Origin of the sequence: Clostridioides sp. ES-S-0049-02 (assembly GCF_020658465.1) — a bacterium.
Taxonomy (GTDB): domain Bacteria; phylum Bacillota; class Clostridia; order Peptostreptococcales; family Peptostreptococcaceae; genus Clostridioides.
On sequence record NZ_JACVWG010000009.1, the window covers coordinates 1 to 57,671 of the forward strand.

Here is a 57,671-nt window from a genome sequence, read left to right on the forward strand (position 1 = left end):
TCCCAGTATATATTTTTTACAATTTATTAGAATAAAATTCATATATTGGGAAATATTAATAGTAAATAAATAATTGTTGCTATAAAGTAGAAATTATCTTTAAAAGCACAAATTAATTTACAGTCTCTAAAAAAGTACCTGCGATTAAAACAAGTACTTTACATATTTTTTCTAATTTGTGATATAATAAAAGCAAGAAGAACTACAATCTATTTGCAGTAGAGTGGAGTTCGTAAATTAGTGTTTCTTTTTGAACTTAATCTTTAGTTCAAAACTAAAGTCACTCCTGCCAGAGTGGCTTTTTACTTTTTTAAACAATTTATCAGTTAAGTAAACTATTAAACTGGCAACTAAACTTGCTAGTACACCTTGTAAAAAATTATCCACACATACTCACCTCCCTTCTATACGTTGGGAGGATAACCTTTTGTATGAACTCCACTCTATAAATTGTAGATTACATCTTCTTGCTAAAACTATTATAACATATAATTCCTACATATTTTACCTATTATATAGTTATTTTCCTATCTCCTTCACCCTCTTTTTCTTTCCCTTTCTGCCTCTTTCATTGCTTTATATTCTATCTTATTATTTAATTATTATTGCTATCTAAATTCCTTGTATCTACTCTTTTTAATTTTTCTACTTAATTAATACCCTTACACATAAAAAAGAAGCATAGACAAGTTTATTTTGTACAAACTCTATCTATACTCCTTACTTATTCACATAAACTCTATCTATATAGACTTACTCTTTGCCTTACATATCATCTGAGTCATAGTACCCATAGGACAATAAACACACCATGAACGAGGCTTAAATAATATCATCGTAATCAATCCAAGAACAGTCGATGTAAGCATAACACTATAAAAACCAAACGCAAACTGTACCACCCAAGGTGAAACTAAAGTCCCATGATATGCCCATTGCCAAGGCATCTTTATAGTCCAAAGCAAAGTCACTACCTCTTTAAAATTTCTACTACCCTCAAACACTAGATAAGTTGAAAAAAGCATATTAGCGAACATCACCATAAAAAACGTCAAAAAACCATATCTAAACCACTTGCTTCTAATAAATTTAGGAATATCTTTATTTCTTGACAACTTTAATTTATTTCCAAGCAAATTAAACAGCTGTCCTCTTCCACAATACTTATTGCAGTACGCTTTATTTCCTTTAATAATAGAAATAAGTAATGGAACAAAGAAACAAATTAACCCAATCCAAGCGAAAATAATATTTACAAATCCCAATATCAAATATATAGAAGAAAAAATCCATAAATAGTCATACCAGTGTTTTTTATTATTCATGACACTTACCTTCTTCCTCTTTTAATATTGTTATAATCTCAATCACAGATGCTGGACATACCTTCTTACAAATACCACATCCAACACATAAGTCTTTATCAATTTTTGCACTAATACCATATGGTACTGAGATAGCTCTCCTTGGACAGACTTTTATACAGCTACCACAGGCTACACACTCATTTTCTAAAATATTTGCATACTTCTTTTTTTTATTAGACATAATAACCTCCCTGTATTATTAATCTATAAGAATTATAACAATATATTTGCTTTTTATCTGTGACTTAATCACATAAGATATCGAGATTAGAAATTATACTCTAATTGTAGAAGGATTTTAAGTAAATAAGCGACATTGAGTTGTTCAAATAATCATAACTTTATACACAGTCTTACTCTATTATTCACAGTTTAAACTTATTTATAGTCGTAACTTTATACACATCACACTTACCTTATCCACAATATATCTATTTTTTTCTAACAATGTACCTGACATTAATAACACTCATATCAAACATTCTAGCTAATTCCATATAATTTTTTCCATTAAACAATTTAATCATAAGCTCATTTCTAGCCTCTTTTAAAGCACCCTCCACTGTCTTAATATAAAAATATGTTCCCCCACTTTGTTGACACAATTTCAGATACTCCAATAAATTATACTTATGTAACTCCTTTGGAATACTCACTTCTATATTGTGTTCTTCAAGCAATTCTATGATTTCCTCTAATTCTAACATCTTTTCACCTCATATTTTATATTATTTTTCGACTTTCAATAAGCTTGTTATGGCTATCTCATTACTCTAATAATTTAGTTCTTGAAAATGCAACCTATCCCCATAGTAACAAAAATGCTTATGCCTAGTCTGTCCATCCCTACACTTCGCAACTATTAAATCAACAATCTTAATTCCCCTGTACTCTGCTTCTCTAACTAATTCCTCACTTTCTCTTATATCTTTTACTGCTTCTTCATAATCACTCCCTTTTAATTGATGTATATAAACCACATTGTTGCTATCGTGGTAGATGGCTTTACTATCCCTCATAGGTCTATCTCCATAAGGTCTAAAATCTTTCATTTCATCATTTAATTGACTTAACTGAATTATTGGTATATCAAAATCCAAAGTCATACTTTTTAATTCTCTAGAAAAAGTGGCTACTTCTCTTTCTCTTTTTTCCATACTTTTTTGAGATGTAAGAAGTTGCACATAATCAACAATTAATAAGTCTGGCTTTATTTGCCTTATCCTCTTTCTAATTGCACTGATTGTGTCTATCTTGTCATTTATATAAATTAAGTTATTCTCACGTAAATCTCCTATTGCATTTACAATTAGTTTCCAATCACTTTCACTTATCTCTTTAGATTTCATATTTCTTGTACTTACTCCTGTTATCTTGCATATATTTCTCATAAACACTTGCTCACTTGTCATTTCTCTACTTATAAATAGAGTCTTTTTCCCTTGCTTGGCCGAATTTAACATTATTTGAAGAGCTAAAGCAGTTTTTCCAACCCCTGATTTAGCTGCTATTGTCGTTAGCTCTCCTTTAAAAATACCTCCTATAGTCGAATCAAGCAAACTTATCCCAAACTTAAATCCAACATCCTTTTTACTTTCTAAAAAATCAAGGACTTTTTCTGCTATGCTATGTACATCATCATTTTCATAAGTATCTTTATCCAAGATTTTTCTTATATTATTTTCAAATTTATAGATGCAAGTATCAATATTTTCTCCAAAGTTTATGCCTTCCAAGAGTCTTTGACAATTTTGATTTATGCTTCTTCTTGCTAAGTTTTCTTTTAAAATTTTTATATAACCATCAATACCAAAAGTTTGACCCCATGTAATTACACTAGTTAAACTACTCATTTTAATTGCTAAAGATTTCTCATCTATCTTTGATTTTACAGTTGCTACATCAATTATTATATTTTCTTTTCTAAGTTCTTTCATGATTTTAAATATTTCAATGCATGTAGAATTCATAAACATATTTTCATTTAAGTCATCTAGTTTGTAGTTTAATTTATTGTCTAAAATAATTGTGCCTAAAATAGCCTGCTCTATTTCAACAGCTTTTGATTTAACCATATAAATTAATCTCGCTTTCCTCTTAAGTTTTATATTTTAATATTATTAAGTCTTTTATTTTTATATTAGATTGCAACGATATTGTCAGTTAGAAATATACTTTTAATTATAAAAGATATAAATATATTACTAGTTAGAAATGCATTATCAGCTATAAAATATATAAATTCATTCCACCTATAAACGCATTATCAGACTAATTAAAATTCACAGATTGGATTCCAATACCTTGCATTTTCATGTTTTTTTCTTTCACGATTGCTGTCGTCATACGTGGTATAGTCAGAATACATATAATTATTACTGCTATTATTGTTGCTCTTTTTACACTGATAAACATTACTTTGATTTTTTACAGATATGTTTTCATTAACATAGGATTCAAATTTATGGCTAAATAAGGTCTCTGGTCTTATATACATTTCCATTATGGTATCTTTCCACTTAGCTACTTTTACCTCAATAACTTTGTAGAAATCTTCTAAGACATAACCTTCCTTTAGTCTTTCGTTGATAAGTTTTATGCTCGTTGGAGAATTGATTTTAAAATTTTTTCCTGTTTTTTTATTTAGCATATTTATAATGCTTTGCTGTATATTTTTTTTATTAAATTTATTTAAGGATTCTTTTTTATTTGTTACAAACTTATCTTCTTTTTGTGTATCATGAATATTATCAAAACCACTCTTTTTACCATCTCTATTCATGCTACTAAATACTTTACTATTACTTAATTTTATAGCATTTTTACTTTGATTATCTTCTATGTCATTTTTAGTTATTTTATCTATGTCATTACATGTTTCATTAAATCTAACATTTGAAGACCTCGATTTTAAATTAGAGTTTTCGATTTTAAGTTCTTCTCCAATAAGTGTTTTTTTGGTATAATCTTTAATTTTATTAGTTACATTAGTAAAATTAATAACAGATTTTTCAGAGTTGATATTTTCATTGTTGATATTTTCATTATTAGAACTAGTATTTTTACTAGAATTTTTTATTCCACTAGAAGCTAAGTCATTGCTTTTTTTATTAGCAGAATTATTCTTACTACTTAATATATTACAGTCAGCACAGTTACTACATTCTGTATTATCATAAGCACTATTGTACTTTGACATTCCACCACCATAAATACAATCTTCATCAATACAACCTTTATTTTCAATATTTCCATAATTATACTCTAAATTACTGAATTCATAGTTCTCAACACTGTTATAGTTAAAATCTATAGTTTCATCACTATCAAGTAAATTTTCACTAGTACTATCAAATAAATCTTCACTAATTTCTGAACTGATATAGCTATATATAGAATGCATCTTCCCCCTTGTTCCCTTAGACACAAGCCTTATTACTCCTAAATCTGAAAACTCTCTTACAAGCCTACTTATAGTAGAAATAGAAAGTTGTAAATCTGTAGCAGTTCTTCTTACTGTCATATAAAATTGACCTCTTGGTAAAGTACCTTGCAATCTCTGTATATTTTCTTTTCTCATTATATAATGATTAAATCTTATTTTATTAATATCATTTGTTATATCAAAGCCTAATACTACTGAATTCAATTTATAAAATCCATTATTCATATCTACTAACCCCTTTTCTACTAATAAGTAATCATTTCTCAATAATTATTACTTTATATAGATAACATAAAGTTTAAATTTAAATATATATTTATTTTAATATATTTTAAATATACTTATTAATCCCTTAAAATCCCTATTTATATTCTTAAATATGCAAATATATTATGTCATATTTATTTATATTTTTTTATTTATATAGCTTATTTATTGTTTTTTCCCCTTTATACAAGCAATTGTATCATTTTGTTTATTTTTTATCCAACAAATATTTTCGACTATTTTTTTTGAATTCTCAATATATCTCCATTATTTAACAGAATATTTTATAGAATATACAATCTATTTAAATTAATAGGCAATAAATTTAGTAATTTTGTCTAAAAAAAACTTTATAAAATGTCTTTTACCTACTTCACACTTAATCTTTACAAAATATTTTGTATAACAACTTATATACTGTTTTCATTTATTATTCGCTTAATATTGCTTACACACATGTTATGTTTAATGGCGAGCTCCCCATAATTAACCCCATTAAATTGTCTCACTATCTCCCTATTTCTTGCATATCTAAAAATCCCCTTACATGTAGGTATATAAGTGTTTGTACCTCCATACAATTTAGCAATCTCTACAAACTTATCAATACCCACTATTTCCACCATTGCATGAAACTGAACTGGTATATCTTCTAATTTTACTTTCATAAACTACACTCTCCTTTAAAATATTTTTAATAACTTTAGTAGCTTTAATAAAGATTTTAATGGTTTAAGAGTAAAATGTTAATATTGGACTTTTAACTTTTTTATTTACAGATTAAATTTAATAATTTTTTTAACATAAACCTTAGACTAAAACGAACACTTTTAAAGCATTTTTAATATAATAATATTTTTCCAGAAGGAGCATATAGCTATATATCACTTTTAAATTCAACAATAAAAAAAGCAGTAAACCTTAATCGATTTACTGCTTTGGTAATTTAAAATTAAAAAATACAAGTTAAAGCACTTTAAATTTACAACTTGATAGCACACTCCATTGCAAGCTCAAAAGTATGTACTTTTTGTGAAATAGGATGTATAGTTAATCCTCGTTGTTCCCATACATCTGAGTTTAGATTATCACAAGCATAAACAAACTGTGAAAATATAACATTTCTAAATTGTGCTGCGACAGCTACAGCAGCACATTCCATATCAACTGCAATACACCCCTGTGTCTTCCGTGTAAGTATTTTATTAGGTGTTTCACGATATGGAGCATCAGTAGTCCATATTTTACCTTTTATGTATGATAATCCTTTTCTTTTAAATACAGATTCAATAACTTTAACTCCATGTGGGTTAAGTATAATTTCATCAGAGGCTGGTTGATAATGATAACTTGTGCCCTCATCATGGATAGCTGATGTTGGAATGATTAGATACGCATCATCAATAGAATTGTCTAACACACCACATTCTCCACAGATAAATATCTTCTTTGCTCCTAACTCAACTAATTCTTCAAAGTTGGTTACACATGCTGTTGCACCTACCATAACCTGACAAATTCCAATTCTTACATTCTTGAAAAATACTTCATAAATTGGTATATCTCCAGCAACATTAATTAAACGACCTATTTTTTTACCATTATACTTTTCAACAATTGTTTGTATCATAGATTTTGAAAATTCACATACGATAGTCTCAGGAAAATGACAATCAGGTTTTTCTATTACATATTCTGGCATCAAAATCCCTCCCAAATCAGAGTCAAACTGTTCCAACAGAATTTCACTCACAATATAACCTCCTCTCAAAATTTAGTATAGCATATTGTTGTTCAATATCGTGTTCCTGTTCAATATATGGAGTATATTATATCACGATGAACTAGCTAAAATAATTAAAGGTATATACTTACAATCTAGCTACTGGACACAGATACTGGATACATCTAGATAGTTCATTCTAAACAAACACATTAAACATTTTATCCCCTCTAGAAAATATTCTAAGCAAAATCAATAAAAAACTATTGCACATAGAGCATACAAACATTCAATCAATCATTAAAATATATATACTTATAAAGTTTTCTATAAGATTTTAACAAAAAATCTTAAGAAATTACGGTTTAACTCCTATATTATCTTATATGATACTATAGATTTAACAAAGAAAGTCGACAAATCTTTGAAATTAAATTTTTAGGAGGTAGTTTTATGGCAGTTGTTTCAACAAAAAATTTATCTAGTATAAAACTGAAATTGGATGCTGGTTTTGATGATAAGGGTAAGGCAGTTATTAAAAGTAAATCTTTCGCAAATGTAAAGGCAGAGGCATCAAACGATGATGTTTATGCAGTTGCAGAAGCAATCGCAAATCTTCAAGAAAATCCTATTGTAGATATTTTAAAACTAGATAGCACATCACTATCTAAATAGTAACTTTCAAATATAGTCTATACTAATGATTATAGTCTACATTAAAATTCATCAACTATTTATATATCATGTTCAATATATAATACACTTGATATTATATAAATTTAACAAATTATACACTTAATATATTGATACTTTAAGCAGTTTAATATCTTAAGTAATTTAAATATGTTCGTAAATTAAACATGTTAGTTATTTTAAATACTGCTTTGCTTTAAGTATAACAATACCAGAGTATTTTCTACCCTAACAATAATTAAAATACTTAAAGCAATTAAAAAAATAAATTATTATCGTGGAGGTAACTGTATGGAGATTAAGAAAAAATTAGTCATGAGTTTCAAGAATACAAAGGATAAACAAGTTTCTTTTTCTATAGAAAATCCAAAGGAGGACTTAACTGAAGAAAATATAAAATCTGCTATGGATTTGATAGTATCTAAAAATGTTTTTTCAGTTGGAGGATTTGACCTTGCTTCTGCTGTTGAAGCTAAGATTGTAGAAACTAATACTACTCCTTATGACCTAGTTTAGGATGGGAGGTAATTTTATGGATGATAGTTTACAATTGTTAATAACTAATGTTGGTTTTCCTATAGCTCTATCCATGTATTTATTGGTTAGAATTGAGGGCAAATTGAACACACTATCTAACAGCATTGATGTACTATCTAAAAATATTTTGACATTTGAGAAGTAATTTGACAACATATGTAAGTCATAAGATAGGTCTATTTGTATAATAATTAGAGATATTCTATGAAAAGTACTACGATATTTGGATAACATTTCCAAATAGTCGTAGTATTTTTTCGAATTTTACCACTTTAAATTTGAATTTTACTATTTTAAATTTGAATTTAACTGTACTTAATTTGAAATTTAGCACTCATCTAGTTGGACTCAATAAAATATAATGCTATTCTAATGACAGTAATAAAATGAGGTGATAATTAATGAAAATACATGTCGAACAATCCACTAATTTTGATGATATTGAAATAATTATAAAATGCTCTGCCATTGACAATAATATTGAAAAAATAATTTCACTACTAAATACACCATTACTAGATATAAATGGTAAAAAAGCAGGAGAAATTTATAAGCTTAATATTTGCGATATTTTATACTTTGAGACAGTTGGCAATAAGACATTTGCTTACTATAAAGATGATGTATTTGAAGTTGACCTAAAAATATATGAATTATCAAACCGATTACACAATACATCTTTTTTACGAATATCTAAATCTATGATTTTAAATATGGATTACCTAGAAAGTATAAAAGTAATATCACATAATCGCATGCAAGCTACTTTATCAAATAATGAAAAAGTTATTATAAATCGCCGTTACATAAAAAATATTAGAGATAAGCTAAATATTTAATAAAAATTATAAAAATCGAAAATATTTTATTAATATCACTAATTATCTACTTATTAATCAACTTTATAGTCAAAATAAAATAAATATAAATTAAACCACTATTAACAAAATGAAAGGATAGTGAACATAAGATGCAATTATATAATCCCCATTTTAATTCAGATAAAAATTTAATTTTTTTCTTTACAAGCACTCTATTATGGACTTGGTTATTTAGCTTTACACCTGTATTATTAGGAGTTACAAATACCATGCTTGGAAAACTTCTTTTTTACTTCGCATATACAGCCCCTTCTGTCATAGGGCTACTTTTTATTTTCACAATATATCCAAATAGCGCAAGAAAAGATTTTCTTTACAGGAGCTTTAGCTTCAAAGAAATAGGAGTAAAATGGCCATTATTAACAGTACTCTTTTTTGCTTTAATTGTAATTTGTTCTTTACTAATAGGAAAATATTTTCATCTAGAAATTAATGATGTGGATTGGACGCACATAGCTATTTATACACCTTATAAAATACCAATTATGCTATTTATAAGCTTTATATTAAGTATACTTAGCCAAGGATTTGGATGGATAGGGTATTCTCTTGATAAATTATTAGTCAGATTTGGATTTACAGGTGCTTCAATTATTTTAGGTACTATTTGTGGAGTTTGGTATTTGGGATGGTATCTTACACCTGGTCAAATCCCATATAATCTACTGCAATACTCTTTATTTGATGCACTTTTATTTATACCATCTACTATACTTCTAAACTTTGTTATTACATTTGTATATATTAATACACATAGAAGTATTTTAGCAGGTGGATTTGTGCATATGATGTGTGACTTCTTTACCATTCAACTATATTCTTACTACCCTATTGAAGCCTACGTAATGGCTCAATATGTAAAAATAATATTTTGCCTCATATTAATTATTTACATAATTTCTTCTACTAAATTTAAACAGAAAATTAATTCTGAAATTGAGAAGATAAAATCAGACGAATTTGAATTTGAGTTAGACTGCTGATTATAGATTAAACTGATAATTAAATGCATTTTCCTAAACACTTGAAGTATACAAAAACAAAATATATACTGATTATAAGTGAGAAGGGGGTCATATTTTCATGTTTAAAATTGGAGAATTTTCAAAACTAACACAAGTCTCTATTCGAATGTTACGTTATTATGATGAACTTGGTATTCTAAAACCAGCAAAGATAGATAAATACACAGGTTATCGCCTATACTCTGCTGACCAAATTTCAACTTTACAAAGAATTATTTTACTAAGAGATTCAAAATTTACTGTTTCAGAGATATCAAATATTATTCATAATTGGAACGACGAACTTGTGATTAAAGAATTGAATCGAAAAAAAATTGAAATACAAGATGAAGTTAAAAAAGAACAACAAAGAATAAATAATATTAATAAATTGATTAAGGCTATAGATGACAATAAAGATGAGATTCATTACAATGTTATCTTTAAGGAAATTCCCAGTTATAAGATTATCTCGCTTAGAGAAATAATTCCAGACTATCACCATGAAGGTATACTGTGGGAAAAATTATATGAATTTATTAAAGAAGAACATATAGAAATATCCCACCAAGCAAGCAACAATATAGCACTTTATCATGATGAAGAACTGAAAGATTGTGGTGTAGATATAGAGGTTGGAACGGTTGTAAAGAAATTAGGAAAAAACAAATCTGGATTTATATATCGTGAGACAGAGGCAGTTGATATGATGGCATGTAGTATGGTATATGGCCCATATGAAAATATAGCTGGTGGGTATGAGTCATTTGCTTACTGGCTGGATAAAAATAGTGATTATAAAATGTCTGGTATCAATAGGCAAATTGGTCATAAAGGGGTTCATAATGAGGAAAATCCTGAAAACTATCTTACAGAAATTCAGATACCAGTAATAAAAGTTAAATAGATTTGTAATAAAAATACACAAATAAAAATAGCTAACAGATTGATTCTGTTAGCTATTTTTATCCAATAATTCTTATCTATATCATGTAAAACTTCTTATCACTATTATGTTATTTAAGAAGTTCTCTCTAAACTCACAAGCTACCTTACTAAATGTAAAGAAGCTATACATACCAATACCGATTAGATATATCGCTTTTTTCTCTTAGTCACTCTGTTTTTTATTTATAACAACTATTTATGTAGCTTTTAGACACTTATCAGAATACATTAATTATTGATTTACATTTGTCTAAAGAATCTATCATAATTAAGACCTCCTTAAGTTAATAAAATGTTTTCTTTCAATATTTTTTAATAAATATTTATTGCTAATATCAAGCCACTATCTATCAATTACTCCTTTACTATTTTTATGTTACTCAATATAAGTTTTATTAATCTTATATTTTGAATTTTTTTCATTTCTTACTCCCTCTTTGTTGCTGAATCATTCCAAATATTAATATTGTAATAATATATATAAATATAAATCATATTATTTTTGTTATATTATTTTATTTAAAATTAAAAAGGATGTTATCTTATTAACGCAAGATTCGATTATTTTTATTAACTCCAAATTTTCTATGCTTAGCAGATAACATCCTCTATATTATTTTTCAATACTATTACTCCAACTAGGCACTTTAAATTTCCAACTGGAATTATTTTCTAGATAATGGTATATAAATAGTAGTTGTAAACTTATTTTTATCTGAATATATTTCTACATTTCCATTATATTTTTCTACTGAACTTTTTATACTACTTATTCCTATTCCATGTAAAAATGAGTCTTTTTTATCTGTAATAATTTTATTATTCTTTAATATAATCTCATTTATTTTTGTATTTTCACATTTAATTACAAATAATCTATTTATAATAGTTCCTCTTAATTTAATCTTTTTTTGTATATTTGTATCGTAAATCTTATTACAAGCTTCTATTGCATTATCTATCATATTTGAAAATATGCTACACACATCCGCCATTTCTATAAAATTGCATTCTAAAAAATTAATATCTACTAAAAAATCTATGCCATTTATATCACAAATAGATTTTTTCTCACTTAAAATAACATCTAAAATCATACTTTGTGTATTAAATATAGTATTACATTCATTTATTTGCTTATTTATATCTTTAATATACTTCTCTGCAATCTCATTTTTACCATAAATATTCTTAATACAAATAATATGATTGTTCATGTCATGGTATAGTTTTCTTATTTTCGACTGATATTCCTGTAAATTTAAATAGTATTTATATTGCATATTTATCTTTTCTTTTGTAATTTCATGTTCCATCTTTAGGTTATTGTCTTTTATTATTCTACCTATAATACTTACTAACGAAATATTTGAAAGTAAAAATACAATTGATATAACAAGTATTGTCAAACTTTCGGTAGGATTAATACTCTTATCTTTAAAAATAAATCCAAATACAACTATTATGCTAACAATATTTGCTATTAAGGGGAAAAATAAATAGATACAATCCTTCTTGTTTATTTTTATTTTTAATCTAATAGCTTTAAGTAATGGTATTAATCCTATTAGTAGTGATTTAGATATAATTATTAATTCTAGTTTTAATAAATTATTATTTAATAAATCACTCATCTCTTGTATAGAGTTAAGTGTGCCTACTATACTTAATCCAGTACTATCAAATCCGATTAATAACATCCAATATAATAAACTTATAAACACACTTTTCCATTGGTCCACCACATAATTACTTCTATACAATAGATATGTAATAAATATACATATAAATAACTTAACCTTTATATCAAATTCAATTATAGTCAAGGTAGTAATTATTATAATTGCAATTAGTAGACTACTATTTAAAACTGACTTGCTCTTTCTTAGCTCACTAAGTTCATCTAATATAAATTTTAATACAATCCATTCTATCATTGTAGAAAATAAAGTTAGAATAATCCCCCATACATCTATCCCTAACATAATACATCTCCCAATACATGTGTTAATTTTGTCTTTAAATCAGATATTCTATATTTACTGACTGGAATATTTTCATTATTAATAACTACAGTATTTTTACATATAAGTTGAATATATTCCATGTTTATTAAATAGCTTTTATGACATCTAAAAAAATTATATTTTTCTAATTCTAACTCTATTTTATCCATACTATTATTAGTATTATAAATACCATCTGTAGTATGTATAGTCAAAACCTTTTTCCTGACCTCTATATACATAATACTATTAATTAAAATTTTGTTGATTATACCTTTATTTTCTATCAGCATAAAGTTTTCTCTTTTTTTAATAATATCTGATATACAATTTAAAATATTTTCATTTAAATCCTCAAAATCTATAGGCTTTAATAAATATCTATAAGCCCTTACCTTATAACCTTCTTGTATATAGTCGACTATTGAAGTTATAAATATTATTTCAGAAGTATCATTTGTTTCTCTAATTATTTTAGCTACATCCATCCCTGTTAGTTGAAGCATTTGAATATCTAAAAAATATATATCAACTCCTTCTAAAGCAGACTCCAATAACTCTTCTCCTGAATTAAACTCTAATAGTTCAATTTGACTAGAAACTCCCTCTAAGGATTTTAGTATACACTCTCTTAAGAAAACCATTTGTGTAATATCATCCTCACAAATAACTATTCTATACATAAAAATCCCCCCTTATCCCTTAGATAGAAAAACAGTTAAGGCTACACATTTATAAACTACAGTACCTCCTTACTATTCCTAAACTTAAAGAGTTGGCTATCCTATTTTTGCTTAATCCTTATTCCTTTAACTTTTTATATTCTCTATCTCCTTTTTTATTCTATTACCCTCTTCATTAATCCATTTTCATTTTTTCTTTTCACGCTTCTTTTTTCATTACTTATAGAATGTTTTTAATCAGTATCTATGATAGTTTTCATACATTTTTATTTTCTTGATATTATACTGAGTCTAACATCATATAAATGGTAACAAAACTTTGTCATTTACAACAAAAAATTCTCCTCTATTTTTAGCATGTTTGCACTAAAGATAAGGAGATTTTACAGATTTATTAATAACAATCAATACTTAATATGGTTTAAGCTTATTGCCTCATTAATAATTTTGTATACTTTTTAAATATCGAAATTATTAATGTTTTATGATTGTTATGATAATATTAAAAGATGATAACAATATAAAAAGCTCCCTAACTAGAGTACTCTCTTACCAAGAATGACTGTATAAAAAGCTAAGAGTAAGTCGCCAAACTTAAGAACTCATGACTTTTTTTATTTATTTTTTATTTCATTATAATATAAATTTTAACATAATTCTATTTATTAGTATACAATCTTTAATAATTATATATATTAATACATGATTGATAGAACACCTCTTAAACTTAGTATCATATAACCTTATTTATCATGTATTTAACAAGACAATTATAAAAAAACTTCCCCCTACTATCCTCCTTAAAAACTATCCCTCCATTGACATATAAAAGCTTTCGTGATAGTATCTAAACGTGTATTAAACACGTTTAATTTTTTTATGAGGAATTCTTAAGGGGAAAAATATGAAAATAGATTCAAAAAAAGAGCAACTAATTAACACAACAGTTCAGCTATTAACTTCAAACAGAGATATTTCAAGTATCACAGCTAGAGAAATCATAGCTAAAGCAAATGTCAATTTGGCTATGATTAATTATTATTTTAAATCTAAAGAAGCACTAATTAATACTGCTATTAAGAGAATTTTAAAATGCCATATGGATGAATATAAAACTACACATGATAAGCAAAATCTAACACCTAAGCAAGAGTTAAAAGAAATGTTAATGACATTTTGTGATGTTATAATTTTATATAGTCAATTTATAGAGATTTCTGTACCTTACATATTAGTTCAAGAAGACATTATTTATCCATTTGAAATATTGCCTTTGATTAGAGCTCATTATAAAAATCACGACAACAATAAAACTGAAGAAGATTACAAGGTTATTGCATATCAAATAACTTCATTTATACAGTTAGTTCTTCTTCGTTCTAATGCCTTTTTAAGATACAGTGGTATTGATATTATGGATGCAGAGAAAAGAAGTGCTTTAATTGACTCTCAATTAGAGTTATTTTTAATAGACACCATAAAGTAGTACTATTTCAGTTTAGTATTTATATCTATTTAGTATTATGTCTATTTAATACTATTTCAGTTTAACTATATATCTATTTAGTACTATTTCAGTTTAATTATATGTCTTTTAGTTTTGATACATAACTCAGCCATACTCTGACAGAACTTAAAGATATTCTCATGGACTCAAATACTTACATTAAATAAAGGGGGAATTTTAATGTTTTTTACATTTATAGGGATAATATCAGCAGTTTTATTGATATGTACAATTATATGTGGACTTTGGATAAAACTTAATAATCGCAATAATGACTCAAATTCTCACTTTACTTTTTCAATACTTTCAATTGTATTTTCGTTATTGATTGTGGTAGCTTTTTTAGTAAAAAAATAGTGTTTTTATATTATAAAATAAAAATATATAATTATTTTACAAAAAAGACTACCATTTATACATCAACATATCTTTTATCTAAATAATCGTAACAATACCTTTTCAAAAATTTTTCTAACTCAAACATTACAAAAAAACACCCAATTCTTACAACGAGACTTATATTCCCATACCCCTTTCAAATGCTATCATTAACTTACAAGATAAATGAAAGCGAGGATGATATATATGCTTAAAGTAAACAATTTATGTAAATCATACAAGGCAGGTAATAAAACGTACCCTGTATTAAAAAATATTTCTTTTGAAATCAATAAAGGAGAATTCGTTGCAATCATGGGTGCATCTGGAAGTGGAAAGACAACTCTCTTAAACTGTATTTCATGCTTTATACCAATTGATGAAGGTGAAATAACTCTTGGAAACAATAATATAAGAAACCTACAAGAAAAAGAACTTTCCGAAGTTAGAAATCAGCAGTTGGGCTTTGTATTCCAAGATTTTATGCTGTTTGATGGTCTTAGTGTCTTTGAAAATATCTGTGTTCCACAAATTATTAAAGGTGGTAAAGTTATACAAATGGAAAACCGTGCTACTAGCCTATGCAAATTATTTGGTATTGAACATATACGCAAAAAATACCCTGCTGAAATATCTGGTGGTGAAAAACAGCGTACAGCAGTAGCAAGAGCTCTTATGAATAATCCAGATTTGATATTAGCAGATGAGCCAACTGGTAATCTTGATAGCAAATCTTGTCGTACAGTAATTGACTCATTCCTAAAAGCCAAACAAGAGCTAGATGCCACTATATTCATGGTTACACATGATAGCTTTGCTGCAAGTTTTTGTGACCGTGTTATTGTCCTTAAAGATGGAATGGTCTACAAAGAAGTCGTAAAATCAAATTCAAGACGTGAATTCCTAGATGAATTATTGGAACTTTTAAAAGAAATGGGAGGCGGTCAAGATGACAATTAATAAATTATATGGAAAACTTCGAGCCTACAATTGGAAAAACTATACAACATTATTCTTTTGTATAATACTTTCTGTAGTCTTAGTAACTTCATATGCTTTAATTTATTTTAGTCCTACAGTGCAAACAATCCTTCCAACTGGAGGAGATAGTAGAAAACAAGCCATAATGATATTTGCAGTTGCTATATTAGGATGTGCTGTTTTTACTACTTATGCCTCTTCCCTATTTTTAAAATTTAAAAGTAGAGAAATTGGTATTTTTATGGCTCTAGGGACAGATAAGAAAAATTTGAAAAAAATTCTATTTTCAGAAATACTCCTTATTTCAATAGTCTGTTGTCTTTTAGGTCTTCTATTGAGTATGCCTGTATCTTTTGGTATATGGAAGATATTCCAATTGGTAATTATTGATACAAGAGAAATGACATACCACTTTGGAACTCAAGGATTTATATATGGTTTCATATTTTGTATATTTGTAACTCTATGTATTTTCTTACTTTCAGTAAAATTCATCAATCGTACAAATATAATTGATATACTAAATGACCAAAGAATCTCTGAACCAGTGCATGAGGTAAAAAGTTGGTATGGTATATTGGGAACATTTTTTATGGTATTAGGACTTCTTCTAGGTTATGTAGTACCTTCAATAGTCATAAGTGAACTTAATTACATGATGCCATCTATATGGAACATTACGTATGTATTCTCTGCTATTGGAATTTACATGATTATGACATATGTAGTAGTACATGCAAAAAGAGGAAAACATCCAGAAAAATACTACAAAAATATTATATCTACTAGTATGATGAGATTTATGGGCAAGCAAACTGTAAAAAATATGTGTGTTATTGCATTTTTAATTGCAGGAGCCTTATTTGCTGTATTCTATATACCTAATGTGATTGCAGGAATTAATGAAAATACTAAAAAGAATCCTATAGATTACACATTCACTTATAACCAAAGAGTGAATCAAATATCTAAAAAAGAAATTGAACAGTTGGCAGATAAGCATAAAGTAAAAATCCAAAACTATATGGAACTTCCTTCTATTGAATTAATTGTAGATGGTACAGAATCAATATTTAATAAAGATAGAACTATTGATGATGTATATATGAAAAAACATTCTTTAGCCATGTTCTTTAATTCTAAGGATTTCTCTAAATTAATTGATAAACCTATCAGTATAAAAAATGGTGAATATCTTGCTGTTGTAAGTAAAGAAAATAATAATAGAGATTATGATTTTCCAAAATTTATATCAAGCCCAGCCACAGAAAAAGAAACTCCTTTTAAATATTCTGGAAACCTAATATTTAATGGTTCTTTCTTTCAAAATGCTCGTATGACTGCTTATGTCCTTAGTGAAGACGATTATAATGCATTTACTAAAGGTTTATCTATAAATAACTACAATAATTCTATCCTATTTAATGTAGATAAAGTTACAGATACCTATGCTTTTGCTAATGATTTAAAGTCAGAGATTATAAAAAGAACACCTAAGGAAATGGGAACATACACTATGTATGATGAATATGTGAAAAAACGCAATGAATCAACTGGTCAAAAGTATTTTTTGGATGAAGAATATCCAAGTGGAGAAGGTTCTTTAAAATTAACTCCAGATAATAATCAATTATATCTCCAATGGAAGTACTATCCTAATTTTAAAACTTTGCAGAGTCAAGATATGATAAAAAATACAGCAGTATTCTTGATGTTATTTATCTATGTAGGTATAATCTGCTTTACGGCTGTGGGAATCATTGCATATACAAGAGGTGTTACAATAGCAGTAAATCACAAACAGATTTTTATAGATTTGAGTCGATTAGGTGCTAACAACGACTATATAAAATTCTGTATTCGCAACCAATTAAAGAAAATCTTTTCATACCCTCTTATTACTGGAAGTTTTGTAATATATCTTTTTAACTTTATGATTATGGTAAACAATGATGGTAGAATTGTTCATAGTGAAGTCAATGCTCTTCTGATAAATCTAGGTTTACTAGTGGTTTGTGGGGTTTATATGTACCTTATATATCTGTTGACTTACAAAAAATTTAAAGAAATTGTTGGAATTTCAAAATAAGTTTGCTTAAATTATTTTAGATAAAACTTCTCTGAGTAAGTCTATATAATTCTTATCTGTACGATTTTAGTCAAAACTTATTTAAGTAAGACTCTACTTTGCTACCTAGACATATTTTCTCTTTTATGTATCTAGGTAGCTCAATTTATTATATACTTAATTATATAAATATAAAACTTGAAAGGAGAATAATCATTGATTTCAATTTGTATTTGTGATGACGAAAAACAACAAAGAAGTATGCTAAATAAAATCATCACAAGAGAAATGGATTTATGGGGCTATCTCTGCCAGATAAAAGAATACTCAAATGGAGAAAGTCTAATATATAATCTAGAACATGAAAATTATTATATGGACATCATTTTTTTAGATATTGAACTTGGAGAAATTAATGGAGTTGATATAGCAAAAGTCATTCGAAAATACTCAAAAGATACTATAATTATCTTTGTCACAGGTTTTTCTGACTATGTATTTCATGGATATGATGTAGGAGCTTTAAACTATATCTTAAAACCTTATAAAAGTGAAAAAATATGTGAAGTCTTAAAAGAAGCACTAAAAAAATTAGAACAATGGAAAGAACACTTTATTACGATTCAGATTGGAACTAACCTTTGTAAAATCAATACAAAAGACATTCTCTACTTTAAAAGTGAATTAAGAAAGCTGACTGTAGTAACCTCTGACAAATCTTTAGAGTATTATGGAAAACTAAATGATATGGAAGATATTCTTCCATCTAATTTTATACGTACACATCAAAGATATATTGTCAATCTAAACTATGTAAACAGTATAAATCAAACATATGCTAAAGTACAAAATGAAAAAATTCCTATAAGTCGTCAAAAATATCAAGAAGTTGTAGGAAAATTTACAAGACATATGCTAGAATCTTAATTTTTAGAAAGGTTTTCAAATGGATACTTATTCAATAATATCAAAAGCTACAATTTATATTACAGTTTTACTTAGCATTTTTATGGCCTTTTTTCTTTATAAGCTAACATCTTATTTTATAGATTTTAGGAAACATTGGATTTTTAAAATAATATTGATTTTGGGTTATTCTATTATTGGTCAAATGATAATATGGCTTTCTGACCCTGTAAATATACTTTTTACACTACTTGGATATTTTATACTCCTTATAGTCTGTAGTAAAAGTAGGTTGATTCCTATAATATCAGTTATAATGATACTCTATCCTATTATAGTTGGTGTTAATTTTCTTTTTATAAACAATCCTATATATAGAGAACTTGTAAGCTCAAGTGAGTATACTGTAGTACTTTCAATCTTTAAGATAGTTTCTGCCATAATTAAAGTATTTTTATGGTTTTTGATACATTTTTTCTTAAAAAATAGATTAGTTAATATAAAACAGTACCTTACAAATCGCATATGGATTTTTATTGATATAGTATGTATATCCTCATTTTTATCAATATTAATTGCCATTATTTTGCCACCCACTAATTTAATTCCTATGGGTAGCGATTATAATATTATTTTAGGTAACTTACCTTATGGTACTTATCTAATTATTTTATCTGCAATCATAGCTAATATTGGTGTGATACTTCTTTTAAATCCATTAATTGAAAATGTAAAGATGAAGTTAGAAAATCAATCGAATCATATAAAAGAAGAATATTACGACTTACTAGAGAATCAACAGGTTCAGATACGCAAAATACGACATGATATAAATAACCACTTCCAAATGATTGAGTCTTATTTAGAAGTTGAAGATATTGATGGAGCTAAAGATTATTTTACACAATTAAAACTTAGTTTTGGGACTTTAAGTGGTAAGCAATTTTGTAAAAACCCTGCCCTTAATTCAATTTTAAATCTTCGTCATACAGAATTGGAAGAAAATAGTGTTGATGTTCATTTTAATATAGATATAGACAATCACTTTGGTATAGAGCCAATGGATTTATGTACTATTTTTTCAAACTCTTTGGATAATGCTATAGAAGCATCCTTAAAGATTTCCGACTTATCAAATAGAAAAGTGGTGCTAAAAGCACGTTGTGAAAATGAGTATTTTAGCTATTTATTAACAAATAACAAGGTAAATCCTATCATTAAAAAACATGGTTTATTTATTTCAGATAAAGATAATAGTAAATCTCATGGATATGGTGTTGAAAATATCAAGGAAATTGTTGATAAGTATAGTGGAGAGTTGAATATTTCTTATACTGATACAGATTTTTCTTTATTTCTTTATATTAGGTTGTGTTAGTATTAAGCTGAGAATCTTAATATATTTAAAAAACTCCAAAAAGGAAAGCCAGAAATGACTTTCCTTAATTTATATTTTAATAATAATATAAACACATATAAATTGTGAGCTTTTTCAACTGTCTCAAAGTGATTTTAATATTTCATTTTTAGTAAGCATTGATATATTAAACTTAAATTTAAATATATTAAACTTAAATATAGTAAATAACATCCTAACTGTATCTATTAGAATACAATTTCCTAGATTTTTCAGTTACCTTTTTAATAAAATCTGATTTATTATCTGTATAAGCATCACGATTATGCTCATATTCCTTCCATAATTTCAACTTAAGATTCTCATATTCCTTCGCAACGCTTAGATTATCAATCAAATAATCTCTAAAAAATAATTCATCATTGTCTCCTGCATATCTTATATGTAAATGAAAAACTCGTTCTGCAAACCCATCTACTGTATATCCTTTATTAAATGAAATCCTATCACCACTTTCAGACATGCAAATATAGTCATCTGACTCAATTATCTCTTTAATCTCTTGCATATTACACTCAGGCTTTATCTCCATCAGTATATCAACAATCGGTTTTGCATAAATTGTATTCACAGCAGTACTTCCAATATGACTTATTCTCACAATTTTTTGCATAGGAAGTAGTTCAGTTAGTCTAGATTCTTCTTCTTTAAACCAGTCTTTCCAACATTCCCTATGATTAGTTAAAAATATGGGAAATAGCTTCCATAACTCTTCTAACGTCATATCTGACAGTTGTTTTCTCATAAACCAGTTTCCCCCTTTTAGATTAGCAAATTTAATTGTTCTTTATACAATCTTTTTAAAATAATACTCACTAGCTACCTCTTGATTGTAAAATATCATAAATCCTATCGCATCAATTACTTCAGAAATCTTAATCCTATCATCACTCTCTAAAACATCAAACAATACAGGTAAAATCTCTACATTCATCCTTGCTAAACTTCTTGTAATTATATCCCTTGCCAATGGATAACTCTTCATCTGAATACGATTGAAATTTATTGATATATTCTTCTGTAATAAAACCTCGCTTTATCAAATTATACATATTACCCTATTCAAACAAAGAAACTAATATTGGACGCAAAGTCATCCCTAACTCAGTTAAAGAATATTCAACTTTAGGTGGAATTTGTGCATAGACTTCACGATGCACCAATCCATCATCATAGAAAGTATTGCAAACATAGTTCTCAAGTCTAGCTAAGTGTAAGAAGATTAATCTTCCATTTCCCTTTCATCAAATATTTTATGCTGAAATATTACACATGCACCACCATATTCCGCATTTTCTATTCTGATTGAACCACCAAGCATCTCAACTAATTGCTTGACAATGTACAACCCCAAACCAGAATGCCCATCTTTAGTTTGTCTAGCCTCATCACCTCTATAAAATTTTTCAAAAACTTTATGCATATCTTTAGCACTGAATCCAGCACCAGAATCACAAATCTCATATGAGATATATTCTTTTTCTGCCTTTGCCGATATTTTGATTTTTCCGCCTTCTGGAGTATATTGAAGACTATTGGATACGATATTATCAAAGATTCTTTCCAATTTCTCTATATCAATCAAAATAGATTCTTCTATATCACTTTGAATGTTTAAAGTGATAGATATTTCTTTTTTCCTAGCCTCTAATTCATAGTAGTATACTTTTTGCTCCAAAAACTCAGTAAGATTTATAGGAACTAACTGTAACTGAATACAAGATTTTTCAAGTTCAGAAGTATATTGCATTTGCTGAACTAGTGAGACACTTTTATCTACATTTGCTTCTATAACTGCAAGATATTGACGTTGTTCTTCACTAATCTCAGTATCATCAATCAGAGCTTCTGAATATACCTTTACAATAGATAATGGTGATTTCAGGTCATGTGCCAATGCCTCTACCATTTCTACTCGTTCCTGTTCTATTTTCCACTGTGCAGATAAGGATTTTTTTAATTCTTCTTTCATTTCTGAAAAAGCACTACATAGATTTCCTAGTTCATTATCCGCGTAATAATCTATTTCAAAATCAAGGTTCTTTTCTTTAATCTTCTGTGAACTATCCATCAAGAGTTTTAGTGGTCGATTGATATTTTTAGCAAGAATTCGAGAAAATAGTATTGTAAATCCTATAATATATATAAAAGGAGATAACAAAACAAGAATAATAACCCTATCGTCTCTCCACAACTCATTTTCATTTCCATTTGCATAAGTAAGTTTCAACTGATAAGCAAGAAGGACAGCCCCTTTGATTTTTCCACTATCATCAATAACAGGAACAATCTTGACAAAATTTCCCGAATCTATAATTTTAGTATTTAGTTTATTAAATAATTGTTCCTTTGTTTCAAAAATTTGTTTCTTATATGTACCATATAAAAAGTTACTGTCATTATCTACAACCTGATAGAGTAATCCGTCACCATGAATCATATTGTTCAAATCTTCTGCATTTGAAGGAGATAGAATAGTTGTATTTTTTTTATGAATGTATTTTTCTATTTCTGGTATCTGCTGTTCATAATAATTTTCGCCATATATGTCATTATTATTTAAAGCTCGAATAAACAACATAATTACTCCAGCATAAGTAATCAGTGACGCCAATATGCTGGTGATTATAATTAAAAAAAGTGTTCTGCGAAACTGTGCTGAAAGTGACCGATTTTTTATGCTTTTCATTATATGAAAATCTCCTTCTCTAAAATTTGTTCCATTTATACCCAATTCCCCAAACAGTAGAAATATATTCAATTTTAGGTGTTACCACAGAAAATTTAGCACGAATCTTCTTAACACGCTCAACAACTGTTGAATCTTCACCTTCTGAATCATATCCCCAGACTTTTTCATAGATTTGTTCTCTAGAAAAAACCTGTCCTGCATGCAATGCAAGTAATTCTACAATATCATATTCTCTCTTTGTCAAGTGAACATCCTTGCCATCAATTTTGACTGCACGCTCTTGTATATCTAAACATAGTTTTCCAAAATACATTTTTGGACGTTTATTTTCCATATTGATATATTGTGACCTCTTTTCACGGCGTAGATTAGCTTCAATACGTGCCATCAATTCTCGTAACCCAAAAGGCTTCACTATATAGTCATCTCCACCAAGAGTTAATCCCTTTATTTTATCTGTTTCTGATTGCTTTGCACTTAGAAAAATGATAGGGCACACTACATCATCTCGTATGGTACTACAAACTTCAAAGCCATCAGCCCCAGGCATCATAATATCAAGTATAATAAGGTCTGGCTGTTTCTTTGCTAATTCAATTCCATCATTTCCATTATATGCGATAAGTACTTCATGCCCTTTTGACTTCAGTTTTTTTTCTAATAATGTCACCAATTCTCTTTCATCATCAACAATCAATATTTTGCTCAATTTTAATTATCCTCCAATACTTATGCATTATTAACAAGCCTGTATTGTGACCTGCTCATATATTATCTGATAATTTTTCTCATTGGTCAAGTTTATAAAAATGTCCATAGTCATTACTCATTGCATGCTCTACCTTCCCATCTGTTAAACCATATAATTCCACCAACTAGAAAAATGATAAGTCCAATTCCTGTTAAATTAAGTGCATTTATTAGCTGTGACTCTGCTCCTGAAGAAATTGCAGTTGATAAGGTAGTCTGAAAATAAATAGATGGAAACATTGACATCTTTACTGGCCAAGCCCAAGGAACAAACACCCAGATTTTACCCCCAAGACTTGTTCCTCCAATCAAAGCAGCCATTAAAATACCACCCATGCTTATTCCTATGGATGCTCCCATCCCCCATAAAAAACTGACCCACAAGTGAATAGATAGAATTGGAAGTGTCCCTATTACTGCAAGTAAGGATGCCATCATAAATAGAGAAATGCTACCTCCATCAGGTATTATAATATTCATTCCGACACATATTATAAGTGATGAAATAAAAGTGCTGACTGCCATACAAAAAATCAATATAAAAAATTTTCCTAAGTATAACTTAATTCGGGAGACTCCTGTATTTAAAAAACCATTGAACTCTCCAGCAAGTTCCTCCTCATGTATAATAAAGCTTGATAGAAGACTTATTCCTACTGGAATGATAATTGCTGTCCATACTATAAAATAACCTTCAAAAACAAATTTATATGTAACTTCAGACCTAATTGCCAGATAAGCAACAACACAAAGTGCAATGACTACAGGCATAAAGAATGTAAGCCAACGAATTGCTGTACGTTTTGTTTTTAGCCACTCTGATGATAATACTCCTATCATTTTACTTCCCTCCTATTAAACCAAATACCTGTAATTACTGTAATTACAACAAATATAACCACAGATAAGATAATCCCAACAGGAATCACAGATGAATCTAAAAGTGGATTTCCAGTCTCCAAAATAGCTCCATTTGGATGCACACCAGCAATAGGACACATCAGCCTCATAGCCCAACTCCACGGTACTGCAAACCATAAAGATTTTATTGCTGTAAGAACACCTATCATCATACCTACAAGTGCAATTCCCATACTTAAAAATGTTCCTTTCCATGTAGCTGCCCACAGCTGAATAGGGATAAGTGAAAGAGAAACAAGCCAACAAACAAAACCTCCAGCAATAATCTTACCAAATGGGATTGCTCCTTCTGATAAAAACAAACCAGTCATAATTGTTGAAACTATCAAAACTAGTGTTGAAAGCAGAGTGTAAACTGCCATAGCCATAACCTTATCAGTCCAAAGAATCATAGGTGAAACATTATATGCACGCAAAGTGCGATAATTCCCAGCTTTTCTTTCCTGACTAGCTACCAAAGTAGCAAACAATCCCATACCAAGAGGTAAAAATACAAATGGCCACGAATTAAAAACCAAGGCTAGAAGGCTGTCCCATGACCAAGAGCTACTTTGAGATAATGGGTTTTTCATGATTGTTGATTGTGTTATCCCTGCATATAATGCAAAGAATATTGGAATAAAAACAATCAATTTCCCCATAAATGTTCTTTTGTATTTTAAAAGTTCAGATTTAAGTCCATTCATTTTACTTTCCTCCTTTTAAGATTACATCAGAGAAGAATTCCTCTAGATTTTCATTTGGGTCTGGTATACCTTGAAATAATAGCCTTCCTCCACTAATAATTCCTATTTTATCAACTACCTGAGCAACCTCTGATAATATATGACTTGAGAGAATTACTGTAATTCCCTTTTCAGGAAAAGATGCAATCAACTCACGTAGTTCTTGAATTCCAAATGGGTCAAGCCCGTTGGTTGGTTCATCTAAAATCAATAGTTCTGGATTATTCAAAAGTGCAATAGCGATTCCAAGTCGTTGTTTCATTCCCATAGAAAATTGTGAGGCTTTCTTTTTTCCAGTATTTTTTAAATCAACTGTGTCTAATACTTCATGAATTTTTTCATGTGGAATGCCTAGAAGTCTTGTGTGAACTAGTAGATTTTCCTCTGCTGTAAGGTTTCCATATAAAGCAGGTGATTCGATTAAAGAACCGATTTTTGTAAGAGATTCTCGTTGCCAAGGCTTTCCATTAAAAAAAATATGTCCTCCTGTTGGATGAAGAAGTCCAACAATCATTTTAAGTGTTGTTGACTTACCTGCACCATTTGGTCCAAGAAGTCCATATATACTATTACGTTCAATTTGAAGTGAAATATGGTTGGCTGCCATCTGCTCTCCATATCTTTTTGATAAATTTTTTGTTTCAAGAATTAAGTCTTTCATGTCTATTCATCCTTTCTTGTAATAATCTAAATTCATTTTCTATAAGAAGATTAACATGAAAAAATAACAATTCTATAACACTTATAATTTTTTTATTAAAATATACTATTTATTCATAAATGAAAAAAGTTAATCAGTACTAACAAAGAAAAAAAGCAGGATATCCTCCTACTCTTTTTTCTTTGTTAATATTATGTAATTTATATCTTACACTACTCTATTCTCAATACTTGTATTTATTCAAAAGCTTTAAACTCAAGTATATTTTCTTTAATATACTGCTTCATATTTCTTTAAAACACTGCTCCAAAAAGGTTAATAGTATTTCTATAGTGTTTAGACTAAAAACATATCTTTTTAATTATCTTGTTTAGTATCAGAATCAAAAGGAATCCATGCACGTCCAAACTCTTTATCTTTAAATAAATAGGATAATCCAGTTATTTGCTTTAATCTAAGAATCTCCTCAATATCCATCCCTAAGTGCTTTGATATCCATTTATCAGATTTTCCAATATCACAAAGTTCCTTTATAATATTGCTCATTAAATCCACATTATGTGAACCTCTTGCACGATTGTGACGAATAGTACTTGCCATTCTCTCATCAAGTGATTTATCAATTACTGAAACAGGAAGTACTCCACCTTCTCTATCATATATATCCTTATTTTCAAGCATTATTCGATATCTATGAAAACCATCTACAATAACATATTTGTCATTTTCTGGATTATAATAACAGACAATCGGCATTGTATATCCATCTTCTTTTATACTTTTATACAGTAACTGCATTTCTGGTGGAGCTACTGCATTTGGATTATAGTCGTTAGATTCTATCTTTTCAATTGGGACAGCGATGATTTCATATACAGGACTTTTATACTTCATAGCATCTTAACTCCTATCTTAGAAAATTTTTCATACTTTTTCTTAATGTATTCTGTTTTCATTCTTTGCTCTTTTGTAGGACCAAATCCCATAAACTTACACATATGGTCATTTTTTAAAATACAATAACACATTCTTTTCCAACTTGGTATATCTTTAGTAAATTTAATATCATCTGTGTCATCAGGTATATCTCCTAAGAATACGACTCTACTTTTTTTATCTTTTGTATGATTAGAAATTCCATTTATTTCTATATTATACCCTTTTCTTATCAACTCACATATAGCGATTTCTGGCAAACCACCACCCTTTTTATGCCAAAAGTCGATAGATGTTGAAAATTTTTTAATATAATTATTTCTTATATCTTCAGGTAGTGTATCAAGCAGAAAATAAGTGAAACTTTTCCATGTATGTCCTTCTGGCAACTTTACACTACGATACCCCATAGCTTTTGTTTTTCCATAAATAGAAGTAAAATTAGCCCCTTGTACTCTAGCAACCAATTTCACCCATACTTCTGGGTCCAATATCTTATATAAGTTTAAACTCTCTTTTGCTGAATCATTGAAAGGAGATGCTACTCTCATTTTTCTTGGAGGCAATCCAGCTTTATAGAACAAATCATAGATTTTATTGTACTCATAGTCGAATTTATAATTGGCTACCCAAACATCTTCTAGTCCCCAGTCATATAAAGGAGATGCTGTCCATACATTTTTAAACTCCTTTGTTATCCAACACTTGCCTTTATATCCATGCTGTTTATTCACAATAGCACAATAACGTTGTAAGGATTCTGAAGCTCTTGTTCCAAGTAAACAAGCAACTTTTGCACCCTTATGCTTGTTTCTCATCCACCTACCAAATTGCTTTGCCAAACTTTCCTGCTTCATCTTATACTTATAGTAGGTAAAAAGATTATTTTCTTGATTTATTACGTATTCTTTGTCTGGCATTTTTCTTACCCATAATTCTTCTTTCTCATCATCCCATGGATACCAAAACATTTCATGATTACCTACAGCTGTTCTCGTAGCCATTGGCAGACATACCCAATATGGTTCAATATCTTCAAGATTGTCTTCAAACATTTTTTCAACATATTCTGTTGTCATACTATATTGAGCCTCAAAATCTTGATGAAATACTCCTATTTTGGATTTTATATTATATTTTCTTTTATAATCCAAAACTAAATTCAATAATAGACCACTATCTTTTCCTCCACTGAAAGATACATAGATATAATCAAATTCACTGAAAACATAAGAAAGTCTGTCTTGAAAAGCTTCAAATACACTGGATTCCAAATATCTTTTATCCATTTGTAATCTCCCCTTTCAAATAGAAGTTCATGAAAGCTTATAACATAATATTATATATGCACTTTTAGTAGTAATCAGCATAAATTATGAATCCTCTAAGTGCATAAATCCAAAAAAATAAATATAATTATAATATAAATCAATTTTTCTATTATAAACTATATTTTACCATTATTTTACATAATTTTCCAACAGCATAATTATCATTATTTCTTCAGTATTTAGCTCAATATTTTGTATTTTACATATGTTTTAAAATCAAATTTTTATTTTCCAAGTTTATAATTTTTTAGATTATATATTTCTTTTATATATTTCTTAGGTAAATTTTAAAAATGTCTTTGCTTTTTTTATTGTTTTATAAGAAAAATAATATAAACATATATAATATTTAAAATAATATAGACATGTATAATGTTTAAATATACTATTAACTTATAAGATAGTAATTTTATACATCAATAATTTTTATAAAAATCAACTATTTTTAGTTAAATTGGGTAATAAAAAATAAAAGGATGGTGATTTGATTGAAACTTAATAAAGGTATCAAATTTACAATAGGATTGCTTATTGATATAGGAATCAGCTTAGTTTTAGGTCTTAACCCCCTATTAACAACTTTATTTGCTCTACTATATATAACACTTTATATTCCAGATATTTGTAATATCATAAAAAAATAAATATTCATCTGAAATAGACTATATAGAAAAAGCGCCCTACTTAAAAGACTATTCTAGCTTAAATTCAATTGATTTTTATGTAGTACCACATTTCCAAAATTGAGAATTTGGAAAAGCTGTAGAAAAAATAGTAAATGCGTATTCTAAAACTTTAGAATTAAAAACTATTAATGATAATCAAGCAATATTAATTGAAAACGACAGTGTTAGAATTTTAAAATAATTTAATATAAATAGCACCAGAAAATGATAAACACTACATTGTCATATCTCTGGTGTTTTTCTATGCAATAAGTTTTAAAATAGTCCTCGATGAAATCAACATTGACTTTGAAAATACAGACTACCCACCTGGGGAAAAAGAAACCTTCCGTGTTGGTGAAGAAATCAATGAGAAAATAAAACAGTTACTAAAGGCTGGTATCTTATCAGGTGAGCTTAGAGAAGATATTGAAATTATGCCTACTATATTTTCACTGTGGGGAATGTTATCTGGCATTATACAGACAGCACCAAATAAAGAAGCTTATATCAAACAAGAAGTAAAACTTTCTAAACAGGAATTTCTTAAACACGGATTTGATATGCTTTATCGCTCTATTTCCAAATAGATAAGATAAATCTACAAATATACAACTATACAATTTCTTATAATAGACATTATTACTTTATATATTTGAATATATCTGAAATTAAATTAAAACAAAAGATATTCAAAACAATTACCAAATACTCTAACTAAAATAATTGAGAGATATTAGAAATGAAAGTAAGCAAGAAAAAAATCATTTATTGTATTATCGTTATAGTTTTGCTGATAGGACTTGCATACCTTGGAACCTAGGTTGGAGAATGTAATATAAATATCATATCTGCTAAAGTAGAAGTCACTGTAAAGAGTGGTAAAATTTCAAACATTAATCTTTTGGAACATAAAAATGAACGAGGAAAAAAACAGAAAAAGTTATTGATAAAGTACTTAACAAGCAAAAAGTAGATGTAGATGCTGTATCAGGTGCAACAAATTCAAGTAAAGTTATAAAAAAAGCAATCGAAAATGCACTCATAAAAGGATAACTATACTTAACAAATTTCTATAAGAGTAAAAATATTGTTTTTGAATATCTGTACCAATTTGTGGTATAATAAAAGCAAGAAGAACTACAATCTATTTCGTCGTAGAGTGAAGTTCATAATTAAATGAAGCTATTTGAACTTATGGAACTTGATTTTAAAATCAAATTCCCAGCCACTTTTACTCTTGCCACGAGTTGAGTGGCTTTTTACTTTCGTAAATACTTTACAAATTAAGTAAAATATTAAACTAGCAACAACGCCAGCTATTACATTAAGTAAAAAGTTATTCATACTTCCCACCTCCTATCATTAGGAAGTAGGTTTTATCCTAGTATGAACTCCACTCTTAAATTATAGGTTACATCTTCTTGCTATAAATATTATAACATATACTTTCCCATATTTTACCTGTGTTTTTATTCTAATAACTCCCTTTTCTTTTCAGCATCATATCTACCTACTATCATCAAATATTGTTTAAAAATTAGATTTAATATAATAAAATCAACTATAAACAAGAATAAGTTTGTTTCTCTAAGCAATGTAATGCTTATAGGAATGTGTTACAAATAAAACTCTCAATAATTGAGCCTTGAGTAGTGATAAAATAATATTTTTCATAAAATAAGCCGATTAATTGATATAAATTATCATTTTCTGTTGAAAGTTACATTCATGCGTGCTATACTTAATTGCATAAATGGTAATAAATGTCATATGATTTTACAATTCTATTAATAACAATTATTATTAACTTTTTAATTTTCGAAATAAATATCAAGAATTTTCTAAAATACATGATAATTCTTTAAAATATAAGAGAATTATTAAAATGTAAAAGAATTATATAGACTATATAAAAAACACATAAAACTATACAAAAATATATAGGATTATACAAAAGCGTATAGGACTCTCGAAACATAATAGAACTATATAATACTACTTTTGTAAAATCGCGCTCTATTTTTAACATTTATTACTTTATACATAAGATATATAAATAAAATTTAACTTAATGAAGGGATATGATAAAATGAATATTTTAAAAATGAAAAAAACAGGGATATTTTTAGGAGGAGTACTTTTAGGTACTGTAGGTGTCAAAATACTTTCAAGTGATTGTGTAAAAAAGTCTTGTACTAAAGCAACTGCTGGAGCGTTGAAAGTTAAGGATTCTGTTCTTGAAACAACTACTAAAATCCAAGAAAATATGGAAGATATTTTAGCTGAGGCAAAAGAAATCAATGAACTAGAAGAATTATCTTCATCTAAAACAAAAAATGTCCAGGAAGATACTAAAGTTGTACAAGAAACTATTAAAGATGAAAATGTACAAACTGTAGAAAAAAATAGTACTTGCACAGCAGAATAAATTTAACGATTATTATGGTTAATAATATCAGGTGTTATGATTAATAATATCAAGTATTATGATTAATAGTATCAGGAGGAAGTAAATTGAATCTTTATATAAAGCATGAAATCAGAGGTCGTATACGTTTTGATTTACAACTTGGTAAATTGAATAACAAACAGGCAGATACTCTACTATATTATTTGACTTCTATAAATGGTGTTACCAAAGCAAAGGTTTATGATAGAACTGGTGACGCTGTTATTTATTACACAGGTGAAAGAGACTATATAATAAAAGAAATCACTAAGTTCAGTTTCAACAATAGCGAAATAGAAAAACTAGTCCCTGAACACACTGGTAGAGAGTTAAATAATTACTACAGAGATAAATTAGTAAATAAGCTATTTATAAAGAGTGTATCTAAGATATTTTTCCCAAAATATTTAAGATTTTTTTTTATAGGACTTCACTCTATAAAATATTTCAAAAAAGGTATATCTTCTTTACTAAATAAAAAGATAGAAATTTCTGTTTTGGATGCAACTGCAATAGGTATCTCCATTTTTAGGAAAGACATAAATACAGCTGGGTCAGTGATGTTTCTTCTTGGTATAGGCGAATTACTAGAAGAATGGACTAGAAAAAAATCTATAGATGATTTAGCTCAAAGCATGTCATTAAATATTGAAAAAGTATGGTTAAAAAAGGATGATAATGAAATTTTAGTCCCAATTTCAGAAATAAAAGAAAACGATTTAGTTAGTGTAAATATGGGAAATATGATTCCATTAGATGGAATTATTGAATCTGGTGAAGCAATGATTAATCAGGCCTCTCTTACAGGTGAATCTCTTGCAGTTAATAAAAAAGAAGGCTCTTACATCTATGCTGGAACTGTAATAGAACAAGGTAATATTGTAATGTGTGTCAAAGAAAAGGCTGGTACTACAAGATTTCAAAAAATTGTAACTATGATTGAAGAATCTGAGAAACTTAAGTCTTCTGTAGAAGGAAAATTTGAACATCTAGCAGATACCTTGGTTCCATATAGTTTTTTAGGAACGCTATTTACTTATGCAGTTACTAGAAATCCTATAAAAGCACTTTCTATTTTGATGGTAGATTTTTCTTGTGCGTTAAAGCTATCTATTCCTATTTCTGTATTATCAGCTATGAGAGAATGTAACAATTATAATATTGCTGTAAAAGGTGGGAAATTCCTTGAAAATGTTGCCTATGCAGATACTATTGTATTTGATAAAACAGGCACATTGACAAAAGCTCAACCAACAGTTGCAGATATAATTACCTTCCAAGATTATAATAAAAAAGATATGTTAAGACTAGCTGCTTGTCTAGAGGAACATTTCCCACATTCTATAGCTAATGCAGTAGTTCATGAAGCTGAAAAACAAGGTCTCAGTCATAAGGAAATGCATACAGAAGTAGAATATATTATTGCACATGGTATTTCAACAAAAGTCGATAATAAAAAGGTTATAATAGGTAGTAAACACTTCGTATTTGAAGATGAAAAATGTATTATACCAGATGGCGAGGAGTATAAATATAATAATCTTTCAGACGAATATTCTCACCTATTTATGGCAATATCAGGAAAATTATCAGCTGTTATTTGTATTAATGACCCTTTACGAAAAGAAGCTAAAGATGTAATTTCAAACTTAAGAGAATATGGACTCAAAAAAATTGTAATGATGACTGGTGATAGTGAAAAAACAGCTAGGTCTATAGCTAGTAAAATTGGAGTGGATGAGTATTATTCAGAAGTTCTACCAGAAGACAAAGCCAATTTTATTAAAGATGAAAAACTAAAAGGTCGTAAAGTTATTATGATTGGAGACGGAATCAATGATTCCCCTGCTATATCTGAGTCAGATGTTGGAATTGCAATGAGTGAAGGTGCTGAAATAGCAAGAGAAATTTCAGATATTACTATATCAGCAGATAATTTAAATAATTTAATTACTTTAAAACAGATTAGCAATAAACTTATGAAAAGAATTGGTTTAAGTTCTAAGTTTATTATTGCTTTCAACTTAGGTTTGATTTTTCTTGGTGTAGGTGGATTTATTAGACCAAGTACATCCGCGTTTTTGCATAATGCTTCTACTGTTGGAATAAGTTTAAACAGTATGACAAATTTATTAGATAAACCTAATACTTATAACTACAATTAAACCCCCTTGTATAACACATTTATACATAAAAAATTTATAATTCATATTAAAAAAAGCACTTTTAAACAATTAAACAGTAATATTTAAAAGTGCTTTTTTGACTAAATTTCCATAATATTTCTACTTAACTACTAAAAACACCCTTCCTTAAACCTCACTTAAAACCGCTATATTTCAATTAATCTCTGTTCATAGCATTTTAGTTCATTTTGTTTTAGATAGTTAAATTCAGACTCTACATAGATACCACAACCAATAAACTCAATTGTCAGATTTGGTATATTCTCTTTCAGTATACTCATCTGCTCATATATAATTTTTTCCCACAAATCAGCCTGTAATATAGAGAAATACTTCATAATTTCTCCATTGTTATCCATATCCTTTTTAATTTCAGACCAGTTTTTTAACAAAACGCCTCTTTTATCAATGTATCCAAGTTTTTTAAAGCTCTCTATACTCTGATTCCATGCATCTTTGCTACTCTTCTCAAAATATGACTCTAGCTTTTTATTCTGCTCACTTGTCAATAGGTCATAAGAAAGCTTCTTATTAAAATGTGCTTTCAAAGAAAGCTTAGCCATAGAATATGGGCTTCTACCAGAGTTTAATCCCGCATTTTTAAACTTTTCTATTCCTTTATCTTCTATTGAAGACCATATAGAGTTTACTGAATCTGAATCATCATCTTTTTTATATTTAACATCCAAGCCATGTGTAATATCGATATAATTTTGTGGAAATACATATTGATAGTGCATATCTTTGTTATCATCATATAGAGAAAAATATCCTTTATCATATAAATGCATATGTACATTTATTTTTAAACTATCATCTAAAATATTTCGTCTAAGATTAGGTATATTTGCATAAATAGTCACATATTTCATTGCATCATAGTTTTGATTTAGTGGAATTTCAAAGCTAATTTCTTCTCCTGTCAAAAGCTTTTTCACTTCTTCTTCATTACAATCATATAAAGAAAATGTATTTTCAAATCCCACACGTGATTTTCCTGCTAAACTTCCTGCTAATGGTATTTTCAAAATATGATTATCTGTCTTTTGCCATTGATAAGTATCTTGAACTAAAAACTCTTTAATTTGTCTATTCTGTTCCTTTGCCTGCTTTAACACCTCATCTTCATTTTCTGTTATCCCTACATGACATCTATTTAAGATATTTACTATATTGCTTCCAAATGGAAATGTCCATAATTGAAAAGCTGCTGCCTCCAATTGGCACAAATATCTAATCTGATTCAATTCAATTTGATGAATAAGCTTTTTCTGATACTCATTCATCTGGTTACCACTGTCTGACATTTGATAAATCAGTTCTCCCATTGCAAGATTATCTTTTTTCTTGTCAATCTTATCAGTAATAATAATCTGAGCATCCATCATATCCTGTACTTTTTTGAAAATCCCAGAAATATCCTCTGAATTTTCCATTTTCAAGATTTCAAACTTCTTAATTAATTCAGTTAGGACATCTTTCATTTTTAGTCTGCTTATTTCATTTTCAAAAATATCCTGATTTTTAACTGTAGTATCAAATCCGTCTACAAATGGTATAATAGATTCTTTCAATGTTTTATTTTTGAACTCTTCCATCTGAATATTTAAATTATCTAGTTTTTTAATATTATCCTCTTTTGACTTAATCGCATCTTTAACTACTTTTATTTTATCTTCAAAGCTAGCTTTTACATTTAGACAATTATTAACACTACTAATTGCTGTATTAATAAAAGAACAACTTGCACTACCAATGCTTAATACATTTTTAATAGTTGCTGTTTTTTGCTGTCTTTCAATAGATGCTTTACACTTCTCTAGTGCAACCAATTTATCTTTTTGTTGTTTATTACTATAATTTGCTTCCAACATACCCATTTCTTTTTTCTGAATGCTTGTGTATATTTTTTCATATTCGCCTTCATCCAAGCCATTTTTTGCTACTGCAATGTCATTTTCTTTCCCTTGGTAGTCATTATTATCTAAGGACTTAGTCATAATCTCTTTAATTTTATTAAAATTATCTCTCTTTCCATCATCAACACCGACTAATTTATTTGTCATTGCTCCTAAAGCATTCTTTCTATCTTCATTTAACTGAGTTCCAAGGACAAAACTCATACCTTCAGAATCTATTTTGAAATCTGAAAAATTAACCATTCTGTTAGTCCATTGATACTCTTCTTCCTTAGCTGAAAGATTTTCTTTTAAAGATTTTGCACTATCAAAAGCTCCTAAGCACGCTTGACCAATACCACTTAATGATGATAGTAAACTCAACGCACTCTGTATTCCAGAAAGAATTAGTTGTATTTTCATCTGTTCTTGAAGTTTTTCCTTCTTTTCTTCTAGTTTCTTTATATCTTCTTTTTCATCTTCTTTTATCTTTAGAATTTCTTGAATCAAAAGATTCATTTTTGCTCCAACAGAAAGCATTTTATTTTCAAGCTCTTTTTTCAAAACTTCTATCTGTTGATTTCCTGAGTTAATTTGAGTTAGAACACTTTCCTTATAGGTATTGAAATATGCTTCTTTTAATTCATCTTTCTTTCCTTGTTCCAATTCTTTTAAAGTCTTCTCTAGATAATCTGTCAGAGTTCGAATATCTGTAACACGATTTCCTCCAATTTCATCTTCCTCTATCATCTGCATGTAAAATGCTGCCTTCTGTTCTAATGCAAATAAAATCATACTCCATTCACTAAAACTCTGATTTTCTTTTACAAAAGCTTCTATTCTATTAGACTGCATCAATTTATTTATAAGGTAGTCATAAATCTCTTTTGCTTCTTGGTAAAACGCTTTCTTAATATGCATATCATCTAAAGAAATTACTTCTTTATTTTTCTTATCAAATTTATAATACTTCTGAAGAATTTCTCTATTTAACTGCATTTCCACTTTCTCAACTGCATTAAAAATCTCATAAATATGCGAAATTTCTAAAATATCAGCTTCTAAAATTCCTACTGCACATAAAAGTTTAAGATTTCTATATCCTTTACTTCCAGAAAAACCAAATCTTTCAAAGAATTGATAGAAAAATGTATCCATTGATAGAGAATACTCTTGCTTTAACAATTCGTTTTCTACTAATGACTTTCCAGGATTTCCTTCTTTTCCCTGTGCTCCATCTAGACCTGAGTCTGCAAGCTTTTTAATTGTCCAGTCCTTGTGTTTTGTATAAAGATCATCTAATGCCTTTCCATCATCTGCTGTTTCCTCACTATCTGAACCACTCCCTATCACATATCTATCAAAATAGTAATAGTTTATGTCACTATAACCCGTTTTACCAGAAATTCCTGTATACATTCTTGCTTCTTCAAAAATTCCGCGGATTCCTCCAAGACCCCCAGCTCCACCTTTTCCTCCAGAACCGCCTTTTCCAGCTAAGCCATGTCTTCCGTCTATTTGGCTTATAGAACTTTTTAGAACTGTTGCTTCTCCAAGGAGATAAATCTGTCCAGCCTTACTTCCAAGACCAGCATTTCCACCATCTCCACCTGTTCCTCCAGTATTTCCTTGTTTTCCTTTTTCTGCTTCTATTATATAGTATTTTGCACCTTTTTCCTCAGCAAACTCTTTTTTCTCTGGTTTAGAGCCTAGTTTTGCATTTGCTCCAGCTACTCCAGATGCTCCTGTTTCTCCTACTTTTCCATCTTGACCATTTCCACCTTGTCCACCGTCAGCATAAAGCTTAAGTTCGCCTTCTTTTTGTATATGTTTAAAAGATATTAAAATATCGCCTGAGGTTCCTGCATTATTTCCGACTCTTCCATTCATTCCGTTATAAATAGAACTTTCTCCATCCAATTTTTTTGCGTCATTTCCAGAAACATTAATTGAATAAGAACCTTTTGGTATACATAATCTTTCAACTAATAGAACTATATTTTTACCTGAGAAAACATCCTTCTTCATATCACAATCTATTTTTAGCTCACACTCTCCATACATATATATAGATGATAATTCATTAAGTTTATAGCCAGATATTATTTTAGTTAAATCTGATAAATTCACTTTAGGTACAGGAATATATATAGAAAGCACTTTATCTTTTTCATATGATTTTATATATGTACAATTTTGGATTTTTTCTCTTCTGTATTCTGCATCTAGAAGCTTCTCAGCTTCTTCTTGTTCCAATTCCTTCTCTGCTATCCAGTATTTAATACATTTTAATGTATCTTCCAGTGTTGTATTTAATAATGACTTTAATAATTCACTTAGACCGACAATATTAGTTTCTTTGCAGTAACTATTTAGCTCTAGAACAAGGTGTATTTTTTCTAATATATTTACTTTTTGCACTCCATCACCATAGAAAAGCCCTTGTACAAACTCCATAAGTTCTTCAATACTATTTGTTTTACATAAACTCTGATACATTTGTTCCAACTGAGATTTTTTTTCTTTTAGATTTTCTATAGAAGATAAAATGGAAATAGAATCTTCTAATGCCTTTTTTACACTTTCTATATAAGGAGCTAGAAGTTTTTCTAGTTCTTTATATGTTGTGTCAACAGCTTTTTGTATCTCCATTTTACAAGAAGCAGTAAGCATTAATCCCATATCAGTTTTCTTGAAAGTAGTTGGAAGTTTTTCTAATTCTCTCAATAGATTTTCTGGCTTTGTGTCTAGTGGATTACACAATTCTATAGAAACATTATCTGCTAGTACCACATTTAACAGATATACCAGTTCCTTATAACCTTCATAATATTTTTCTTGGCTATCTAGGTCTTCTTTTACTTTTTTCAGTATATTTCTAACTTTCTCTTTTGTCACGCTACCACTAAGTGGCTTAGGTATTTTATTGATAAGAAAGAAAAAATTTTCCTTATACTGTGTATATTCATTAAACATATCTTTTAAGTTTTTAGCTGTATCAATTAACAGTGTATGTCTAGAGTCCAGTAAAGACTGGTAGTCTAAAATGACTACTATACCTTTTACTTTTAAAGATGCAGATATAGTTTCTCTTACAAGCATTGCTCCTGCAATCATATACTCTGCTCCACGATTATCAAAAAATCCAGGACAATCGCATAAAGAAAATGCTTTATTTTCAATATCTACAACTTCTGGGCATAAAGTCTTAGAATATACACCATTACCAATATCAACTGCTGAATCTTTAGCTGTGATGTACACTTGTCCAGTTTCCGCATCTGTTTTTTCTTCCATATCACAACCTTTTAAATAGTTGATACAAGTGCTTTTTCCAACCCCTGAAGCACCCAGGAATAACAAAATCGATTTTTCTTTTAAATTGTATCTTTCCAGTTCATTCCTTCCATTTTCCAAAAGATTTATGATTCCATTATACAATTCATTTGACATATATCCATCCCTTTCTATACTTCAGCACAATAGTTTTGATATTTCTCTTTAACAAAGCTTTCTTCAACTTTTAAAACTGCTGTTGATTTTTTATAATTTGGATTATTATATCCTCCAGATTCTCCTCTATCTCCATAATCAGCATACTCTCTTGATGGACCTTCTTTTCCTTTTTCCCAACTTCCACCTTCAAGAGTTATACGATAACTAGTAATACTAGTTAGTTTATAATCCCAACTTTTAAAATATCCTGTATAGTATACAGTAGAATCTATAGCACTTGGAGAGAATGAAAGTGTATTATAACCATGATGACCACCTTTTCCTCCACTTCCACCAAATCCTGGTCTTCCATCTGGACCTCTTTCTCCATCTCTTACTGTTATATCACAACAACTGATTAACTTCTCTCTCTTTTTATCTGAATCTGCCAAGAAGTAAATATTTCCTTTACTTCCTCCATTTCCACCTCTTCCAGCATTTCCTCCTTTTTCTCCTTTTCCTCCTTTTGCACCACTTGTTCCTTCTGCAAAATAACCTTTAAACATTTGTCCATAGAAATAACTTGTATATCCTGCATCACTTCCATTTCTACCTGTGCTTCCAGCCACACCATCTTTACCATCTGTTCCTCTTGAACCATTTCCTCCATTTGCTATTAGTGTAAGGCGATAGTTTCTAATTTCTTCTTTAATGTACAAATAAATATTTCCTGCATCTCTACCATCTTCACCATTGATTCCATATATAGAATTATCTATAAGATTTCCACTCTTTCCACTTACATTAATCTTAGAATTACTACTTACATCAAGATTCTCACAAGAAATAATGATATTTTTTTCTGATGCAAAATCCATTCCAAGATTAGTATCCATATAGATAGTGTCTTTAGCTAAAAACATAATTGTAGAGACATCATCTCCCACGTTTCTATTTCTAAAAGCTTCTAAAGCACTGCTAATTACCAAGTTTTTAATTAATGCTTTAACTTCTATTACCGTCTTTTCTTTAAGTATAAATGATTTTATTATAAATGGATTTAAAATATATTTACTTACAAGATTTCTAATTATTTCATTTCCTTTTTCTCCATATGCATTTAATCTTGTTATATTTGCTTCTAATTCTTCACTATTTCTATCTGTAAGATTCTTTAAAATAGGCTCAAAATCACGTTTACTATATATGTAGTCTGTTTTATTTGCAACTTCCATCAATTTATCTCTATTTGATAATGTCCATACCTGTTTTTGTACCTCATAAGAAACTAAAATCTCTTCTATTTTCTTTCTTATAATAATAAATTTTTGTTCCATTATACTTTTACTTGTTTTTTCTATAATAGATTCCATATATACAGAAGATAGTGAAATTTCAGCATTTCCATGGTCTGTATATTTATTTAAATCTTTAATTATATCTAAGTTTCTTCTTATCTCATTTTGTAATTTTATACATGTGTCTTCCAAGAATAATCCACTTTCTCCTGACAATAAATTGATAAATTTATCTAAAGTAATACTCTCTGCATTAACTGAACTTTCTAACCAGTTTTTAAATATGTCTACTACTCTTTCATATTTTGACATTTCTTGAATCATTGTTACTCTTTCAACCTTCTTAATAAAGTCTTCTGTATATTCTTTGACATAAACTTCTAGTCTAGATACTATACTACTTTGAATATCTTTTATTAATGTATCTAAAACTAATCTTGCATCTGCACTGATTGGATACTGGAATGCTGATGTTTTATCTTTTACTTCTTCTAATTTTATTACTTCTTTTAATAATCCTTCTCTTTGCTCTGCTTCAAGTGGTTTACAAAGATGAATATTTTTTCCTTCTCCTTTTAGCAATTCTTCAAATAACCAAGCTTTATCTTTTATATTATTTTCTGGACTTTCACACAATTGTTCGTATTTTTTTCTAATCACATTATATATTTGTTTTTCTGTTCTTCCTAAAAAGCTTTTAGAAATAAAGAAAGTAATACTTCCTCTAAAATTCTCTTTATGAAGACACATATTTAATTGTTGAAATAAATCAAGTACTTTTGTAAGTCTAGCCTCTAATATATCTGCTTCTGGTATTAGTACAACTACTCCACATATAGATGCAGAATTTCTAAACACCTCTCCTAACGAAACTGCTGCACTAATGTCATGTGCTACTCCTCTGTTATCACTAAATCCTGCAGTATCACATAATTTTGCATCCATTCCTTCTACTTCTCTTCTCATATCTACAATATTTGGATACAAAGTTTGTGAAACAGCTCCTGAACCAATTTCTGCAACAGGGTCTACACATTCAATATAGGAGATACCAGTATCTTCATCTTCTACTTCCTTCATTTCACATCCTGCAAGATAATTAATTGCTGTACTTTTCCCACAACCTGTGCCTCCAAGAATCAAAATTAGATTCTTATTTATAGCTTTATCTATTGCTACTTTTCCTTCATCTAGTAGGATTTTGATTTCTTCTAAAAGCTTATTTTTTTCTCCCATGTATTTTCTCCCTTTTTTATAAAATTTTTTAATATAAAAATAACTGTGCTTGTAAAATAAAGCCTTTACTAACACAGTTATTTTATTTTATATATCTAATTATATTTTTTATTTTATATATCTAATTACATGTTCTACTTTTTTCTTCACAAAGAAGAGCTTTGAAAATCATAATTTCTGCTAAATAATCCTTAGGAGCCTTTGTAATTGCAGTAGCATTACAAATAAATTTTAAATTTGTACCTGCTACAACTTAAGTAGCAACGATAAGTGTTTCATAATCAACATCTTTTAACATTCCTACAGCTTAATTGAATATTTCTACTTATTATTTTTCTACTGGTCTAAATTTTGACCATCCTCCACAATAAATATTCATATAACAAACCTCCTTATATGCTTAAATTTATTTATATAATAGTACGAATTTTCTAAACATTCAACACAAACTGTGTAACTAGTCGATAAAAGTGCATAACTGGACACATAGTCATCATAAAAAACTTTTAAAGTCAAATTTATCTAATTAAAAATAATATAATACAAAAAAACAGTCAATCTATTAAAATCAACTGCTCCATAAAGTGAATTTTTACTTATTATATTTTACAAAGTTTACACATTTACATGTGTCCCTTTATACAAAACTAATGTTGCCACTCCTATAAGTATCATGCCCATAAAAGCAGGTGTCGCATGACCAAGAAATACATAGATTTGACCTCCAATGATAGGTCCAATTATTCTTGCTAAAGATTGAATGGATTGACTACCACCTTGAATCCTCCCTTGCTCACTAGAATCGACAGACTTGGATAGCATCCCATTGAATGAAGGTCCAAAGATAGAATCGCCAAAACCAAATATAAACATTCCAACAATAAAAATAGGATAGAACGAAAACAAGGCTGATGTTGCAATAAAACTGTAACCTATAATCTCTGAAACCATTCCAAGAATTGCTATCTGTACATCACTAAGTTTTTTCAAAAGCTTTGGCATTATAAAACCTTGTGAAATGATGTCTTGTATACCCATAATTGAAAATACAAGTCCAATTAGTGCGGGTTTCCAATTGAAAGTGTCTATTGTAAATTGTGAAAAAACTGACTGTAAAGACCCATTTGGTATCCAAAGTAAGAATGCTGATAAAAGTAGTCTTTTTAAGTTTTTTACAGAAAGTACATTTGCAAGCTGTATAAATGGATTTAGCCTTGCAAGTGTAATCGACTTTAATCTATTCTTCTTATCAAGGCTCTCAGGCATATACAGGAATCCATAAATAACATTAAGTAAAGTTATTATTGCTCCAAAATACATGGGTACAGAATAACCAAACTTAGCAAGTAATCCACCTACAGTTGGACCAATAACACAGCCTACACCTGAAAACGCACTCACCCATCCAAAGTATTTGCTTCTATGTTCTCTAGGAGTAATATCTGCAAAATATGCGAAGATAGTGCTTATGCTCCCACCTGTTACACCTTCTATTATACGTCCAACAAATAATACCCATAGAGCTCCTCCTATTCCAAAAACTAAGTACCCTATTGCAGAACCCAAAAGGCATAATAAGAGTAATGGACGACGTCCATATCGGTCACTCAAAGCTCCAAGCCCAGGAGCTGCAAAAAACACACAGATTGCATAAACAGAAGTTAGCATTGTAACAACTATAGCTTGTTCTTCTGGACTATTTGTATAAGGTTGCACTAAGAATGGAACGACAGGTGCTATGATAGTGAATCCGATTCCGCAAAGAAACGCAGATATAAGACCAAATATCAAAGCCTTTTTATCTACAATTTGTTCTGTATTCTGTTCATTGTTTGATTTAAATATAAACACTTAAATTCTCCTCTCAAAAATTATAATTTTGTTTCCTTTAGAAACATATTTCTTTTTTACTTTTTTACTTTTTTACGTCTTTACTTTTTTCATTATTTTATTTCCCTAGTAGCATGTTCATCTTTTATCATTTCGCCTCATTTGGAGGTATATTCCCATATTCGTTTTTTGATTCCTTGGAAACATATTTATAGTATCATTTTTTTGTTTCCTTGTCAACAAAATAGATAACAATAAAAATACAGCCTATTCTCAATAGAGTTAGGCTGTATATGATTTCATTTTCATTATTCTGATTTATTCTACTTTAATATTATCCCCTGTTTTTTTATTTCTTCATCCAAATGTCGGTTATAATTTTCGACAAAGCTAATCATACTGTCAAATTGTTCATCAGTTACCTGCTCAAATACAACTTTATCACGTTCTTGAAACTCTTTATGAAGTTCCTCATGGATATTATAAACTGTTTTACCTTGCTCAGTAAGTCTAAAATAGATTTCTTTTTTATTATCAGGCTTCTGGTAACTTTCAATAACACCTTTTTTTATTAGCTTTTTAGTTACTTTACTTATGGCACCTCTAGTCATATAAAAGTATTCTGCCAGTTTTGTCACATTGCAGTCTACATTTCTTCCAATGTATTCAATGCAATGTACTTCAGAAGACTTATAACCCTTGAGACTCTCTTCCATCTTAAATTTATTAAGCCAAACAGTCTTATTTAGTAAATCTCTAAAACCCATCATGACCTGTTCTTCTTTATTCATGGTATATATCCTCCCACCCATTAGTGCATTAACAATATTATATTAAACTTTTGTTTCTATTTCAACAATGTTAAAATAATTCTTTTAGGAATCGAACTATATAAAATAAAGAGATAGAATCATCTAATTTAGACCTACATTTAATTTTATACTCTGCACCATACTTAGATATTAAATTTTTCTTAAATTCATAACTTTAAGTTACTTTATTGAATAATAAAACTTATATGAAATACTTGCTGTTACAAGGATGCAACTCAACATTGACAAAAAACATAGTGAGATTAATAGTATGTAACCTGTATATTTGTTAAAATTTTAGAATAAAGATTGAGGAGGAAAATAAAATGGATATATCTACAATAAGAAATCATTATATTAAATTATTTATATGTATTTTTTTATTTTTCAGTGATATAGTTTTATTTTTTCCGATATACTACTTATATAGAATAAAATTCATTAAATTACCACTCTTAAATTAATCATCTAATCTTTTTATATAACTCTTATTCGAATCATAATAGCACAGATAAAAGCATTGAATTCTAGTTAGAATTTCAAGAATTTTCTAACTTTAATTAAATATATTTTTAGGTGGAAAACAAATGAAAAAAACTAAATCAAAGGTATTAAGTTTAACACTAGCAACTACTTTTTTCGTAGCAACAACAGCAAATTCATATGATATGTGTGCAAAATCTTCAGATATGGACATGGGTAAGAAGTCATAGCTTATGTATTGCAAAAACTGTGATTTAGAGTTTGACGATACTACAACTATATGCCCCAAGTGTAACCACACTCTAACATCTCATAGACAAAATTTATCACAGATATCTATGAAAAATAAAGTTGATGAATTCAAGCTAAATAAAAAAGTTAGAAATGGAAATATACTAACAAATATAATTATTTTGACATTAATAATTCATATAATACTTATTCTTTTCATGCAAATCCATATTGAAGATTATTATGATATTTATATTAAATATTGCCCTACTGCAATATCTGGATTAGTTTTAGTTCTTTCTCTAAAAAGAGGAGAAAAAAGGTTCACCCTAATTAGAGTGAACCTTTTTTATATCTATATAATTTATACAAAATCTATATCCTGATTAAAACTTCATTATTTTCTAGAGCTATATAAAGCTTTAAAAATCAAAATATAAAGTGGAAAAAATTAATTTCTCCACTCTATCCAATATTACTAGTATAATCTACAGACCCTTAACATTTACTACTACTGCCTTAGGTCTAGTCATAGCCTCAATTGAATACTTAACGCCTTGAGTTCCCATTCCAGATGCCTTTACCCCTAAAAATGGGAAGTGGTCTGGTCCCCTCTCAGTCTTATTATTTATTTGAACAGTACCAACCTCAAGCTTATCAGCTATATAAAAAGCCTTATCAATATCACTTGTAAATACTGATGATTGAAGCCCATACTCTGATTGATTAGCAATTTCAATTGCTTCATTTATATCTTTAATTCTTATAATTGGAAGTACTGGTCCAAAAGGTTCCTCCCAAGCAATTTTCATATCAACACTTACATTATCCAATAATGTTGGATAAAATAAATTATTTTTTCTAACATTACCTGTTATTAATTTAGCCCCTTTATGCAATGCATCATCCACTAATCCTTGAACAAAATCAGTTGATTTGTTATCTATAAGAGGTGTAATAACTACTTCATCCATTGGATTCCCAACTGTTAACTTCTCTACTAACGGTTTTATTTTTTCAACTAGCTTATCAGCCACACTATCTTGAACCAAAATTCTCTTTACTGCCGTACATCTTTGACCTGAATATGAGTAAGCTCCAGCTACTATGTTTTTAGCTGCAAAATCCAAGTCGGCATCTTCTAATACAATAGCAGCATCTTTTCCACCAAGTTCCAATAATAACGGAACCATTTTAGATATTTTAGATATATGTTGACCAACTTCAGTACTACCAGTGAAATTTATAAAGTTGATTCCCTTATGAGTTACAACATAATCTCCTATTTCACTACCTCTACCTGTAATTGTGTTGAGTACACCATCTGGTATACCAGCCTTTCTCATAATTTCTACTAAATGAAGTGCACTAATAGCTCCTTGTGTAGCAGGTTTTAGGACAACTGCATTTCCACCAATAAGTGCTGGTGCAATTTTTGACATTGATAAATTTACAGGATAATTAAATGGAGATATAGCTAAAACAGTACCCAACGGAACTCTTGAAACATAAGACATCTTATTACGTGTTCCACCAGGGAAATTGTCACCACTAATAGCCTCACCTTCCATATTCTTTCCTACATCTGCTGTGTATCTCAAAAAATCTGCTGTTCTTTCAACTTCTGCTCTTGCAGATTTTATATCTTTAGCTATTTCAAGTACCAATATATTAGCTATTTCATCCATATTTTCTAGCAATAAGTCAGCTGCTTTATGAAATATATTAGCCCTCTTGTATACAGGCATATCAGCCCATACCTTTATACTTTCTTTTGTATTTTTAATAGCTTCATCTACTTCATGCTTTGTCATAGATTGTACTTTTCCAACAAGTGAGTTATCTATTGGTGAGTAAATTTCTATTGGTTTTTTTGAATTGGATTCTACCCATTTCCCATTTATTAAATTTTTATATACATTTTCTTCGGTTTTAAGTTCATTAAACATATTTTTATTCCTCTCTCTGATATAACATTATGTATTTAAATTATAGCCATTTATTTGTTATGTAAACATTTCTTTTTCTCATAAACGTTTACCTTTAAAAAAAATTTTGTAATCCTTATTTTTTGTATTTTAAATACTGTTTTAATTAGAAGTAGCTTTTTAATTTAAATACCTATTTTTTAATATGTCTCTGTAGTTTAAGTACTTATTTTAATGTATTTTTATTTTAAATAATTCCTCATCATTTCATACTTAAGTTTCTTACAAGATATAATTACACATATCATAATGTCAGCAATAATAGAACATATTATACAATTAAAAGAACATTATTTTGTTAATTATTGACCCTAATCTACCTATGTGATATAATTTAAACAGAACATTATTCTGTTTTAAAAAAGAAACATCACGAAAAGAAATAAAAAGCTATCCAAAATCCAATTTTTTAGTAAACACACTTTTTCATAAAATAATGGAGCGTTATATAAAGAACTGTCCAGGCAATGATAAATATTTTACAGTTTGGGATGATTGTATTTCTTGCGGATTATGTGCTAAAGTATGTCCCTGTAAAACAATTAAATATGCCAGTTATCAAATGCACATACATAGAACCAATAACCTATAAGGTCATTCCTTATGGCTATTGGCTCTTTTCATATAACTGCCTCTACTATAATACTACTTGCAGATTGTAGCAAAAAACCGTTGTTTGTTAACAAAATCATGCTTGACAAATTCATAAATGGACAATACTATATATGTATAACTAAAAAAATATTTTAAGTCATACATATACATACTTATGGAAAGGATTGATAAATATGGCTAAAAGCTTTACAGAAGTTGAAAAAAACAATATAAGAGAAAGATTAATTTTAGAATGTGAAAACCACTGGTCTAAATATGGATATAAAAAAACTAATATTGATGAGCTTTGTTCAAAGGCAGGAATTGCAAAAGGCTCTTTCTACACATTTTTTGATTCAAAAGAAAAGTTATTTTTTGAAGTATTAAATGGAATTCAAAATAGACTTATATCATCACTATACGAAATCTTGAATAGTATGCCTACAAAAGAAGGATTTGTAGCATCTTTAAAGATGTTATATCGCTTATATGATAAAAATCCATTTTTATATGCTCCCAGAGATCATGATTCTATTGCTTTTTTAAACAAATTACCTAAAGACATGGTTTCAAAGCTTGAACATAACAATATACAAAGCTTCTATGATTTAATTGAAAAGTATGATTTTAAACTAAAAATAGATAAAGAAAAAGCCTTTGGTGTTTGTAATGCTCTATTATCAAGTCTACTGTTAAAAGAAGATATTGGATATAACTATTTTGAAGTATTCGATTTCATGATAGAGAATCTTGTAGATGATATATTTGAATAATATGATGTGCTAATTTTACTAGATTATATAAGTAAAATAAATGATTATGTAGAATATGTAACTAGTAGAATAGGTAACTATAAAATAAATTAAATAGACAAATTAAGTGAATTACACAGCAAAAATAATAAATTTTGTTTTTCTGCTAAAATTCCTTTAAAATTCTTTTGGGAGAGTCCATATGATTGAACTAATACAAAAACTAAACGATATTATATATAAAATAAATGAAAAATTAAACATACATACAAAACTTGTAGACCCTAGTAGTGAACTTATGCCTTTCTACTCTACTCTATCTATAATGTTTGCTATATTTTTAATAGTGTTAGGAATTAAAATAAAAAGAAAACTTCTAGTAGTAATTGCTGTTATAACAATTATTATAAATGTTTTAATAATCTTAGATAGGTAGGTGTATATATGACAAAATCACTAAATACTTTCAACAAAAACTTCAACTTAATGGTATTAGGTCAAATAATTTCGCTGTTTGGTGCCTCAATACTTAAATTCGCTTTATCCTTGTACATACTTGATATGACAGGAAAAGCTGGAATATTTGCTACGATACTTGCAGTATCTTCAATTCCAATTATAATATGTTCCCCTATTGGTGGAGCTATTGCAGATAAATTTAATAAAAGAAATTTAATGGTTATTTTTGATTTTTCAAGTAGTTTAACTGTTCTAGTCTTAGCATTATTTTTATTTAACAATAAAGGTTCAATACTGATTGTAGGAATTATCATGACTATACTTTCAATAATAAGTACGATGTATCAACCCACTGTTCAGTCGAGTACACCTATCCTAGTTGATAGTAAAAATTTAATGAATGCAAATGGTGTTGTAGCTGGAGTTGCATCTCTTACAAATATCGCTGGACCTGTACTAGGTGGTGTTTTATATGGAATTCTTGGAGTTAATGCTATTGTAATTATCAGTTGTATAAGCTTCTTTTTATCAGCTATTATGGAAATGTTTATTCATATGCCTTTTGTTAAACAAGAACAGTCTGATAATATCATAAAGTCTATCTTTAATGATATAAAAGATGGTGTTGTCCATATATGTAAAGAAAATCCTACTCTATTAAAAATATTGTTTATAGCAATGGCATTAAACCTCTTTTTAACTTCAATGATAATTGTAGGTATACCATATATAATAAAAATAACAATGGGTGCTAATGATACCTTATATGGTACTGCACAGGGAGCAATATCATTTAGTTCACTAGTAGCTGCTATAAGTATTGGCATGTTCTCTAAACATATAAAAATTAGTAATTTATATATGTACCTTTGTGTATGTGCACTAATGTTTATTCCAATGGCATTTTCGGTATATCCATCTATACTACAAACAGGGTTGGTAGCACCATTTTTAATTCTTGTAATATCCTCTATGTTAATATTTTTCATGACAACAATTATTTCAATATTTGCCATAACAATAACTCAATTAGAAACTCCAAATGAACTGTTAGGAAAAGTAATGGCGATACTTTTTGCAGGAACAGCTGCTGCAATGCCTCTTGGTCAGGTCATATATGGCAAACTTTTTGATTTATTATCAGATAGAGTTTACATTATTATCATAGGAGTTGGTATAGTTATATTCTTTATAGCAATTATTTCAAAAATAATATTAAAAGACAAAAGTGCTAAGTACAGCAAATAGAGATTTTATTATATTCTAATTGTATTTTTTACAAATAATATAAGCAGAATATTTATATTCATAGATACATTATGATGTTTGATTTTAGTCTTAATTTTACAAAATATACAAAACTATACGACTGTAGCATAATATATGAATGTGTCATATATACTGATAAAATTTTAATTTTCACTAATTTCTGAATTTAAATGCAAAATTATGCATTAGTGTGTTGACGTATTGGAAATTGATTGATATAATCAATGAAAAATAAGCTTTATAAAAATTCAAAATATTCAGCTAGAGGAGTGATAGTAATGAGTTACATGCCAAATTTAGAGCAAGCATGGGAAATCTTAAAAAAATACAATAAGGAAGAATTTCATATAAGACATGCTCAAATTGTATCTGGTGTTATGAGATATTATGCAAAAGAATACGACCCTGAAAGAGTAGAATTTTGGGAAATCGTTGGACTTTTACATGACTTAGACTTTGAGATGTATCCTGAAGAACATTGTGTTAAGCAAAGAGAATTAATGACTGAACTTGATTTAGATAAATCAATAATTGATTCTACTGTAAGTCATGGATATGGATTGACTGGCTCAGACGTTAAACCAGAGCAATTTATGGAAAAAGTTTTATTTGCTGTAGATGAACTTACTGGATTAATTGGTGCTGCTGCAATAATGCGTCCTTCAAAAAGTGTATCTGATTTAGAATTAAAGTCTGTTAAAAAGAAATTTAAAGATAAATCTTTTGCTGCTGGCTGTTCTAGAGATGTTATAAGAAGTGGTGCAGAAATGCTTGATTGGGAACTTGACAAACTTATACAAACAACTATAGAGGCTATGAGAAGCCTAATTCCAGAAATGGAAATATAGGCTATCATACATATAAAGTAAGTATAATAAAACCAAATTAAATACTAGAACAACTTTATTTATATAGAGTATCTGATTATGTATTTATCGATTTAATAGTTTCACTAATAAGCAGTTACGTTGATACAAATGTTTTGTTGATTTTATCAATATAACATAACTTTAGTTGCAATAGAAGTTACATCTCTAAAGAGTTTTTCTCCTTTCGATGCAACTTCTTTTTTATGTTATTTTGTCTACTGATTCCACCCCTGTTATCTACTTCCAGCCACATTACCTCTAAATCTCAGACTTTATATTTTAAAACTCATTCTATGTACAACTCACTATATGTACAACACACTATTTTTACAACACACTATATGCATAGCTCACTATATGTATAATTCACTATATAACACACTAATTTAAATAGATTCTTATAGGTAATAATTAAGTCTATTATCTTTATAAAATTATATTATTTACTCATGACACATCAAATTATATATTAATTGCTTTTTTTACATTCCTAAGTGGTATAGAAATCTTAACTACAAATTTTTTATCATCATATTCAATTACAACGTTTCCTCCATATTTATTTACAGAATTTTTTATACTTTTTATTCCTAGACCATGAAGTGCATCTTTTTTATCTGTTACAATTTGTCCGTTCTTTGTGATAATTTCATTTACTTTAGTGTTTTCCACTCTTATAAGATAAAAATTTTGTAAAACATCACCTTTAACACAAATTACTTTACTCCCCTCCTCAATTTTTTTACATGCTTCAATTGCATTATCTAAGATATTTGAAAATATATGACATACATCTATTAATTCAATAGCTTCACAGTGACCAAAATTTATTCCTATTTTAAGTTCTATATTATTTTTATCACAAACTTCTTTCTTCTCACTCAATATAGCATCTAAGATAAAATTACCAGTATTAAATAAAATATCATTACTTTGAATCTCCATCTGTAAGTCATCTAAATATGAAGTAACATCAATACCTTTTTTAACCATAGTTTTTATACATAAGATATGATTTTTCATATCATGACTTAATAATCTAGTTTTTAAATGTTTCTTTTCTATATCCTCATAATATTCATTTTTATTATGTAAAACGTTTTTAATCATATTATTTTCTGCTATTAATGCATTATACTCTTGTAATTTTTTAGCAACTAAAATCAAGATAATACTTGATAGAAGTAACATGATAGAGATTATAAGTAATTGATAATTATGTATTAAACTACCACTAGTTTTAGGATTAAATATGTATTCAAAAATAGCAAAGAAAGACGCTATATTGGCAATTATAGGTATAATTACATATGTTAATGTCTTTTTATTTATTTCTATATTCAATTTTATTTTTAATGTCTTATATAAAAATAAAATTAAAAGCAAAATTGTCTTTCCAGATACAATTGACTCAATTCTATATATATTTTCTGTTAACATTTGGCTCATATCATCTATTGAATTAATCCAAATTGTTAAAGACATGCTCAAAGCATCTATACCCATTAACAACATCCAATACATTAAAGATATTAGTATGGCTTTTGTAAGCCTTACTCTATATGAAATTTTGTAAAATGCAATCATAATCATCACAGATATAATTACTCTTATATTTGGAATTACGTCAAAGAAATAAAATATATTAGCAAAAATAATAATACCTATCATGTAAAGATTTATTCTTTTATTGGAAATTTTTTGTATACTTGTGTAATCTAGTATTTTTTTACAAACAAACCATTCTATGATAAAAGACATAGCAATGAAAATATTCCAAAACAAATTTGACTTTATCATAATATTTTCTCCTAGTGTATTAATAATTTAATTTTTAAAATTTTCCATATAACTTAATTATATACGACTCTACACCTGTAGTAAATACCTTGATAGAATTATCCTAAATAAATTGAATTTTATTTTATTTTTTAATAATATCATTACATATGCTAATATATTTAAGCATTCTTCCTTCTTCCAATTTAATAACAACATCATTTCTCTATAAATAACTATAAAAGTACGTTTTTCATATGATTTAGTATGTAATTCTCTCCTAAAACGATATAAAACTGTAAGAATTATAATAAAATAAATTTTATCACACGAAATACATTGACAGGCGAGGTATATAAAAGTATTATATACTTAAACGGAGGTGATGTTTATGAAAATCGCATCTGATATGATAAGAGGTCATACAGAAACAATTATCTTAAAGCATTTACTTGAAAAAGATAGCTATGGTTATGAGATTAATAAATCTATATTAGAAAAAACACAAGGCTTGTATGAGTTAAAAGAAGCAACTTTATACACAGCCTTTCGTAGACTTGAACAATCTGGTGCAATAACATCTTATTGGGGTGATGAGGCTACTGGTGCTAGAAGAAAATATTATTCTATAACAAGCGAAGGTAGAGAAAAATATAAAAAAAGCCGTGAAGAATGGGATAATACAAAATTGTTAATAGACACATTAATTTAGGAGGTGAAAATATGTTAGATAAAATACATGATTATATTGAACAAAGCTTTACAGAAGTTAAAGAAACAAGAAAGGTCAAAGAACTTAAAGATGAACTATTCGAAAATCTAAAAGAAAAATACAGCGACCAAATACAAAATGGTAAGTCAAAGCAAGAATCATATAATTCAGTAATATCTGGGATTGGAGATTTATCTGAATTAATTGAAAGTGTTAAAGAACCATATTTTATGTCTTCTGAATTAATTGAAGAAAGAAAAAAAAGAGCTTTGAGAGTATCAATAGCAATTGCTCTTTTTATAATAAGTCCATTTTTAACTGCTGTTTTAATTGTAAACTTGGGTATCCAACCAACTCTGGCTAGTCTTCCAATGTTTATATTAATAGCAGTTGGAACAGGTCTATTAGTCTACAATGGAATGACAAAGCAAAACTATAGTCCATCTGATGATACTATTGTAGAAGAATTCAAAGAATGGAGAGTAAAAACTAAAAGTACAAATCTTGCTTATAAATCATTTATGAGTGCATATTGGATGATAATAGTTGGCATTTTTTTAATTGTTAATATATGTTTTGATGCTTGGAGCTTTTCATGGATAATATTCATAATAGGTGCTGCGGGAATTCATATAGTCGAAGGTGTACTACAATTAAAAGACGCGGAGGAGGATGATAAATATGAATAAAAAATTTTTAAAAATAAAAATTATTGTTTGGAGTATTGTGGCTATAGTATTTTCTATAATATTTATTATTTTCCTTACAAATACTATTACTTCATCTAAATATGATGTCAAAGATTTGATTAAAGGTTCAGTTAAAAATGAAAGTTTTTTATCCTCTAATAAAAATTATGATAAGTATATAACTGTTAAAAGTGAGAGTTTTTCAAATAAAATAAATAATATTGATGTTGACTGGATTTCAGGTGAAGTTAGAGTTTTAAAGAGTGATTCTAATAAAATCAAATTAATTCAAAAAGCTCCTTCTAATTTTTCAAGGAAAAAGATTGCAAAAATAAAGGTTGATGGTAATACCCTTTCTATCATTGATAATTCTGCAAAAAAATTCTTCATTGGAATTGGACTTCCAAAATCAACAGTACTTGAACTATATTTACCTGAAAAATTATATAACAATATAAATGTATCTACTACTTCAGCAGATATATATAGTACTTATCTTAAAAGTAACATGGCGTATATTGAATCAGTTTCAGGTAATATAGAAATGTATGGTAAGATTGACAAAATGACTTTAGAGACAACTAGTAGCAATATCAACATAAAAAAACTTGATAGTAAAAGTGTTACCTGTAATTCAATATCTGGTAAAATTCAACTTTCTGGTAAAACTGACGATTTGAAGATAAATACAACAAGTGGAGATATAGATTTAGAAAATATGGACAATAAGAATCTTATATGCGAATCAACTTCTGGTAAAGTTAATATAGAGGGTAAATTTTCCAATATCAAATCTGAGACAACTAGTGGAGATATAAAAATTAATTCAAGTGCAATGTTGTCTTCTTTCAAATGTGATACTACTTCTGGTGATATTGATTTGTATATTCCTGAGAATTCAGGATTTATCTTAGATTTTAGTAAGGTCTCTGGTAATTTAAATAGTAGTTTTAAATTACTTCAGGATGGCGATTCATATGTTTATAAAAATGGGACTGCAAAGATGTATGTGGATACTACAAGTGCCGATTTAAATATTATAAAAAATAACTAACAAAAAATAGCGATATTAAAGCTTTGTATAAACTACATAAAGATAATATACATTAAAAAGTTATATAAATTACACGAAGATAAATCTTTATATCTTATAAGCAAAAATTAGAGGCACATTATCATAAAAAATATGACTAAATGTGCCTCTAATTATAATTATTTATTCACAAGATACTTATCTATACAGAAAATATCTATCTATACACAAGTTAACATTTTATATATCAATTAACTTTATTTTATATATTAGTTTTGAATAACACTTTCTCTTGACTCAATTTCTTTTGAAATACTAGCTATAAACTCATCTAATTTAATACTGCCTATTTCACCTTTATCTCTTGATCTTACAGAAACATTATTTTCAGCTACTTCTTTTTCACCTACTACTAACATATAAGGAACTTTTTCAAGTTGAGCTTCTCTTATTTTAAATCCAATTTTTTCAGCTCTATCATCTAATTCAACTCTTATACCTTTATCAAATAATACTTTTTTAACTTCATTAGCATAATCCATAAACTTATCAGATATAGGAAGTATCTTAACTTGAGTTGGAGATAACCAAACTGGGAATTTGCCAGCATAATGTTCAATTAATATACCTATAAATCTCTCTATACTACCAAAAGCAACTCTATGAATCATAACTGGTCTATGTTTCTCACCATCTTGTCCAATATAAGTATTATCAAATTGTCTTGGAAGTTGCATATCTAATTGGATAGTACCACATTGCCAAGTTCTTCCTAAACAGTCTCTTAAATGGAAGTCTATCTTAGGACCATAGAATGCCCCATCACCTTCATTTATAGTATATGGTAGACCTAACTCTTCTAAAGCTTCTCTTAATCCATTTTCAGCTGCTTCCCACTCTTCTTCGCTTCCCATAGAATTTTCTGGTCTTGTAGATAATTCTAGATTGTATTCAAATCCAAAAGTCTTGTAAATACCATCTATTAGATTAGCTACACCTTTTATTTCATCTTTGATTTGTTCTGGTAACATGAATATATGTGAATCATCTTGAGTAAATGCTCTAACTCTCATTAATCCTTGTAATGCTCCAGATAACTCATGTCTATGAACTCTACCAAGCTCTGCAACTCTCATTGGGAAATCTCTATATGAGTGTAATTGAGAATTGTAGTAAATTAATCCACCAGGACAGTTCATAGGTTTTATAGCATAATCCTCGTCATCTATTTTAACTGTATACATATTCTCTTTGTAATGATACCAGTGACCTGAAGTCTCCCATAATTTTCTGTTTAATATAATTGGAGATTCTATTTCAATATATCCAGCTTTTCTGTGTATTTCTCTCCAGAATTTTAATAATTCATTTTTAAGTTCCATTCCTTTTGGTAAGAACATAGGGAATCCAGGACCTTCATCAGGTATCATAAATAAACCTAATTCTTTACCTAATTTTCTATGGTCTCTTTTTTTAGCTTCTTCTAATAAGTGTAGGTACTCTTCTAAATCTTTATTTTTTTCAAAAGAAGTTCCATAGATTCTTTGAAGCATTTTATTTTTTTCGTCACCACGCCAGTATGCACCTGCTACACTTTGTAATTTAACAGCTTTAACCTTTTTAGTAGATGGTAAATGTGGTCCTCTACATAAATCAGTAAAATCACCTTGTTTGTAGAAAGATATTATTTCACTTTCAGGTAAATCAGATATAAGCTCTACCTTATAATCTTCTCCTTGTTCTTTCATAAGTTCTAAAGCTTCATTTCTAGGAAGTTCAAATCTTTCTATTTTTAAATCTTCTTTAGCTATTTTTTTCATTTCAGCTTCTATTTTTTCCAAGTCTTCTGGAACTAATCTATGTTCTAAATCTATATCATAATAGAATCCATTCTCTATACTTGGCCCTATAGCAAGTTTTGCTTCTGGGTAAAGTCTCTTTATAGCTTGAGCTAACATATGTGCTGATGTATGTCTAAAAACGTCTTTTCCTTCTTTATCTTCAAATTTAAATAAGTTTAAATCACAATCACTATCTATCATGTGGTCCAGACCTACAACCTCTCCGTTCACAGATGCTGCTACCACATTTCTAGCTAATCCTTCACTAATGGATTTAGCCACATCCATAACAGAAAGAGCATTTTCAAATTCTTTTATTGAACCATCTTTTAA

Annotated in this window: 53 protein-coding genes (1 of these 53 running past the window's edge); 25 read left to right on the plus strand and 28 right to left on the minus strand. The window is 28.2% G+C overall.

All coding sequences use genetic code 11. The features are described from left to right. Positions 1–237: 237 nt before the first annotated feature. The 8 genes from IC213_RS15630 to IC213_RS15665 form a co-directional block, all read right to left on the minus strand. Complete coding sequence (locus IC213_RS15630; RefSeq protein WP_227433538.1) at positions 238–387, minus strand: type I toxin-antitoxin system toxin; 150 nt, start codon at positions 385–387, stop codon at positions 238–240. Positions 388–743: 356 nt separating this feature from the next. Beyond that, a complete protein-coding gene (locus tag IC213_RS15635) occupies positions 744–1,325 on the minus strand; it encodes a 4Fe-4S binding protein (protein ID WP_227433539.1) in 582 nt (193 codons plus the stop codon). Continuing rightward, positions 1,318–1,548, minus strand: coding sequence for a 4Fe-4S dicluster-binding protein (locus tag IC213_RS15640; protein ID WP_227824657.1), 231 nt, complete (start codon positions 1,546–1,548; stop codon positions 1,318–1,320). Before IC213_RS15640 ends, IC213_RS15635 begins: the two co-directional genes overlap by 8 nt. Before the next feature lie 250 nt (positions 1,549–1,798). Then, positions 1,799–2,074, minus strand: a complete 276-nt coding sequence (locus IC213_RS15645; protein ID WP_227433541.1) for a Mor transcription activator family protein — start codon at positions 2,072–2,074, stop codon at positions 1,799–1,801. A 66-nt stretch (positions 2,075–2,140) separates the two neighbouring features. After that, on the minus strand, positions 2,141–3,442 hold the full coding sequence (locus tag IC213_RS15650) for a replicative DNA helicase (RefSeq protein ID WP_227860754.1): 1,302 nt from the start codon (positions 3,440–3,442) through the stop codon (positions 2,141–2,143). Positions 3,443–3,642: 200 nt separating this feature from the next. Next, entirely contained in the window at positions 3,643–5,037 is a 1,395-nt protein-coding gene (locus IC213_RS15655; RefSeq protein WP_227860753.1) for a conserved phage C-terminal domain-containing protein, read from the minus strand. Positions 5,038–5,489: 452 nt separating this feature from the next. Next, positions 5,490–5,747 carry a Mor transcription activator family protein gene (locus tag IC213_RS15660; RefSeq protein ID WP_227433544.1) on the minus strand — a complete coding sequence of 86 codons (258 nt, stop codon included), beginning with the start codon at positions 5,745–5,747 and terminating at the stop codon, positions 5,490–5,492. A gap of 314 nt (positions 5,748–6,061) precedes the next feature. Further along, a complete protein-coding gene (locus IC213_RS15665) occupies positions 6,062–6,832 on the minus strand; it encodes a nucleoside phosphorylase (RefSeq protein WP_227860752.1) in 771 nt (256 codons plus the stop codon). Between the two features lie 423 nt (positions 6,833–7,255). On the opposite strand from IC213_RS15665, the gene IC213_RS15670 reads away from it, so the two are divergent. From IC213_RS15670 to IC213_RS15695, 6 genes are all read left to right on the plus strand, one after another. After that, on the plus strand, positions 7,256–7,477 hold the full coding sequence (locus tag IC213_RS15670; protein WP_227433546.1) for a DUF1659 domain-containing protein: 222 nt from the start codon (positions 7,256–7,258) through the stop codon (positions 7,475–7,477). A gap of 309 nt (positions 7,478–7,786) precedes the next feature. Continuing rightward, positions 7,787–8,011 carry a DUF2922 domain-containing protein gene (locus IC213_RS15675; RefSeq protein ID WP_227433547.1) on the plus strand — a complete coding sequence of 75 codons (225 nt, stop codon included), beginning with the start codon at positions 7,787–7,789 and terminating at the stop codon, positions 8,009–8,011. A 16-nt stretch (positions 8,012–8,027) separates the two neighbouring features. Then, the gene (locus IC213_RS15680; RefSeq protein WP_227433548.1) at positions 8,028–8,177 is read left to right on the plus strand and encodes a YvrJ family protein; all 150 of its coding nucleotides are present in this window, start codon (positions 8,028–8,030) and stop codon (positions 8,175–8,177) included. Positions 8,178–8,433: 256 nt separating this feature from the next. Next, positions 8,434–8,871 (plus strand): LytTR family DNA-binding domain-containing protein, encoded by a 438-nt coding sequence (locus IC213_RS15685; RefSeq protein ID WP_227433549.1) that lies wholly within the window; start codon positions 8,434–8,436, stop codon positions 8,869–8,871. Positions 8,872–9,122: 251 nt separating this feature from the next. Then, positions 9,123–9,896 carry a CPBP family intramembrane metalloprotease gene (locus tag IC213_RS15690; protein ID WP_227483060.1) on the plus strand — a complete coding sequence of 258 codons (774 nt, stop codon included), beginning with the start codon at positions 9,123–9,125 and terminating at the stop codon, positions 9,894–9,896. 100 nt (positions 9,897–9,996) lie between these two features. Further along, entirely contained in the window at positions 9,997–10,824 is an 828-nt protein-coding gene (locus IC213_RS15695; protein ID WP_227433551.1) for a MerR family transcriptional regulator, read from the plus strand. Between the two features lie 706 nt (positions 10,825–11,530). Here the strand turns inward: IC213_RS15695 and IC213_RS15700 are convergent. Both IC213_RS15700 and IC213_RS15705 read right to left on the minus strand, forming a co-directional pair. After that, positions 11,531–12,850 carry an ATP-binding protein gene (locus tag IC213_RS15700; protein WP_227433560.1) on the minus strand — a complete coding sequence of 440 codons (1,320 nt, stop codon included), beginning with the start codon at positions 12,848–12,850 and terminating at the stop codon, positions 11,531–11,533. Further along, positions 12,844–13,554 (minus strand): LytR/AlgR family response regulator transcription factor, encoded by a 711-nt coding sequence (locus IC213_RS15705; RefSeq protein WP_227433561.1) that lies wholly within the window; start codon positions 13,552–13,554, stop codon positions 12,844–12,846. The genes IC213_RS15700 and IC213_RS15705 overlap by 7 nt, the downstream gene beginning before the upstream one ends. Positions 13,555–14,458: 904 nt before the next feature. On the opposite strand from IC213_RS15705, the gene IC213_RS15710 reads away from it, so the two are divergent. From IC213_RS15710 to IC213_RS15735, 6 genes are all read left to right on the plus strand, one after another. After that, positions 14,459–15,040 (plus strand): TetR/AcrR family transcriptional regulator, encoded by a 582-nt coding sequence (locus tag IC213_RS15710; protein ID WP_227433562.1) that lies wholly within the window; start codon positions 14,459–14,461, stop codon positions 15,038–15,040. 201 nt (positions 15,041–15,241) lie between these two features. Further along, on the plus strand, positions 15,242–15,418 hold the full coding sequence (locus IC213_RS15715) for a hypothetical protein (protein ID WP_227433563.1): 177 nt from the start codon (positions 15,242–15,244) through the stop codon (positions 15,416–15,418). A 228-nt stretch (positions 15,419–15,646) separates the two neighbouring features. Beyond that, positions 15,647–16,399: an ABC transporter ATP-binding protein gene (locus tag IC213_RS15720; RefSeq protein ID WP_227824650.1), complete on the plus strand. Its 753-nt coding sequence runs from the start codon at positions 15,647–15,649 to the stop codon at positions 16,397–16,399. Beyond that, entirely contained in the window at positions 16,389–18,509 is a 2,121-nt protein-coding gene (locus IC213_RS15725) for an FtsX-like permease family protein (RefSeq protein WP_227855462.1), read from the plus strand. The genes IC213_RS15720 and IC213_RS15725 overlap by 11 nt, the downstream gene beginning before the upstream one ends. Before the next feature lie 195 nt (positions 18,510–18,704). Beyond that, a complete protein-coding gene (locus tag IC213_RS15730; protein ID WP_227863256.1) occupies positions 18,705–19,415 on the plus strand; it encodes a LytR/AlgR family response regulator transcription factor in 711 nt (236 codons plus the stop codon). Positions 19,416–19,434: 19 nt separating this feature from the next. Beyond that, positions 19,435–20,772: a sensor histidine kinase gene (locus IC213_RS15735; RefSeq protein WP_227863257.1), complete on the plus strand. Its 1,338-nt coding sequence runs from the start codon at positions 19,435–19,437 to the stop codon at positions 20,770–20,772. A 214-nt stretch (positions 20,773–20,986) separates the two neighbouring features. Here the strand turns inward: IC213_RS15735 and IC213_RS15740 are convergent, their stop codons facing one another. The 10 genes from IC213_RS15740 to IC213_RS15785 all read right to left on the minus strand — a co-directional run bounded on the left by IC213_RS15740 (position 20,987) and on the right by IC213_RS15785 (position 28,785). Beyond that, the gene (locus IC213_RS15740) at positions 20,987–21,556 is read right to left on the minus strand and encodes a GrpB family protein (protein ID WP_227863258.1); all 570 of its coding nucleotides are present in this window, start codon (positions 21,554–21,556) and stop codon (positions 20,987–20,989) included. Positions 21,557–21,598: 42 nt separating this feature from the next. After that, a complete protein-coding gene (locus IC213_RS15745) occupies positions 21,599–21,796 on the minus strand; it encodes a hypothetical protein (RefSeq protein ID WP_227863259.1) in 198 nt (65 codons plus the stop codon). A gap of 73 nt (positions 21,797–21,869) precedes the next feature. Beyond that, positions 21,870–21,971, minus strand: coding sequence for a winged helix-turn-helix transcriptional regulator (locus IC213_RS15750; protein ID WP_413927309.1), 102 nt, complete (start codon positions 21,969–21,971; stop codon positions 21,870–21,872). 62 nt (positions 21,972–22,033) lie between these two features. Further along, positions 22,034–23,392, minus strand: coding sequence for a sensor histidine kinase (locus IC213_RS15755; protein WP_413927310.1), 1,359 nt, complete (start codon positions 23,390–23,392; stop codon positions 22,034–22,036). Positions 23,393–23,519: 127 nt separating this feature from the next. After that, complete coding sequence (locus IC213_RS15760; RefSeq protein WP_227831356.1) at positions 23,520–24,212, minus strand: response regulator transcription factor; 693 nt, start codon at positions 24,210–24,212, stop codon at positions 23,520–23,522. A 113-nt stretch (positions 24,213–24,325) separates the two neighbouring features. After that, complete coding sequence (locus IC213_RS15765; RefSeq protein WP_227483069.1) at positions 24,326–25,093, minus strand: lantibiotic immunity ABC transporter MutG family permease subunit; 768 nt, start codon at positions 25,091–25,093, stop codon at positions 24,326–24,328. Further along, positions 25,090–25,860 (minus strand): lantibiotic immunity ABC transporter MutE/EpiE family permease subunit, encoded by a 771-nt coding sequence (locus IC213_RS15770; RefSeq protein ID WP_227845500.1) that lies wholly within the window; start codon positions 25,858–25,860, stop codon positions 25,090–25,092. Before IC213_RS15770 ends, IC213_RS15765 begins: the two co-directional genes overlap by 4 nt. 1 nt (position 25,861) lies before the next feature. Further along, the gene (locus IC213_RS15775; RefSeq protein ID WP_227433574.1) at positions 25,862–26,560 is read right to left on the minus strand and encodes a lantibiotic protection ABC transporter ATP-binding protein; all 699 of its coding nucleotides are present in this window, start codon (positions 26,558–26,560) and stop codon (positions 25,862–25,864) included. Positions 26,561–26,917: 357 nt separating this feature from the next. Beyond that, a complete protein-coding gene (locus IC213_RS15780) occupies positions 26,918–27,454 on the minus strand; it encodes an IbrB-like domain-containing protein (protein ID WP_227433575.1) in 537 nt (178 codons plus the stop codon). Beyond that, a complete protein-coding gene (locus IC213_RS15785) occupies positions 27,451–28,785 on the minus strand; it encodes a phosphoadenosine phosphosulfate reductase (RefSeq protein ID WP_227433576.1) in 1,335 nt (444 codons plus the stop codon). The genes IC213_RS15780 and IC213_RS15785 overlap by 4 nt, the downstream gene beginning before the upstream one ends. Positions 28,786–29,746: 961 nt before the next feature. Here IC213_RS15785 and IC213_RS15790 point away from each other — a divergent pair. Together IC213_RS15790 and IC213_RS21385 are read left to right on the plus strand one after the other, a co-directional pair. Further along, positions 29,747–30,082, plus strand: a complete 336-nt coding sequence (locus IC213_RS15790; RefSeq protein ID WP_227863260.1) for a hypothetical protein — start codon at positions 29,747–29,749, stop codon at positions 30,080–30,082. 355 nt (positions 30,083–30,437) lie between these two features. Then, positions 30,438–30,548, plus strand: coding sequence for an FMN-binding protein (locus IC213_RS21385; protein WP_227835506.1), 111 nt, complete (start codon positions 30,438–30,440; stop codon positions 30,546–30,548). 129 nt (positions 30,549–30,677) lie between these two features. On the opposite strand, the gene IC213_RS15800 is transcribed toward IC213_RS21385, so the two are convergent. Next, positions 30,678–30,839 carry a type I toxin-antitoxin system toxin gene (locus tag IC213_RS15800; protein ID WP_227433577.1) on the minus strand — a complete coding sequence of 54 codons (162 nt, stop codon included), beginning with the start codon at positions 30,837–30,839 and terminating at the stop codon, positions 30,678–30,680. Positions 30,840–31,584: 745 nt separating this feature from the next. Here IC213_RS15800 and IC213_RS15805 point away from each other — a divergent pair. Both IC213_RS15805 and IC213_RS15810 read left to right on the plus strand, forming a co-directional pair. Continuing rightward, positions 31,585–31,923: a DUF6110 family protein gene (locus IC213_RS15805; RefSeq protein WP_227863261.1), complete on the plus strand. Its 339-nt coding sequence runs from the start codon at positions 31,585–31,587 to the stop codon at positions 31,921–31,923. An 86-nt stretch (positions 31,924–32,009) separates the two neighbouring features. After that, positions 32,010–34,109 carry a heavy metal translocating P-type ATPase gene (locus tag IC213_RS15810; protein WP_227433579.1) on the plus strand — a complete coding sequence of 700 codons (2,100 nt, stop codon included), beginning with the start codon at positions 32,010–32,012 and terminating at the stop codon, positions 34,107–34,109. A gap of 167 nt (positions 34,110–34,276) precedes the next feature. On the opposite strand, the gene IC213_RS15815 is transcribed toward IC213_RS15810, so the two are convergent. From IC213_RS15815 to IC213_RS15830, 4 genes are all read right to left on the minus strand, one after another. Then, positions 34,277–39,481, minus strand: coding sequence for a GTPase (locus IC213_RS15815; RefSeq protein ID WP_227863262.1), 5,205 nt, complete (start codon positions 39,479–39,481; stop codon positions 34,277–34,279). A 14-nt stretch (positions 39,482–39,495) separates the two neighbouring features. After that, on the minus strand, positions 39,496–41,997 hold the full coding sequence (locus IC213_RS15820; protein WP_227863263.1) for an ATP-binding protein: 2,502 nt from the start codon (positions 41,995–41,997) through the stop codon (positions 39,496–39,498). 615 nt (positions 41,998–42,612) lie between these two features. Continuing rightward, on the minus strand, positions 42,613–43,848 hold the full coding sequence (locus tag IC213_RS15825; RefSeq protein ID WP_227863264.1) for an MFS transporter: 1,236 nt from the start codon (positions 43,846–43,848) through the stop codon (positions 42,613–42,615). Positions 43,849–44,150: 302 nt separating this feature from the next. Next, positions 44,151–44,639, minus strand: coding sequence for a MarR family transcriptional regulator (locus IC213_RS15830; RefSeq protein ID WP_413927311.1), 489 nt, complete (start codon positions 44,637–44,639; stop codon positions 44,151–44,153). Positions 44,640–45,226: 587 nt separating this feature from the next. Here IC213_RS15830 and IC213_RS21060 point away from each other — a divergent pair. Then, positions 45,227–45,352: a hypothetical protein gene (locus IC213_RS21060; RefSeq protein ID WP_255606096.1), complete on the plus strand. Its 126-nt coding sequence runs from the start codon at positions 45,227–45,229 to the stop codon at positions 45,350–45,352. Positions 45,353–45,841: 489 nt separating this feature from the next. On the opposite strand, the gene IC213_RS15835 is transcribed toward IC213_RS21060, so the two are convergent. Beyond that, positions 45,842–47,302 (minus strand): NADP-dependent glyceraldehyde-3-phosphate dehydrogenase, encoded by a 1,461-nt coding sequence (locus tag IC213_RS15835; protein WP_227433587.1) that lies wholly within the window; start codon positions 47,300–47,302, stop codon positions 45,842–45,844. 475 nt (positions 47,303–47,777) lie between these two features. Here IC213_RS15835 and IC213_RS21390 point away from each other — a divergent pair, with 475 nt between their 5' ends. The 5 genes from IC213_RS21390 to IC213_RS15860 all read left to right on the plus strand — a co-directional run bounded on the left by IC213_RS21390 (position 47,778) and on the right by IC213_RS15860 (position 51,263). Then, complete coding sequence (locus IC213_RS21390; RefSeq protein WP_227834794.1) at positions 47,778–47,933, plus strand: 4Fe-4S binding protein; 156 nt, start codon at positions 47,778–47,780, stop codon at positions 47,931–47,933. Positions 47,934–48,129: 196 nt separating this feature from the next. Beyond that, positions 48,130–48,708 (plus strand): TetR/AcrR family transcriptional regulator, encoded by a 579-nt coding sequence (locus IC213_RS15845; protein WP_227433588.1) that lies wholly within the window; start codon positions 48,130–48,132, stop codon positions 48,706–48,708. A 181-nt stretch (positions 48,709–48,889) separates the two neighbouring features. Further along, a complete protein-coding gene (locus IC213_RS15850; protein WP_227483080.1) occupies positions 48,890–49,123 on the plus strand; it encodes a hypothetical protein in 234 nt (77 codons plus the stop codon). 8 nt (positions 49,124–49,131) lie between these two features. After that, on the plus strand, positions 49,132–50,394 hold the full coding sequence (locus tag IC213_RS15855) for an MFS transporter (RefSeq protein ID WP_227863265.1): 1,263 nt from the start codon (positions 49,132–49,134) through the stop codon (positions 50,392–50,394). Positions 50,395–50,693: 299 nt separating this feature from the next. Continuing rightward, complete coding sequence (locus tag IC213_RS15860) at positions 50,694–51,263, plus strand: hydrolase (RefSeq protein ID WP_227433591.1); 570 nt, start codon at positions 50,694–50,696, stop codon at positions 51,261–51,263. Positions 51,264–51,746: 483 nt separating this feature from the next. On the opposite strand, the gene IC213_RS15865 is transcribed toward IC213_RS15860, so the two are convergent. Then, the gene (locus IC213_RS15865; RefSeq protein ID WP_227863266.1) at positions 51,747–53,084 is read right to left on the minus strand and encodes a sensor histidine kinase; all 1,338 of its coding nucleotides are present in this window, start codon (positions 53,082–53,084) and stop codon (positions 51,747–51,749) included. Between the two features lie 370 nt (positions 53,085–53,454). Here IC213_RS15865 and IC213_RS15870 point away from each other — a divergent pair, with 370 nt between their 5' ends. Genes IC213_RS15870 through IC213_RS15880 form a run of 3 tightly spaced genes read left to right on the plus strand, consistent with a single transcriptional unit; the run spans position 53,455 to position 55,518 of the window. Then, the gene (locus IC213_RS15870; protein WP_227433593.1) at positions 53,455–53,775 is read left to right on the plus strand and encodes a PadR family transcriptional regulator; all 321 of its coding nucleotides are present in this window, start codon (positions 53,455–53,457) and stop codon (positions 53,773–53,775) included. A gap of 11 nt (positions 53,776–53,786) precedes the next feature. Beyond that, positions 53,787–54,464 (plus strand): TMEM198/TM7SF3 family protein, encoded by a 678-nt coding sequence (locus IC213_RS15875; protein WP_227433594.1) that lies wholly within the window; start codon positions 53,787–53,789, stop codon positions 54,462–54,464. Then, on the plus strand, positions 54,457–55,518 hold the full coding sequence (locus tag IC213_RS15880) for a DUF4097 family beta strand repeat-containing protein (protein ID WP_227824634.1): 1,062 nt from the start codon (positions 54,457–54,459) through the stop codon (positions 55,516–55,518). The genes IC213_RS15875 and IC213_RS15880 overlap by 8 nt, the downstream gene beginning before the upstream one ends. A gap of 248 nt (positions 55,519–55,766) precedes the next feature. Here the strand turns inward: IC213_RS15880 and thrS are convergent, their stop codons facing one another. Beyond that, positions 55,767–57,671, minus strand: partial view of a threonine--tRNA ligase gene (gene thrS / locus IC213_RS15885; RefSeq protein WP_227433596.1) — the 3' portion only. It continues 15 nt past the right edge of the window; the window shows 1,905 of its 1,920 coding nt (coding positions 16–1,920); its start codon lies beyond the right edge, outside the window — the gene reads right to left on this strand; its stop codon occupies positions 55,767–55,769.

What these genes read in the sequence shown, in the direction of transcription:
- IC213_RS15780 (WP_227433575.1), bottom strand. Translation starts at nt 27,454, where the DNA reads ATGAAGTATAAAAGTCCTGTATATGAAATCATCGCTGTCCCAATTGAA.
- IC213_RS15815 (WP_227863262.1), bottom strand. Translation starts at nt 39,481, where the DNA reads ATGTCAAATGAATTGTATAATGGAATCATAAATCTTTTGGAAAATGGA.
- IC213_RS15735 (WP_227863257.1), top strand. Translation starts at nt 19,435, where the DNA reads ATGGATACTTATTCAATAATATCAAAAGCTACAATTTATATTACAGTT.
- IC213_RS15680 (WP_227433548.1), top strand. Translation starts at nt 8,028, where the DNA reads ATGGATGATAGTTTACAATTGTTAATAACTAATGTTGGTTTTCCTATA.
- IC213_RS15835 (WP_227433587.1), bottom strand. Translation starts at nt 47,302, where the DNA reads ATGTTTAATGAACTTAAAACCGAAGAAAATGTATATAAAAATTTAATA.
- IC213_RS15855 (WP_227863265.1), top strand. Translation starts at nt 49,132, where the DNA reads ATGACAAAATCACTAAATACTTTCAACAAAAACTTCAACTTAATGGTA.
- IC213_RS15880 (WP_227824634.1), top strand. Translation starts at nt 54,457, where the DNA reads ATGAATAAAAAATTTTTAAAAATAAAAATTATTGTTTGGAGTATTGTG.
- IC213_RS15695 (WP_227433551.1), top strand. Translation starts at nt 9,997, where the DNA reads ATGTTTAAAATTGGAGAATTTTCAAAACTAACACAAGTCTCTATTCGA.
- IC213_RS15705 (WP_227433561.1), bottom strand. Translation starts at nt 13,554, where the DNA reads ATGTATAGAATAGTTATTTGTGAGGATGATATTACACAAATGGTTTTC.
- IC213_RS15830 (WP_413927311.1), bottom strand. Translation starts at nt 44,639, where the DNA reads ATGGGTGGGAGGATATATACCATGAATAAAGAAGAACAGGTCATGATG.
- IC213_RS15670 (WP_227433546.1), top strand. Translation starts at nt 7,256, where the DNA reads ATGGCAGTTGTTTCAACAAAAAATTTATCTAGTATAAAACTGAAATTG.
- IC213_RS15715 (WP_227433563.1), top strand. Translation starts at nt 15,242, where the DNA reads ATGTTTTTTACATTTATAGGGATAATATCAGCAGTTTTATTGATATGT.
- IC213_RS15775 (WP_227433574.1), bottom strand. Translation starts at nt 26,560, where the DNA reads ATGAAAGACTTAATTCTTGAAACAAAAAATTTATCAAAAAGATATGGA.
- IC213_RS15800 (WP_227433577.1), bottom strand. Translation starts at nt 30,839, where the DNA reads ATGAATAACTTTTTACTTAATGTAATAGCTGGCGTTGTTGCTAGTTTA.
- IC213_RS15710 (WP_227433562.1), top strand. Translation starts at nt 14,459, where the DNA reads ATGAAAATAGATTCAAAAAAAGAGCAACTAATTAACACAACAGTTCAG.
- IC213_RS15720 (WP_227824650.1), top strand. Translation starts at nt 15,647, where the DNA reads ATGCTTAAAGTAAACAATTTATGTAAATCATACAAGGCAGGTAATAAA.
- IC213_RS15650 (WP_227860754.1), bottom strand. Translation starts at nt 3,442, where the DNA reads ATGGTTAAATCAAAAGCTGTTGAAATAGAGCAGGCTATTTTAGGCACA.
- IC213_RS15690 (WP_227483060.1), top strand. Translation starts at nt 9,123, where the DNA reads ATGCTTGGAAAACTTCTTTTTTACTTCGCATATACAGCCCCTTCTGTC.
- IC213_RS15870 (WP_227433593.1), top strand. Translation starts at nt 53,455, where the DNA reads ATGAAAATCGCATCTGATATGATAAGAGGTCATACAGAAACAATTATC.
- IC213_RS15805 (WP_227863261.1), top strand. Translation starts at nt 31,585, where the DNA reads ATGAATATTTTAAAAATGAAAAAAACAGGGATATTTTTAGGAGGAGTA.
- IC213_RS15685 (WP_227433549.1), top strand. Translation starts at nt 8,434, where the DNA reads ATGAAAATACATGTCGAACAATCCACTAATTTTGATGATATTGAAATA.
- IC213_RS15640 (WP_227824657.1), bottom strand. Translation starts at nt 1,548, where the DNA reads ATGTCTAATAAAAAAAAGAAGTATGCAAATATTTTAGAAAATGAGTGT.
- IC213_RS15850 (WP_227483080.1), top strand. Translation starts at nt 48,890, where the DNA reads ATGATTGAACTAATACAAAAACTAAACGATATTATATATAAAATAAAT.
- IC213_RS15700 (WP_227433560.1), bottom strand. Translation starts at nt 12,850, where the DNA reads ATGTTAGGGATAGATGTATGGGGGATTATTCTAACTTTATTTTCTACA.
- IC213_RS15865 (WP_227863266.1), bottom strand. Translation starts at nt 53,084, where the DNA reads ATGATAAAGTCAAATTTGTTTTGGAATATTTTCATTGCTATGTCTTTT.
- IC213_RS15820 (WP_227863263.1), bottom strand. Translation starts at nt 41,997, where the DNA reads ATGGGAGAAAAAAATAAGCTTTTAGAAGAAATCAAAATCCTACTAGAT.
- IC213_RS15745 (WP_227863259.1), bottom strand. Translation starts at nt 21,796, where the DNA reads ATGAAGAGTTATCCATTGGCAAGGGATATAATTACAAGAAGTTTAGCA.
- IC213_RS15635 (WP_227433539.1), bottom strand. Translation starts at nt 1,325, where the DNA reads ATGAATAATAAAAAACACTGGTATGACTATTTATGGATTTTTTCTTCT.
- IC213_RS15875 (WP_227433594.1), top strand. Translation starts at nt 53,787, where the DNA reads ATGTTAGATAAAATACATGATTATATTGAACAAAGCTTTACAGAAGTT.
- IC213_RS15765 (WP_227483069.1), bottom strand. Translation starts at nt 25,093, where the DNA reads ATGATAGGAGTATTATCATCAGAGTGGCTAAAAACAAAACGTACAGCA.
- IC213_RS15785 (WP_227433576.1), bottom strand. Translation starts at nt 28,785, where the DNA reads ATGGATAAAAGATATTTGGAATCCAGTGTATTTGAAGCTTTTCAAGAC.
- IC213_RS15740 (WP_227863258.1), bottom strand. Translation starts at nt 21,556, where the DNA reads ATGAGAAAACAACTGTCAGATATGACGTTAGAAGAGTTATGGAAGCTA.
- IC213_RS15660 (WP_227433544.1), bottom strand. Translation starts at nt 5,747, where the DNA reads ATGAAAGTAAAATTAGAAGATATACCAGTTCAGTTTCATGCAATGGTG.
- IC213_RS15755 (WP_413927310.1), bottom strand. Translation starts at nt 23,392, where the DNA reads ATGTTGTTTATTCGAGCTTTAAATAATAATGACATATATGGCGAAAAT.
- IC213_RS15770 (WP_227845500.1), bottom strand. Translation starts at nt 25,860, where the DNA reads ATGAATGGACTTAAATCTGAACTTTTAAAATACAAAAGAACATTTATG.
- IC213_RS15645 (WP_227433541.1), bottom strand. Translation starts at nt 2,074, where the DNA reads ATGTTAGAATTAGAGGAAATCATAGAATTGCTTGAAGAACACAATATA.
- IC213_RS15860 (WP_227433591.1), top strand. Translation starts at nt 50,694, where the DNA reads ATGAGTTACATGCCAAATTTAGAGCAAGCATGGGAAATCTTAAAAAAA.
- IC213_RS21390 (WP_227834794.1), top strand. Translation starts at nt 47,778, where the DNA reads ATGGAGCGTTATATAAAGAACTGTCCAGGCAATGATAAATATTTTACA.
- IC213_RS15655 (WP_227860753.1), bottom strand. Translation starts at nt 5,037, where the DNA reads ATGAATAATGGATTTTATAAATTGAATTCAGTAGTATTAGGCTTTGAT.
- IC213_RS15725 (WP_227855462.1), top strand. Translation starts at nt 16,389, where the DNA reads ATGACAATTAATAAATTATATGGAAAACTTCGAGCCTACAATTGGAAA.
- IC213_RS21060 (WP_255606096.1), top strand. Translation starts at nt 45,227, where the DNA reads ATGAAAAAAACTAAATCAAAGGTATTAAGTTTAACACTAGCAACTACT.
- IC213_RS15845 (WP_227433588.1), top strand. Translation starts at nt 48,130, where the DNA reads ATGGCTAAAAGCTTTACAGAAGTTGAAAAAAACAATATAAGAGAAAGA.
- IC213_RS15675 (WP_227433547.1), top strand. Translation starts at nt 7,787, where the DNA reads ATGGAGATTAAGAAAAAATTAGTCATGAGTTTCAAGAATACAAAGGAT.